61 protein-coding genes, 3 pseudogenes and 1 riboswitch (2 of these 65 cut by a window edge) are annotated in these 56,861 nt (G+C 39.6%); of the genes and pseudogenes, 35 read left to right on the top strand and 29 right to left on the bottom strand.

Features of this window, described 5'->3' with window-relative positions; genetic code table 11:
• Window positions 1-1,820 carry the 3' portion of an ATP-dependent chaperone ClpB gene (clpB, locus tag EGX73_RS13530; protein WP_103300803.1) on the top strand. Its footprint begins 784 nt before the window's first position, so 1,820 of the gene's 2,604 nt are visible here — the last part of the coding sequence; its start codon lies off the left edge, out of view; its stop codon occupies window positions 1,818-1,820.
• Between the two features lie 360 nt (window positions 1,821-2,180).
• Window positions 2,181-2,750, top strand: coding sequence for a signal peptidase I (gene lepB, locus EGX73_RS13525; protein WP_003126510.1), 570 nt, complete (start codon window positions 2,181-2,183; stop codon window positions 2,748-2,750).
• A gap of 66 nt (window positions 2,751-2,816) precedes the next feature.
• Here the strand turns inward: lepB and EGX73_RS13520 are convergent, their stop codons facing one another.
• The 4 genes from EGX73_RS13520 to eis all read right to left on the bottom strand — a co-directional run bounded on the left by EGX73_RS13520 (window position 2,817) and on the right by eis (window position 5,704).
• On the bottom strand, window positions 2,817-3,002 hold the full coding sequence (locus tag EGX73_RS13520) for a hypothetical protein (protein ID WP_003126511.1): 186 nt from the start codon (window positions 3,000-3,002) through the stop codon (window positions 2,817-2,819).
• A 303-nt stretch (window positions 3,003-3,305) separates the two neighbouring features.
• The gene (locus EGX73_RS13515) at window positions 3,306-3,974 is read right to left on the bottom strand and encodes a hypothetical protein (protein ID WP_003126512.1); all 669 of its coding nucleotides are present in this window, start codon (window positions 3,972-3,974) and stop codon (window positions 3,306-3,308) included.
• Window positions 3,975-4,460 (bottom strand): nucleoside 2-deoxyribosyltransferase, encoded by a 486-nt coding sequence (locus EGX73_RS13510; protein ID WP_005471421.1) that lies wholly within the window; start codon window positions 4,458-4,460, stop codon window positions 3,975-3,977.
• 29 nt (window positions 4,461-4,489) lie between these two features.
• Window positions 4,490-5,704 (bottom strand): enhanced intracellular survival protein Eis, encoded by a 1,215-nt coding sequence (eis, locus tag EGX73_RS13505; protein WP_041120188.1) that lies wholly within the window; start codon window positions 5,702-5,704, stop codon window positions 4,490-4,492.
• Window positions 5,705-5,849: 145 nt separating this feature from the next.
• Between eis and lepA the strand changes: the two genes are divergently transcribed.
• The gene (lepA, locus tag EGX73_RS13500; RefSeq protein ID WP_003126516.1) at window positions 5,850-7,685 is read left to right on the top strand and encodes a translation elongation factor 4; all 1,836 of its coding nucleotides are present in this window, start codon (window positions 5,850-5,852) and stop codon (window positions 7,683-7,685) included.
• A 94-nt stretch (window positions 7,686-7,779) separates the two neighbouring features.
• On the opposite strand, the gene EGX73_RS13495 is transcribed toward lepA, so the two are convergent.
• Complete coding sequence (locus EGX73_RS13495) at window positions 7,780-8,754, bottom strand: site-specific integrase (protein WP_041120186.1); 975 nt, start codon at window positions 8,752-8,754, stop codon at window positions 7,780-7,782.
• 3 nt (window positions 8,755-8,757) lie between these two features.
• Between EGX73_RS13495 and EGX73_RS16295 the strand changes: the two genes are divergently transcribed.
• From EGX73_RS16295 to EGX73_RS15985, 7 genes and pseudogenes are all read left to right on the top strand, one after another.
• Entirely contained in the window at window positions 8,758-8,910 is a 153-nt protein-coding gene (locus EGX73_RS16295; RefSeq protein ID WP_021149739.1) for a hypothetical protein, read from the top strand.
• Window positions 8,882-9,672, top strand: a pseudogene (locus tag EGX73_RS13490) (PD-(D/E)XK nuclease-like domain-containing protein). Before EGX73_RS16295 ends, EGX73_RS13490 begins: the two are co-directional and overlap by 29 nt.
• 18 nt (window positions 9,673-9,690) lie before the next feature.
• Window positions 9,691-10,602 (top strand): DnaD domain-containing protein, encoded by a 912-nt coding sequence (locus EGX73_RS13485; protein ID WP_003126519.1) that lies wholly within the window; start codon window positions 9,691-9,693, stop codon window positions 10,600-10,602.
• Window positions 10,583-10,885: a hypothetical protein gene (locus tag EGX73_RS13480; protein ID WP_003126520.1), complete on the top strand. Its 303-nt coding sequence runs from the start codon at window positions 10,583-10,585 to the stop codon at window positions 10,883-10,885. The genes EGX73_RS13485 and EGX73_RS13480 overlap by 20 nt, the downstream gene beginning before the upstream one ends.
• Window positions 10,882-11,274 carry a DUF1064 domain-containing protein gene (locus EGX73_RS13475; RefSeq protein WP_123867006.1) on the top strand — a complete coding sequence of 131 codons (393 nt, stop codon included), beginning with the start codon at window positions 10,882-10,884 and terminating at the stop codon, window positions 11,272-11,274. The genes EGX73_RS13480 and EGX73_RS13475 overlap by 4 nt, the downstream gene beginning before the upstream one ends.
• A gap of 8 nt (window positions 11,275-11,282) precedes the next feature.
• Window positions 11,283-11,522, top strand: a complete 240-nt coding sequence (locus EGX73_RS13470; protein WP_123867005.1) for a hypothetical protein — start codon at window positions 11,283-11,285, stop codon at window positions 11,520-11,522.
• Window positions 11,523-11,593: 71 nt separating this feature from the next.
• The gene (locus EGX73_RS15985) at window positions 11,594-11,767 is read left to right on the top strand and encodes a hypothetical protein (RefSeq protein ID WP_005471429.1); all 174 of its coding nucleotides are present in this window, start codon (window positions 11,594-11,596) and stop codon (window positions 11,765-11,767) included.
• Window positions 11,768-11,925: 158 nt separating this feature from the next.
• On the opposite strand, the gene EGX73_RS13465 is transcribed toward EGX73_RS15985, so the two are convergent.
• Complete coding sequence (locus EGX73_RS13465) at window positions 11,926-12,111, bottom strand: DUF6440 family protein (RefSeq protein ID WP_003126526.1); 186 nt, start codon at window positions 12,109-12,111, stop codon at window positions 11,926-11,928.
• Window positions 12,112-12,298: 187 nt separating this feature from the next.
• Here EGX73_RS13465 and EGX73_RS13460 point away from each other — a divergent pair, with 187 nt between their 5' ends.
• From EGX73_RS13460 to EGX73_RS13430, 9 genes are all read left to right on the top strand, one after another.
• Window positions 12,299-12,520 (top strand): hypothetical protein, encoded by a 222-nt coding sequence (locus tag EGX73_RS13460; RefSeq protein ID WP_003126527.1) that lies wholly within the window; start codon window positions 12,299-12,301, stop codon window positions 12,518-12,520.
• A gap of 582 nt (window positions 12,521-13,102) precedes the next feature.
• On the top strand, window positions 13,103-13,279 hold the full coding sequence (locus EGX73_RS15980; RefSeq protein ID WP_005471431.1) for a hypothetical protein: 177 nt from the start codon (window positions 13,103-13,105) through the stop codon (window positions 13,277-13,279).
• 1 nt (window position 13,280) lies between these two features.
• A complete protein-coding gene (locus EGX73_RS13455) occupies window positions 13,281-13,640 on the top strand; it encodes a YopX family protein (protein WP_005471432.1) in 360 nt (119 codons plus the stop codon).
• 36 nt (window positions 13,641-13,676) lie between these two features.
• Window positions 13,677-13,892 carry a triphosphoribosyl-dephospho-CoA synthase gene (locus EGX73_RS15975; protein WP_179190917.1) on the top strand — a complete coding sequence of 72 codons (216 nt, stop codon included), beginning with the start codon at window positions 13,677-13,679 and terminating at the stop codon, window positions 13,890-13,892.
• A gap of 308 nt (window positions 13,893-14,200) precedes the next feature.
• Window positions 14,201-14,335: riboswitch (FMN riboswitch) on the top strand.
• Window positions 14,336-14,455: 120 nt separating this feature from the next.
• Window positions 14,456-15,535: a bifunctional diaminohydroxyphosphoribosylaminopyrimidine deaminase/5-amino-6-(5-phosphoribosylamino)uracil reductase RibD gene (gene ribD, locus EGX73_RS13450; RefSeq protein ID WP_005471507.1), complete on the top strand. Its 1,080-nt coding sequence runs from the start codon at window positions 14,456-14,458 to the stop codon at window positions 15,533-15,535.
• A complete protein-coding gene (locus tag EGX73_RS13445) occupies window positions 15,504-16,124 on the top strand; it encodes a riboflavin synthase (RefSeq protein ID WP_123867004.1) in 621 nt (206 codons plus the stop codon). The genes ribD and EGX73_RS13445 overlap by 32 nt, the downstream gene beginning before the upstream one ends.
• The gene (locus EGX73_RS13440) at window positions 16,117-17,295 is read left to right on the top strand and encodes a bifunctional 3,4-dihydroxy-2-butanone-4-phosphate synthase/GTP cyclohydrolase II (protein ID WP_005471510.1); all 1,179 of its coding nucleotides are present in this window, start codon (window positions 16,117-16,119) and stop codon (window positions 17,293-17,295) included. The genes EGX73_RS13445 and EGX73_RS13440 overlap by 8 nt, the downstream gene beginning before the upstream one ends.
• Window positions 17,296-17,314: 19 nt before the next feature.
• Window positions 17,315-17,776, top strand: a complete 462-nt coding sequence (ribE, locus tag EGX73_RS13435) for a 6,7-dimethyl-8-ribityllumazine synthase (RefSeq protein ID WP_003126533.1) — start codon at window positions 17,315-17,317, stop codon at window positions 17,774-17,776.
• A 114-nt stretch (window positions 17,777-17,890) separates the two neighbouring features.
• On the top strand, window positions 17,891-18,841 hold the full coding sequence (locus tag EGX73_RS13430) for an FAD:protein FMN transferase (protein WP_003126534.1): 951 nt from the start codon (window positions 17,891-17,893) through the stop codon (window positions 18,839-18,841).
• Window positions 18,842-19,083: 242 nt separating this feature from the next.
• Here the strand turns inward: EGX73_RS13430 and EGX73_RS13425 are convergent, their stop codons facing one another.
• Window positions 19,084-19,998 carry a LysR family transcriptional regulator gene (locus EGX73_RS13425; RefSeq protein ID WP_003126536.1) on the bottom strand — a complete coding sequence of 305 codons (915 nt, stop codon included), beginning with the start codon at window positions 19,996-19,998 and terminating at the stop codon, window positions 19,084-19,086.
• 299 nt (window positions 19,999-20,297) lie between these two features.
• Between EGX73_RS13425 and EGX73_RS13420 the strand changes: the two genes are divergently transcribed.
• The 3 genes from EGX73_RS13420 (at window position 20,298) to EGX73_RS13410 (ending at window position 24,696) form a co-directional block, all read left to right on the top strand.
• Window positions 20,298-20,903, top strand: a complete 606-nt coding sequence (locus tag EGX73_RS13420) for an NADPH-dependent FMN reductase (RefSeq protein ID WP_003126537.1) — start codon at window positions 20,298-20,300, stop codon at window positions 20,901-20,903.
• Window positions 20,904-20,921: 18 nt separating this feature from the next.
• Window positions 20,922-23,345 (top strand): flavocytochrome c, encoded by a 2,424-nt coding sequence (locus EGX73_RS13415; protein ID WP_123867086.1) that lies wholly within the window; start codon window positions 20,922-20,924, stop codon window positions 23,343-23,345.
• Window positions 23,346-23,469: 124 nt separating this feature from the next.
• Complete coding sequence (locus EGX73_RS13410; RefSeq protein WP_041120129.1) at window positions 23,470-24,696, top strand: OFA family MFS transporter; 1,227 nt, start codon at window positions 23,470-23,472, stop codon at window positions 24,694-24,696.
• Between the two features lie 573 nt (window positions 24,697-25,269).
• Here EGX73_RS13410 and EGX73_RS13405 read toward each other — a convergent pair.
• Window positions 25,270-25,851, bottom strand: a pseudogene (locus tag EGX73_RS13405) (hypothetical protein).
• A 170-nt stretch (window positions 25,852-26,021) separates the two neighbouring features.
• On the opposite strand from EGX73_RS13405, the gene EGX73_RS13400 reads away from it, so the two are divergent.
• The 9 genes and pseudogenes from EGX73_RS13400 (at window position 26,022) to EGX73_RS13360 (ending at window position 37,930) form a co-directional block, all read left to right on the top strand.
• Complete coding sequence (locus EGX73_RS13400) at window positions 26,022-27,557, top strand: ABC transporter permease/substrate-binding protein (protein WP_005471534.1); 1,536 nt, start codon at window positions 26,022-26,024, stop codon at window positions 27,555-27,557.
• Window positions 27,558-28,520 (top strand): ABC transporter ATP-binding protein, encoded by a 963-nt coding sequence (locus EGX73_RS13395; protein WP_123867003.1) that lies wholly within the window; start codon window positions 27,558-27,560, stop codon window positions 28,518-28,520.
• Entirely contained in the window at window positions 28,507-29,835 is a 1,329-nt protein-coding gene (locus tag EGX73_RS13390; RefSeq protein ID WP_003126543.1) for an NAD(P)/FAD-dependent oxidoreductase, read from the top strand. The genes EGX73_RS13395 and EGX73_RS13390 overlap by 14 nt, the downstream gene beginning before the upstream one ends.
• A gap of 223 nt (window positions 29,836-30,058) precedes the next feature.
• A pseudogene (locus EGX73_RS13385) lies at window positions 30,059-31,813 on the top strand (1-deoxy-D-xylulose-5-phosphate synthase).
• Window positions 31,814-32,277: 464 nt separating this feature from the next.
• Window positions 32,278-33,327: an AI-2E family transporter gene (locus EGX73_RS13380; protein ID WP_005471541.1), complete on the top strand. Its 1,050-nt coding sequence runs from the start codon at window positions 32,278-32,280 to the stop codon at window positions 33,325-33,327.
• A 104-nt stretch (window positions 33,328-33,431) separates the two neighbouring features.
• A complete protein-coding gene (locus EGX73_RS13375) occupies window positions 33,432-34,124 on the top strand; it encodes a response regulator transcription factor (protein WP_123867002.1) in 693 nt (230 codons plus the stop codon).
• Window positions 34,117-35,100, top strand: coding sequence for a sensor histidine kinase (locus EGX73_RS13370; RefSeq protein ID WP_005473115.1), 984 nt, complete (start codon window positions 34,117-34,119; stop codon window positions 35,098-35,100). The genes EGX73_RS13375 and EGX73_RS13370 overlap by 8 nt, the downstream gene beginning before the upstream one ends.
• 94 nt (window positions 35,101-35,194) lie before the next feature.
• Window positions 35,195-35,953: an ABC transporter ATP-binding protein gene (locus EGX73_RS13365; RefSeq protein ID WP_005473116.1), complete on the top strand. Its 759-nt coding sequence runs from the start codon at window positions 35,195-35,197 to the stop codon at window positions 35,951-35,953.
• 3 nt (window positions 35,954-35,956) lie between these two features.
• Complete coding sequence (locus tag EGX73_RS13360) at window positions 35,957-37,930, top strand: ABC transporter permease (protein WP_029486799.1); 1,974 nt, start codon at window positions 35,957-35,959, stop codon at window positions 37,928-37,930.
• Between the two features lie 201 nt (window positions 37,931-38,131).
• On the opposite strand, the gene EGX73_RS13355 is transcribed toward EGX73_RS13360, so the two are convergent.
• The 9 genes from EGX73_RS13355 to EGX73_RS13315 all read right to left on the bottom strand — a co-directional run bounded on the left by EGX73_RS13355 (window position 38,132) and on the right by EGX73_RS13315 (window position 42,889).
• The gene (locus EGX73_RS13355; protein WP_003126551.1) at window positions 38,132-38,383 is read right to left on the bottom strand and encodes a hypothetical protein; all 252 of its coding nucleotides are present in this window, start codon (window positions 38,381-38,383) and stop codon (window positions 38,132-38,134) included.
• A 33-nt stretch (window positions 38,384-38,416) separates the two neighbouring features.
• Window positions 38,417-38,599 (bottom strand): hypothetical protein, encoded by a 183-nt coding sequence (locus EGX73_RS13350; protein WP_003126552.1) that lies wholly within the window; start codon window positions 38,597-38,599, stop codon window positions 38,417-38,419.
• An 87-nt stretch (window positions 38,600-38,686) separates the two neighbouring features.
• Complete coding sequence (locus EGX73_RS13345; RefSeq protein ID WP_003126553.1) at window positions 38,687-39,337, bottom strand: hypothetical protein; 651 nt, start codon at window positions 39,335-39,337, stop codon at window positions 38,687-38,689.
• A gap of 47 nt (window positions 39,338-39,384) precedes the next feature.
• Window positions 39,385-40,167 carry a hypothetical protein gene (locus EGX73_RS13340; RefSeq protein ID WP_117474655.1) on the bottom strand — a complete coding sequence of 261 codons (783 nt, stop codon included), beginning with the start codon at window positions 40,165-40,167 and terminating at the stop codon, window positions 39,385-39,387.
• A complete protein-coding gene (locus EGX73_RS13335) occupies window positions 40,157-40,699 on the bottom strand; it encodes a sigma-70 family RNA polymerase sigma factor (RefSeq protein ID WP_005473122.1) in 543 nt (180 codons plus the stop codon). Before EGX73_RS13335 ends, EGX73_RS13340 begins: the two co-directional genes overlap by 11 nt.
• A gap of 100 nt (window positions 40,700-40,799) precedes the next feature.
• Window positions 40,800-41,261 (bottom strand): HIT family protein, encoded by a 462-nt coding sequence (locus tag EGX73_RS13330; protein WP_003126557.1) that lies wholly within the window; start codon window positions 41,259-41,261, stop codon window positions 40,800-40,802.
• Window positions 41,262-41,275: 14 nt separating this feature from the next.
• The gene (locus EGX73_RS13325; RefSeq protein ID WP_021149711.1) at window positions 41,276-41,572 is read right to left on the bottom strand and encodes a hypothetical protein; all 297 of its coding nucleotides are present in this window, start codon (window positions 41,570-41,572) and stop codon (window positions 41,276-41,278) included.
• 422 nt (window positions 41,573-41,994) lie between these two features.
• The gene (locus EGX73_RS13320) at window positions 41,995-42,474 is read right to left on the bottom strand and encodes a GNAT family N-acetyltransferase (protein ID WP_003126559.1); all 480 of its coding nucleotides are present in this window, start codon (window positions 42,472-42,474) and stop codon (window positions 41,995-41,997) included.
• Between the two features lie 49 nt (window positions 42,475-42,523).
• Window positions 42,524-42,889, bottom strand: a complete 366-nt coding sequence (locus tag EGX73_RS13315) for an HIT family protein (protein WP_005473124.1) — start codon at window positions 42,887-42,889, stop codon at window positions 42,524-42,526.
• 172 nt (window positions 42,890-43,061) lie between these two features.
• Here EGX73_RS13315 and EGX73_RS13310 point away from each other — a divergent pair, with 172 nt between their 5' ends.
• Window positions 43,062-44,084, top strand: a complete 1,023-nt coding sequence (locus EGX73_RS13310) for a Gfo/Idh/MocA family oxidoreductase (RefSeq protein WP_003126561.1) — start codon at window positions 43,062-43,064, stop codon at window positions 44,082-44,084.
• Between the two features lie 81 nt (window positions 44,085-44,165).
• On the opposite strand, the gene EGX73_RS13305 is transcribed toward EGX73_RS13310, so the two are convergent.
• Entirely contained in the window at window positions 44,166-44,498 is a 333-nt protein-coding gene (locus EGX73_RS13305; protein ID WP_003126562.1) for a helix-turn-helix domain-containing protein, read from the bottom strand.
• Between the two features lie 194 nt (window positions 44,499-44,692).
• On the opposite strand from EGX73_RS13305, the gene EGX73_RS13300 reads away from it, so the two are divergent.
• On the top strand, window positions 44,693-44,950 hold the full coding sequence (locus EGX73_RS13300; RefSeq protein ID WP_005473128.1) for a LexA family transcriptional regulator: 258 nt from the start codon (window positions 44,693-44,695) through the stop codon (window positions 44,948-44,950).
• Between the two features lie 52 nt (window positions 44,951-45,002).
• On the opposite strand, the gene EGX73_RS13295 is transcribed toward EGX73_RS13300, so the two are convergent.
• The gene (locus tag EGX73_RS13295; protein WP_005473129.1) at window positions 45,003-45,995 is read right to left on the bottom strand and encodes a DNA/RNA non-specific endonuclease; all 993 of its coding nucleotides are present in this window, start codon (window positions 45,993-45,995) and stop codon (window positions 45,003-45,005) included.
• 693 nt (window positions 45,996-46,688) lie between these two features.
• Here EGX73_RS13295 and rsgA point away from each other — a divergent pair.
• Window positions 46,689-47,642 (top strand): ribosome small subunit-dependent GTPase A, encoded by a 954-nt coding sequence (gene rsgA / locus EGX73_RS13290; protein WP_005473130.1) that lies wholly within the window; start codon window positions 46,689-46,691, stop codon window positions 47,640-47,642.
• A 258-nt stretch (window positions 47,643-47,900) separates the two neighbouring features.
• Here rsgA and EGX73_RS13285 read toward each other — a convergent pair whose 3' ends face one another.
• From EGX73_RS13285 to EGX73_RS13270, 4 genes are all read right to left on the bottom strand, one after another.
• Window positions 47,901-48,251 carry a DUF2200 domain-containing protein gene (locus EGX73_RS13285; protein WP_003126567.1) on the bottom strand — a complete coding sequence of 117 codons (351 nt, stop codon included), beginning with the start codon at window positions 48,249-48,251 and terminating at the stop codon, window positions 47,901-47,903.
• Window positions 48,252-48,340: 89 nt separating this feature from the next.
• A complete protein-coding gene (locus EGX73_RS13280; protein ID WP_005473131.1) occupies window positions 48,341-48,625 on the bottom strand; it encodes a hypothetical protein in 285 nt (94 codons plus the stop codon).
• Window positions 48,622-48,900 (bottom strand): hypothetical protein, encoded by a 279-nt coding sequence (locus EGX73_RS13275; RefSeq protein ID WP_005473132.1) that lies wholly within the window; start codon window positions 48,898-48,900, stop codon window positions 48,622-48,624. The genes EGX73_RS13280 and EGX73_RS13275 overlap by 4 nt, the downstream gene beginning before the upstream one ends.
• Window positions 48,901-48,987: 87 nt before the next feature.
• Window positions 48,988-49,350 (bottom strand): hypothetical protein, encoded by a 363-nt coding sequence (locus tag EGX73_RS13270; RefSeq protein ID WP_034704367.1) that lies wholly within the window; start codon window positions 49,348-49,350, stop codon window positions 48,988-48,990.
• A 313-nt stretch (window positions 49,351-49,663) separates the two neighbouring features.
• Between EGX73_RS13270 and EGX73_RS13265 the strand changes: the two genes are divergently transcribed.
• Window positions 49,664-49,900 (top strand): glutaredoxin domain-containing protein, encoded by a 237-nt coding sequence (locus EGX73_RS13265; protein ID WP_081132040.1) that lies wholly within the window; start codon window positions 49,664-49,666, stop codon window positions 49,898-49,900.
• A gap of 806 nt (window positions 49,901-50,706) precedes the next feature.
• On the opposite strand, the gene EGX73_RS13260 is transcribed toward EGX73_RS13265, so the two are convergent.
• The 6 genes from EGX73_RS13260 to EGX73_RS13235 form a co-directional block, all read right to left on the bottom strand.
• Window positions 50,707-51,561 carry a sce7725 family protein gene (locus EGX73_RS13260; RefSeq protein WP_005473135.1) on the bottom strand — a complete coding sequence of 285 codons (855 nt, stop codon included), beginning with the start codon at window positions 51,559-51,561 and terminating at the stop codon, window positions 50,707-50,709.
• Between the two features lie 4 nt (window positions 51,562-51,565).
• Complete coding sequence (locus tag EGX73_RS13255; RefSeq protein ID WP_003126573.1) at window positions 51,566-52,240, bottom strand: hypothetical protein; 675 nt, start codon at window positions 52,238-52,240, stop codon at window positions 51,566-51,568.
• Between the two features lie 92 nt (window positions 52,241-52,332).
• A complete protein-coding gene (locus tag EGX73_RS13250; protein WP_123867001.1) occupies window positions 52,333-53,967 on the bottom strand; it encodes a hypothetical protein in 1,635 nt (544 codons plus the stop codon).
• Window positions 53,951-54,670, bottom strand: coding sequence for an ATP-binding cassette domain-containing protein (locus EGX73_RS13245; protein ID WP_003126576.1), 720 nt, complete (start codon window positions 54,668-54,670; stop codon window positions 53,951-53,953). Before EGX73_RS13245 ends, EGX73_RS13250 begins: the two co-directional genes overlap by 17 nt.
• Before the next feature lie 165 nt (window positions 54,671-54,835).
• Complete coding sequence (locus EGX73_RS13240) at window positions 54,836-55,018, bottom strand: hypothetical protein (RefSeq protein WP_003126577.1); 183 nt, start codon at window positions 55,016-55,018, stop codon at window positions 54,836-54,838.
• A gap of 627 nt (window positions 55,019-55,645) precedes the next feature.
• Window positions 55,646-56,861, bottom strand: partial view of an AAA family ATPase gene (locus tag EGX73_RS13235; RefSeq protein WP_123867000.1) — the 3' portion only. 1,055 nt of this gene lie beyond the right edge of the window; only the last 1,216 of its 2,271 coding nucleotides appear in the window; the start codon falls outside the window, past its right edge — the gene reads right to left on this strand; the stop codon is at window positions 55,646-55,648.

Raw genomic sequence — 56,861 nt, 5'->3', positions numbered from 1 at the left:
AGGCGGTCTTGAAAGAAGTCAAGAAATCTGAAGGACGGATCATCTTATTTATTGATGAGATCCACAATATCGTGGGTGCCGGCAAAACGGAAGGCAGCATGGATGCTGGTAATTTACTAAAACCAATGCTGGCTCGTGGTGAACTTCATACGATCGGTGCAACAACATTGGACGAATACCGTCAATATATGGAAAAAGATAAAGCTTTGGAACGTCGTTTCCAAAAAGTTTTAGTCAAGGAACCAACGGTTGAAGATACCATCTCGATCTTGCGGGGACTAAAAGAACGCTTTGAGATCCATCACGGGGTCAACATTCATGACAATGCACTAGTTGCTGCAGCGACATTATCCGATCGTTATATCACAGATCGCTTTTTACCGGATAAAGCAATCGATCTGATTGATGAAGCGAGTGCAACGATCCGCGTAGAAATGAATTCAATGCCAACTGAACTCGATCAAGTCACGCGACGTTTAATGCAGCTGGAAATTGAAGAAGCCGCATTGAAAAAAGAAACGGATGATGCTTCTAAAAAACGGTTGGCAAACCTGCAAGAAGAATTAGCTGATTTGCGGGAAGAAGCCAATACCATGAAGATGCAATGGGAAACTGAGAAAGATGAAGTCAATGCGGTTTCCAATAAACGGGCAGAAATCGACAAAGCCAAACATGAATTAGAAGATGCTGAAAATAATTATGATTTAGAGCGCGCTGCTGTTTTACGCCATGGAACGATTCCGCAATTAGAAAAAGAACTTGCCGAATTGGAAGCAAAAAACCAAGCGGAAGGCGTTCGAATGGTGCAAGAATCTGTGACTGAAAACGAAATTGCACTAGTTGTTGGTCGCCTAACAGGCATTCCGGTTGCGAAATTGGTAGAAGGCGAACGTGAAAAACTACTGAAATTGAATGAAACACTCCATCAACGCGTGATTGGCCAAGACGAGGCAGTCGATGCAGTAAGTGATGCGGTGATCCGTTCCCGTGCAGGTCTCCAAGATCCAAATCGACCATTAGGTTCTTTCCTATTCTTAGGACCAACAGGAGTCGGTAAGACCGAGTTAGCCAAAGCGTTAGCCGTCAATCTGTTTGATTCAGAAGATCATATGGTGCGGATTGACATGAGTGAGTACATGGAGAAACATTCTGTGTCACGTTTAGTCGGAGCACCTCCAGGTTATGTTGGTTTTGAAGAAGGTGGCCAACTGACAGAAGCTGTTCGCCGTAACCCTTATACGATCGTCTTATTGGATGAGATCGAAAAAGCCCATCCAGATGTTTTCAATATTTTATTGCAAGTATTGGATGACGGCCGATTGACGGATTCAAAAGGTCGAGTGGTAGATTTCAAGAACACGGTCTTGATCATGACGAGCAATATTGGCTCGCAAATACTATTAGATGGTGTGACTGGGGAAGGAACGATTCCAGAATCGGTGGCTGAAAATGTTCGTTCGCTATTACGCGGTCATTTTAAACCAGAGTTCTTGAACCGTATCGATGATACAATTTTGTTCACGCCACTAAGCCTAGCCAATGTTACAGGTATCGTGGATAAAATTATTGCTCAATTGTCTCAACGATTGGAAAATCAAGACATTCAATTATCCATTACAGAAGAAGCCAAAAAATGGATCGCAGAGCATTCGTACGAACCCGCTTATGGCGCAAGACCATTGCGACGTTTCATTACACGGGAGGTAGAAACACCTCTGGCTAAAGAAATCGTTGCAGGACGTGTTCTGCCGAAAACAAAAGTGACGATAGAAGTGTTGAATGACCAGCTTGTTTTTGAAAATACACCGATAAGTGAATAAGAGATTTCTTAGTCATCTAACTTAAACGAGAAAAATAACCCTTGAATTACCTGAATGATAGACGGAATGATACTGTGGGAAAGACCTGAATAAAGTCTTCTGCCTATTCCGCTATTTTTCAGGTTTTTTCTTTTGAATAAAAAAATCATCATGTTATTATGCTACGTCAATGTGGTTTAAGAACTTCCTTTTTATTAAACAAAGATTGGTAAATTTCTCCTAAAAAAAAACTTTCGTAAAAAGATTTTACTTGCCGAAAAGGCAAATTAAACGTAAGATTGAGAAGTAAACGCAAAACGCAGGTCTATTTTCTAATGAAGGATCTACTGAGAAAATAGTTGAAGGAGCAAATAAAATAAGATGCAGAAATTTTTAAAAGAGAATTGGTTTATTCTCGCTTTTATTGTGGTGATTGTTGTCGTTCGATTGTTTATTTTAACGCCTGTCAAAGTCAGCGGGCATTCAATGGATCCGACTTTGTCTGATGGGCAACGCTTGATTGCTTCCAAGATTTCAAGTTATCAGCGGCAAGACGTGATTATTTGCGTAGAACCGGATGATACCAGTAAAATTGCGGTGAAACGCCTAATTGGTTTGCCTGGAGATAAAATCGAGATGAAAAATGACGTCCTGACAATCAATGGCAAAGAGTATCACGAAGAGTACTTAGAAGATTTTAAGAAGCAATTTGCGGATGATCAGTTGCAAAAGGAATATAGCTACCGGGAATTATTCCAGCAAATCGCGGCCAGTGCAACCCAATTCACTGAAGATTTCTCTATTACCGTCCCTAAGGGAAAATATTTTGTTATGGGAGACAATCGTCTGATTTCTAGAGATAGCCGTTCTTTCGGTGTGGTGGATGCCGATCAAATGCAAGGAAAAGTTATCTTGCGTTACTGGCCATTAAGTGAAATTTCATTATTTTAAAAGCACAGTAAAAAAGCATTCTTGCACAGGAGCGAGTCTTCACTCGAAACATGCAAGAATGCTTTTTTAAACGACCCAAGCTACTAGCGCAATCACGGAAAAGAACATTGTCCAAACGGCAATCGCCGCAGAAGCAATGAAAATGATTTTAATAGGCAGGGGTTGGACGAATTTTCGTGCATCTTTAGAAAAGGCATAGGTAATAGATGAAAAGATCATGCAGCACAAAAGAAAAAATACCGTCAAAATCATGGCGATCTCCTTACTGACTTCCAGGTCGACTTATTGTTAAATATTATAACAGACCTTTTGAAAATCGTGAAATCAAATACACTGCATTTCAGGCAATTCTTTTTGCAATTATTGGTATAAAGAGGACTCGTCCAATAACATAAATTATTAAATAACGTTTATTCCTTTATTAATGAAAGCGGGTTCAATGAATTTGGGAGATTTTTGCTAAAAAAAGATCATTGTCAAAATTAGTTTTTGCGAAATCATTCGGATAAAAAAACTGTCTGAACTAATTTTATTAGTTCAGACAGTTGATAAAAATCACTGTTCAATTTTTTTGATACGATAGCTTTCAAAATAATCAGGCTTGCCTCGCCCTTGGAAGTAAGCAATCAATCCCATCAATACAGCTCCGATCGTGTTGGTCAAAAGATCACCCATCGTATCCATCAATGCCTCGCGGCCAATGAATGGGGTGCCTTCTAGCGTCGCATAGCGCTGCAGATTCATTCCACCAAGCGAATCGCAGATAAACTCCCAGAACTCCCAAAAAACACCACACAGGCCTGCAAAAGCAAATCCCATCAGAAGAAAAAGCCATGGAGAAACTTCTCGTACTGGAACATCTTTTAGGAACATACAGATCAGCCCATAACCAACTGCTGTCAGAACCATCGGACTAACTGTGTGCAGTACTTTATCCCAGAAGGAAATAATTTCAATCAGATGCAAAATCGTTCCCATAAAGACCGAGATCAACAGAAAGAACCAATAAAAGTAAATAGTCGCATTGGGCAGTTGAATACGGAACAGCTTTTTACTGAATTCAGGTACATAGATCAACAAAATACCTAGTAATGCTTGAACTAGAAAAATCAGTGCTTGCTGTTTAGGATAGACACCTCGAAAGAATTCCCAAACAGAAAATGCGAAAACAAGGAAGCCAAATAGTGTAAATAGTTTTAATAAACGTTTATAATTCTCACCCATTTATTGTTCCTCCCCGAGATAGGCAGCCAAGCCTTCTAGTAAAGCGTTTTCTGAAGAATAGATCTCTCCATTCAGTTTGATCAAACCGACTGTATAGAGATTCAAATAATGAAATTGATTTTCGGCTACAGTTTTCAGTGCAGTAATCTTTTGCTGATTATCTGCTCCTTGTTGGCGACTGTCTGTATATAACCCTAAGACAGGGATTTCTTTGGCAAAAGCCACGCCGATTTCTGAAGCTACGCCTGGATCGATCGTTAGACCATCTAATAATGCAATCATTAGGTCACTTTCCAAAACTTTTTCTGTATCAGCTTGAGCTATCATTTTACTATCAGCATAAGCAGACTTATCATTAATGGATGCATTTTCTTGTGGCAAATAGATATCTGCTTGTGGATAGGTGCTTCGGATTTGATTGACTAGATCGGCATTATAAAGCAGATCACTTTTAGCAAAGAGGGGGGCTGCAAAGTAAATATTCATTTTCATTCTCCTTCATTTTATCAACATGATTAAAAATAGTCGCCAAAATAAGCTTCCATATCAGGAATAATAGTCTCCAATAACTGTAACGTATCCGAATCGGTATGGAGACGCTCGATTCGAGCCAAATACGCAGGTCTTCGATAATTCATCAGTACGCAAGTTAACGTTTGGATATCTAATTGGACCGCTTTTCCGATCGGATCATTCGAAACGATGACTTCACCTTTAGCATAGTTCAATCCAAAAATACCATTATTCCATTCAGCAACAGGATCGGAGACAACGAAATGAAAAGGCTGATCGAATGCTTTAAAGGGGAATTTTTTCAAAAACTCTGTTACGTCAACGATGCGTGCCATATAGTAAGGTTCGATCGTTTCTTTGATTTGGCTGTCTTCCAACAAGAAAGCCAAAGGTTCATTTTTATAGATATCGCCTTTGACCCAGTAGACCATAGAGAAATGAGCCGAGATAAAGTTCCATAATCCATTGCGGGCTTCTTGATTCAAGTAAAACATTTCTTTTACGTGAAAGACTTCTTCGGCGACCCAATAAAAAAGCACACCAGTGGGGTGACCACTTTTATTATAATAGACAGCTGCTGTTCGGCTTTCTTCGTTTTCGTAGCGCCAGTATTCTTCCCAGTGGAAAGCGGTCCGCTGTAATGCGCCATGATTTTCTCTTGAGAATTGATTATAGACAGTGAAAACGTCAGGATCATCTACCTCTTTTCGTTCAACGATCCCTGGAACTTCCACCGTTTTTGGTAACTGGGTATCACGTATTTTGAAGGTTAATTTATCTGACATCATCTCCCAGCCCTTACGACGATAATAAGGAACATTATAAGGATAGAGATAAGAGATCCATTGCTGATCTGCTCGCATCGTTTCAAGAGCGAGTTTGATCAAGTCTTTCATCAGTCCATGTCCCGCATATTCAGGGTAAGTTCCGACACCGGTCACGCCGCCCATTTTGTAAAGAGTTCCATGAATGTTCACTTCACAGGGATAGACAGCAATTTGTGAAACAAGCTGATCACCGTTGAACCACCCGAACACTTTAGATAATTCCAAGATTGGTCGTTTTGATTTGATCATTTCACGCTTGCTTTCATAACCGCTTTCCTCGATGTCCGACTCAGTGATTTGAAAAACATAGCTTAGAAGCTCATTGAACTGATCGACATCATTTTCTTCTACTGGTCGAATATGCAAATCTTGATGAAAATTATTGTCCATTCTTTCAACTCCAATTTATTTACTAGCTATAGTATAGCAAAACCTGAACAAATTTGTTTAGATATCGGTCAAGAAAAATACTTTAATTATCAGCATTTCGTTGGTATAATAGAAAAGCTGACTAAAAGAAATGAGGAACGTATCCATGAATATAGAAGAAATGAAAAAACGACAGGAAAAGATTCGTAACTTTTCCATTATCGCTCATATTGACCACGGAAAGTCTACGCTAGCCGATCGGATTTTGGAACAAACTCATACGGTAACGTCCAGAGAAATGCAAAATCAATTATTAGACTCCATGGACTTAGAACGGGAACGGGGAATCACCATTAAATTGAATGCGGTTGAGTTGAATTATACCGCAAAAGATGGTGAAACCTATATTTTCCATTTGATCGACACACCAGGACACGTGGATTTCACTTATGAAGTATCGCGGAGTTTGGCTGCGTGTGAAGGTGCTGTATTGGTTGTGGATGCAGCTCAAGGGATTGAAGCTCAAACATTAGCCAATGTTTATTTGGCTCTGGACAACGACTTAGAGATCTTACCAGTCATCAATAAAATCGATCTGCCAGCAGCAGACCCAGAACGAGTACGTACAGAAATCGAAGACGTTATCGGTATCGATGCAAGTGAAGCGGTTTTAGCTAGTGCCAAAGCCGGAATTGGCATCGAAGATATCTTAGAACAAATTGTCGAATATGTACCGGCACCAGCTGGAGATATTGAAGCGCCATTGAAAGCATTGATCTTTGATTCTGTCTACGATTCTTATCGAGGGGTTGTTCTGAACGTCCGTATCATGGATGGGATGGTCAAACCTGGGGATAAAATTCAAATGATGAGTAATGGAAAAACCTTTGATGTCACCGAAGTTGGGGTATTTTCACCTAAAGCGATCCAACGGGATGCATTGATGGTGGGAGATGTTGGTTATATCACAGCAGCTATCAAAACAGTGAAAGATACACAAGTAGGGGATACTGTGACACTAGCAAATAATCCAGCCCAAGAAGCTTTGGAAGGGTATCGTCAAATGAATCCAATGGTGTATTGTGGACTCTATCCAATCGATACTTCTCGTTACAATGATCTGCGGGAAGCATTAGAGAAGCTGCAATTGAATGATGCGGCACTCCAATTCGAGCCTGAAACTTCTCAAGCGCTAGGCTTTGGTTTCCGTTGTGGTTTCCTAGGTCTCTTGCATATGGATGTTGTTCAAGAGCGTTTAGAACGTGAGTTCAATTTGGAATTGATCACGACAGCGCCTTCTGTTATCTATCATGTCAACAAGACAGACGGAACAACCGTGACAGTCGATAATCCAGCAGATTTCCCTGAACCAGGTACTATTGAAAATGTCGAAGAACCTTTTGTCAAAGCACAAATCATGGTACCAAATGACTATGTAGGTGCGGTTATGGAACTCTCACAGCGTAAGCGGGGAGATTTTGTCACCATGGACTACCTAGATGATTATCGGGTCAATGTCGTCTATGAAATTCCATTATCTGAAATCGTCTTTGATTTCTTTGACAAACTGAAATCCAGCACAAAAGGTTATGCATCACTGGATTATGAAATGTCCGGTTACCGTACCAGCAAGTTAGTTAAAATGGATATCTTGTTGAACGCTGAAAAAGTCGATGCATTAAGCTTTATTGTTCACCGAGATTTTGCCTACGAACGCGGAAAAGCCATCGTAGAAAAATTGAAAAAACTCATCCCGCGTCAACAATTCGAAGTACCGATACAAGCAGCGATTGGCCAAAAAATCGTGGCTCGCTCCGATATCAAGGCTCTGCGCAAAAATGTTTTAGCGAAATGTTATGGTGGGGATGTTTCTCGTAAACGGAAACTCCTAGAGAAACAAAAAGAAGGTAAGAAACGCATGAAACAAATCGGTTCAGTAGAAGTTCCACAGGAAGCCTTCATGGCCGTTCTGAAAATGGATGAGGATGAACCGAAGAAATAGCAAGGGGTTCTTGAAAACAATTGTTGTTTCTTTGTGAATTTTCAAAAACATTCGCCCGATTGTCGCCCATAAATTTAAATGGGCGACAATTTTTTTATCTTTCAGCGGATTTTTTCAATCGTTGGGCGAATATATCAACGGCTTCTGTTTTCATCTTTCTAGTTACATGGACATATTTGTCCATTTTAGTAGCAATCCTTGAATGGCCCAATCTTTCTTGAACAATTTTTGGCTTGACTCCATCTTCTAAAAGCATGGTAGCGTGAGTATGTCGAAGAGAGTGAAAATTAAAATCAATTCCGAGTTCCTTTTTTATTCGAGAAGAGTGCCATTTAATAGAATTTGGTGTCACTGGTTCGCCATTGTCTTTTGTACAGACAAAAGTTGAATCGTAATAGAATTTACCATACCTAAGTTTATTCTCTGATTGACTCTTTCTTGCTCTTCTTAATTCAGCTGCTAATACATCATCAATTGCTATTGTTCTGAAACTTGCTTGTGTTTTGGGAGTGCCAAGCTGAATTCCATGCTTGTCCTGTAACATTATTCGATCTACTGTTATTGTTCGCTCATCCAAAGAAATATCTGACCACTGTAGACCACATACTTCACCTCTCCGCAATCCTGTATGAAAGCCAATCATGAGTGGTAATCTGAAAAGACTGGATGGGGGATTAAATTCAAGTATTTTTTGATACTGATCCATAGTGATAATTTTCATGTCATCCCTTGTTTGTTTGGGTTTATTTTCGAAGGCTGGCATTTCAACGTATACCATAGGATTTGAATTGATTGCTTGCCATGGATAGACAGCTCTTTTAAATGCTCCTTTTAAAACAGTAAGTACAATTTCTACGGAATGTTTAGCAAGAGGGCGGTCAAATCCATTGGGTAACTTGTTCATTAAATCTTGAAGACGAGAGGGGCCGATAGAGCTCAAGTAATACTTGCCTATTTCTGGTTTAATGTATTTATTAATGATGTTTAGATAATTTTTCTGAGTATTGTATTTTAGCTTTTTTTCAACGTAGTTTTCAAACCAATAATCAAAGTAATCAGCAACACTCATGGCATGAGTAAAGTAGAAGATTGGTTTGAGGTTCCGACCGCCGAAAAGAAAGAATCGTCGAAACTAGAACAAGAATTTTCTCAAACAAAGAAAGATCCTTTGAAAGAAGCGAAGGTGACGGATACCGATGGACTTAAACAAGAAGAACTATTATAGCAATGAAGCTGACTGGCAGTATATGTCAGTCAGCCAATTCAAAACATTTCAAGAATGCGAAGCAGCGACTTTGGCAAAATTAAAAGAAGAATGGTCGCCAGAGAGTGATCCTACGGCTTTACTAGTTGGAAACTATGTCCATTCCTATTTTAAGTCTCCTGAGGCACATCAAGAATTTATACAAGAGAATGCAAGTGCTATTTATAAAAAGAATGGATCAGAACGGGCAGAGTTTGCTCAGGCGATCAATATGATTGAAACCTTAGAATATGATGATTTTTTCGTTTTGTCTATCAAGGCGAGAAAGAACTGATTCTAACAGGAACGCTATTTGATACGGAATGGAAAGCCAGAATTGATTGTTTCAATTTAGAGAAAGGTTATCTTGTTGATTTAAAAACGACTCGGAGTCTTTCTCAGAGATACTGGTCACAAAAATATAGTGGCTACGTTTCGTTTGTTGAGCAATATGGCTATATTCTACAAATGGCTGTTTATAAAAACTTACTCGAACAAACCTATAACAGGGAAATTACACCTTATATCTTTGCAGTAACAAAAGAGTCGCCTCCTGATATTGCTGGTATCAGTATTTATCCTGGACGCTTTGATTTTGAACTTCGATTATTGGAACAAGAATTACCTCATATCTTACGAGTGAAAAATGGAGAAGAAGCGCCGAAAATGTGCGGGAAATGTGAATACTGTCGCCAACATAAGTCTTTAACAGGATTTTTAGAAGTAGGCGATTTATTGGAATAAGGAGGAGTCGCTTAAAGAATGGCTATTTATAGACAACTCCATACCACTTTTTGGAAAGACAAACGAGTCGGTGAATGGAGCAAAGATCAAAAACTTTTTTTCCTATATCTCTTATCGAATGATTACACAACTCAATGTGGTGTTTATGAATTCAATCTGAGATATGCGAAGTTTGAACTAGATATGACTGCAGAAGAAATAAAAACAAACATTGACTTCCTCGTTAGCGAAGGCCGAATCGTCTTTAATGAAAAGTCGGAAGAGTTGATGATAGTCAACTGGCTCAAATACAACAGCGCCAGATCTCCTAAAGTCGCAGCGGTCATCGACAAAGAATTAAAGGAGATAAAGACACTTGAATTTGAGATTGAGGTCATCAAGAAGTGTCAAGAATATAAATACCCTATCCAAACTTTGAAACCAAAAGAAAATACCGTATCGATAGGGTATGGATATGGTATCGATACGATAACGCAACCAGCATCATCACCAGCAACAACACCAACAACATCACCAGCAACAGCAGAGAATGCGCAGAGCGCTCCGGCTGCTGCTAATCCTTTCCAGCTCTATCAAGAAGTCTTTGGAGTGATTAACGGATTAGTTGCTGATGATCTACGTCATTGGGTTGAGGATATTGGCGAAGAAATGGTTTGTGAGGCTATGAGACGGTCTGCTATAGACCAGAAGTCATACGGATATGCCAAAGGAATTATGCAAAGCTGGGTAAAGAAAAATATCAAAACTATGGCGGATGTTAGAGCAGATGATGTAAGGCACAAGAACCAAAATAGCTATTCTAAGAAACCAATTCGCACAGAACCTATCCCAGAATGGCTCAACGATCCAGAAGGATATAACGCTCAAAAGGAAGCTGAGATCATGGAACGACTACGAAAAGAAGCGGGGGATGATCCATTTGGAAATTGATCAATTAAACCGAATCACTGTAATTAAGCAAATCTACGCTGCATTAGACCCTAGTCACAAGAACTTGATGGAAAACGTTAAGCGAATCCTTGACAGCAATCAGCCAGAAGAGGTCCGCTTTCGAATCTTCATGGTAATGTATCGTCACACTCGAATCAGCTTGGGAAAAGTATCGAAGACGCACTATGGCGAGTTTCTCACTGCCGGAACCACTGAATCAATGTGGCAAGAAGCCAAGTTGCTATATCGAGGACTGATGGCAAGAGAAGGTGCGGCAGTATGAGAGCAACTAAACTATCCAAGAAACCAAAATATAGCAATCGAAAAACTGTTGTCAATGGCATTAAATTCGATAGTGTTGCTGAAGCACGATACCTTCCATTCGCTGCTAAATATGCGGAAACCAATGGTCTTGAACTTCGATTACAAGAAAAATCCGAGCTTCAACCCAAATTTCGCATAGGGAATAAAACCATACGTTCAATCACTTATACTCCGGACTTCACATTTTGGGATGGAAACAAATTGGTCCAAGCGGTTGATGTTAAAGGAGTTCAAACTGAGGCTTTTAAAATAAAAGCTAAACTATTTTGTTTTAGGTACCAAATCGAATTGATATTGGCTAAATATGACCGAAAAACTGGACTATTTATCGAAAGTAAGTTTTATTAGGAAAAATCATGAGAATACAAGACTCTTTTGTTATTCATCCAGAAGGACGTCGCTTCGAGATTCAACCGAAGGTCAGACCAGCAAAAACGAAAGTAAAAGTCGGCAAGATCTACAACTGTGCCATCGAAGGATTTTCGGAATTGGTTAGAGCGGAATGTCTGAAAATTTATGAGAGATCGGCACATGTGAGAATTATTGTCTGTCACAAAGAACAGGACGAGTGGCGGCAGAAAGTTCTTGGTGATTAAACTGTTGTTAAGCTGAAAAATATGATTTTGGCTAAATAAGGGGTTTGTAATCGGAAGAAAGAAGGTATTTTATGGGAGAAATGGCTGAATACTGGAAAGATGCGAAGCCTTACCTGAAAGAGCGTAGAAAGCAGCATGTTAAGCGCATGGGCGATTCAGCGATAAAAAATATCAAGTCTTTGGGTTTTGAGTTTACCCATTATCCAATAATCATCAATTTGCGATCAATACGCCAAAAGGCATGATTGATTATTGGGGAACAACTGGTACTTGGATTGATCGGAAATCGAAAAGACGTGGCAGAGGTCTGCATAGTCTGAGGAAATTCGTTAGCGGTCGTTAGTCAGCAATTGGAAGAAATTACCAACTTGGAAAGAAAAAAGACCAACACAAGTTGATCTAATTAATCCTTATAATGAATACTTCCATCTGGCTCTAGTCTTGGTGTAATTGCGACGCCTTTTCCGTCAGAACCGATAACAATTGTTTGAATATATTGTACCTGTGTCTCGGGATCAGTAATAACAAAGATTTCGTTGGTTCTGCCTTTATAAACTTTTTCAACTTCAAATTCAATATTGTTCGCCATAGAATCACTCCTTTTAAATAAAGTACCATAATAAACAAACAAAATAAATAAATACTATAAATGTTTGTAGATATGAAAATTTAGTAACGACAGAAATACACAACTAGAAAGGAAGATGAAAAATGAGATTTTTTGAAATTAATGAGCCATATTTTGCAATTGTAGCAGCTGAAATGAGGGAAAATGTATGGAATTTTATGAAGAAGTAGTGTGTGACGTAGAAGATAAAGAGGACTTTGTAGCTAGTATGAAAGAACTTGAGACGACAGTTGCCATTACAAAAGTTGCGAATACAGTGAGTGAACAAACAGGGGAGCCAGTCGGTAGTGAAGAGGCAGAGGTGCAAGTTTTTGATTGTATTAATGACAATGAACCGACATTATTGGCAGTTGACGGATCGCTGGTTTAGTCAGTTATCCACCAAAAATTGCGGAAATAAAAAAACTACTCTAAAAGAGTAGCAACAGAATCATAAATTATTTTTTTTGGAATCGGAAATTCCGTGTTTAACTGCCAATCTGATGATTCCATAAAGCATAAATCCTATAAAAATATACCAAATAAAAGCTAAAAAAGTTCCCAAAGCAATACCTCCTTTTAGGTATTGTAACATATTTTATATTTTACCAAGTCAGTTATCCGACGAAATGCTTTAATCAGAACAGATAATTAAAAGGATTCAAAATTTCTAAAAACAAGTTAAGAAACAATTCTTTAAAGTTTACAAAGAAAGGTTCTCTTTTAAAAACTAATCTAAAAAAACTGATTATGAGAGATGCGACGAGACACAACAAAAAATATATCAAAGCAAATATTAGTATTACTGAAACTACTTCTTTTACTTTGTCCATAAAAAGACTCCTTTTTAATTAATAATCAAATTATATCATTAAGGAAAGTTAGCAACCCTTACAGTATTGCAAGACGGTAAATAATAAAAGATAGTAGTAAATTTCCGCAATCGTCAGCGATAGCAAACAGGAGGGATAAGATGTCTAAGAATAGTTTTGTGTATTTAGTTTATGTTGAGAATCCATTTTCTGGGAGAGTTCAACTGAAAAAGGTTTGCGAGAGTTTAAAACTTGCGAAGAAGTTGGCGAAAGAAATCGAAGAAAAAAAGGATACATTCGCACAAATTGAAATAATGCCTTTGGAGCAGGAGGGATAAGATGGTACCAAAATTTAGAGCGTGGGATAAAGAAAATGACAGAATGATTTATCCAAGTACAGAAGGCGTTTGTTTTGAGTTAGATGATGACGGTATAAACATACTTGATGTAAGCGGAGATTATCCAGAAGATCATACTTTTCCAGCAATTGATTCATTCCTCATGCAATCCACTGGCTTGAAAGACAAGAACGGCGTGGAGATTTTTGAGGGGGATGTTCTTTTGCATACAAGTTCATCCGTTAATTACAGTGATACTTACTGGCACAGCTATGTACAAGTATACAGAATCGATAGCGGTGCATATAGAATCAAAGGGAAGCATATTTATGATACAGAGTTGATGAGTGCTAGAAACTGATTAGAGGTAGTAGGAAACATTTATCAAAATCAAAACTTGTTAGATAAAGAATACTTTAGTACTTCTGACGGCATTGTGGAGCAAGCCAATAAACAGCCCATTCCTAGCGCCGCTTTTGAAGCATTGAACAACTATTGTCAACAGCAAAATGTTTCACCCGGCGGAAGTGCCGATTTATTAGCTGCCAGTTTCTTTCTGCTTTCTTTGGAAAACTTAACGAGTCAGAAACTTTATTTCACTACAGCAAAATAACATATTTATTCCATTCACAAGACTTTTAAAGAGATTGTTTCTTAAACTCTTTAAAAGTCTTTTTTTATCTGTTCGAAAAACGTGTTATTCAATCGAAATAAATAAAATATAAAAAGAGAAATAATTTATCCAGGGAACCTCATTTAATTGTTTGTTTGGAGGTCGCTAATTCCTAAAAAACTTTTTAAAGTCTTCTCCGATAACGGCGAATGTTGTACTTAAACATTTTCCTTAATTGTTATTTAAAAGGATAGAAGAGGGGTTTGACACCTGAATTAAAAAATAGTAGTATCTAACGTGAATTGAATATGTTTCTTCGGGGCAGGGTGTAATTCCCGACCGACGGTGACAAGCAATGCTTGAAGTCCGTGACCCGCATTCGTGCGGTTGATCCAGTGAAACTCTGGAACCGACAGTTAAAGTCTGGATGGGAGAAGAAAAACTTACAAGAATATTGACGGGAGGAGTCTATTCTTTTTGTCATCGTTTCTTTGAGTTTGTCTAATCAAGACCTCGTGTACTTATGCACGAGGTCTTTTTATTTAAAGAAAGGAGGAATGTTTATGCATGAAACGTATATGAAGCGCGCCATATCCGAAGCACTAAAAGGCAAAGGACAAACCTTCACGAACCCTTTAGTCGGTGCTGTCATTGTGAAAGATGAGGAAATAGTTGCTGTAGGCAGCCACATGGCTTATGGCCAGCCACATGCGGAAAAGAACGCCATCGATTCATGTAGTTCCCCCGAAAAACTAATTGATTCAACCATTTATGTGACCCTTGAGCCTTGCCACCATTACGGAAAACAGCCACCTTGTACAACTGCTATTCTACAAAGCGGCATCAAAAAAGTGGTAATTGGTCAATTGGATCCCAATCCGTTGGTATCTGGCAAGGGCAAAGCGTTTTTAGAATCACAAGGAGTAGCAGTGATCACCGGTGTTTTAGAAAAGGAGGTACGTGAAATCAATCGCCACTATAATACGTATCACGAAGAGCAACGTCCTTTTGTGGCTTTAAAGCAAGCAACCACACTTGATGGAAAAATCGCTTTGGCTGGTCAGCGAACAAGGATAACCGGTGAAGCTGCATTGCGCCGGGTTCGTCAGGAACGTTCAGACTACCAGGCTATTTTGATAGGGAGCCGCACTGCCTTAATCGATAATCCTACTTTGCGGACAGAGGCTGCCTTTCCGACTTATCGAGTGGTCCTAGATCGTAAAGGAGAAACCTTGAAACAGCAGCTAACTCTTTTTGAGGATACCAGTAGTCCTGTACTGGTCTTTACTACGAAAAAAGTCCAATCTGTTTTCTCAAATCACGTGAATATCATTACCACGCCTTCACTGACTCTCTCGTTTGTCATGAAAGAATTGTATCGACGCAAGATTCAATCGGTTTATGTTGAAGGCGGAAGCAGCATTCATGATGCCTTTCTGGCGGATGGTTATTGGGATCAAGTTATCACCTATCTTTCGCCAAAACTTATCGGCGGCAATGGAACAGCGAGTTTTGCTAGTTCTCGAGAAGTGAATCAGATGTTTGCGCTAACGGAAGTCACTGTTGAACCGGTCGGAGAAGAGTTAAGGATCGTTGGAAGGAGGCAGGAAAATGTTTACCGGACTCATTCAAGAAAAGGGTAAGATCACACGGATCGTGCCTAGTGGTCGCACCATTGCATTGACTTGTCATGCTTCTGAAGCATTGTTAACGGATTATCGGGTTGGCGATAGTATGGCGATCAATGGCGTATGTTTGACAGCGATCAAGACTGGCAAACAAGAATTCACTGTCGAGATCATGCCGGAAACTTATCAACGAACCACCTTTTCGACCGCAAAAATCAATGACGAAGTCAATTTGGAACGAGCGTTAGTTTTCAACGGCCGCTTGGAAGGACACTTGGTGGCAGGTCATGTAGATACTACGACAACGCTGCTAGAAAAGCGTGTGTTGGAGAATGCGCTGATTCTGACATTTGCTTATCCCGACGAACTGAGAAATGAGATCATTCCACAGGGCTCTATCGCATTGAATGGGGTTAGTATGACGATTATCGAGACCACACTGCGCTATTTCTCCGTTGGACTGATTCCTCATTCCAAAAATCAAACCAATCTGGGGCGACTTAACCGCGGTGAAGCAGTGAATGTTGAAACAGATCTATTAGGAAAATATGTCAAAGCCAATCAACTGATCCGTGGCGGAAGAAAGGAAATGTCCTATGAGTAAAAATAAAATCGAAACAGCATTAGACTATTTAAGAAATGGGCAATTAATTATTGTTGCTGATGATGACGACCGGGAAGCGGAAGGAGACCTTGTTGGGATCGCTAATCTAGCTACGATGGAAAGCGTGAATTTTATGACGAAATTTGCTCGAGGGTTGATTTGCGCACCTATCTCAGCTCAACTAGCTGACCGCTTGCAGCTAACTGAAATGGTCGCGCAAAATACGGATACTTTCAAAACAGCCTTCACTATAAGTGTCGATCACCGTTCAACGACAACAGGAATTTCTGCTGAAGAACGCGCGCGAACGATCCGAGCATTGGCTAATCCTCAAACTAAGGAAGAGGACTTTCAAAAACCAGGTCATATTTTCCCGTTGATCGGAAGAATAGGCGGGGTGCTGGAAAGAAGGGGCCATACCGAGGCTGCATTGGATTTAGCAAAATTGACCAATCAAAGTGAAGCGGCCTATATTTGTGAGATTCTAAATGAGGATGGCACGATGGCTCGCCGCCCACAATTGGCTCAATTCGCGGAAAAATGGCAGCTGCCGATGATCACTATCGAAGAGTTAGCGACTTATATGGCAACAAGTCAGTTAACCGTTCAATTGCCAACCGCATTTGGATCCTTCGATTTAACCTTATTTGAAGATCAGCATCATCTTGAACACTTAGTATTAGCAAAAGGGGATTTGACTAATCCCGCAAAACCATTATTGGTTCGTCTTCACTCAGAATGCTTGACCGGAGATGTTTTCGGATCCCAGCGGTGCGATTGCGGGGAACAACTACATGAAGCCATGCGTCAAATCGAAAAAGAAGGTACCGGAGCCATCTTGTATTTGCGTCAGGAAGGCCGAGGTATCGGCTTGAAACAGAAACTGCAGGCGTATCAATTACAGGAAAAAGGCTTGGATACGTATGAAGCCAATGTTGAATTAGGTTTTCGTCCAGATGAACGGGATTATGGTTTTGCGGCGATTATTCTGAAGTCTCTTGGCATCGATACGATTCGCTTGCTGACAAATAATCCAGAAAAAATCACCGAGTTAGAAGCTCATGGCATTCATGTTGCTGAAAGAATTCCGTTAGAAATAACTCCAGTTGCAGAAAATAATCGTTATCTTCAAACAAAAAAAGAAAAATTCCATCATTTATTATCACTTTGAGAAAGAAGGAGAGCACAACATGACACAATTTGAAGGAACATTTGACGGACAAGGAATGAAAGTAGGGATCGTGGTTGCGCGTTTTAACGAGTTTATTACGGCGAAACTTTTGAGTGGCGCCCAAGACAATTTGATACGGCATGGAGTAAAAGAAGAAGACATTGATGTTTACTGGGTACCCGGTGCCTTTGAAATTCCCTATATAACAAAAAAATTAGTCAACGTGAAGCAATACGATGGCTTGATCACACTGGGTGCAGTTATCCGCGGTGCGACTACCCATTATGAGCTTGTTAGCAATGAAGTCGCGAAAGGCGTGGCCCAAGTTGGATTAGCGGCAGACATTCCAGTCATGTTTGGCGTTCTAACTACAGAAACTATCGAACAAGCCATCGAGCGGGCCGGAACCAAAGCGGGCAATAAAGGTTCAGAAGCGGCGCAAGGATTGATCGAAATGATTTCATTGAACCGGGTGATTTAATGTTTTAAAGCCTGTCCGCGACTTTCTTATAGTTGCATTTATTTGCTAAAGGCATTCAATTTTTTCTGAAAAACTGCTATGATGAACAAAAAAAACTAGGGGCGAAACGAACGGATGCAAGAAGGAAAAAGACAAGTCAAAGCGATGGGAACGATCATTCAGCTTTGGATCCAACATGAAGATCCCACACCAATTTTGGAAGCAGCAGTCCAACAAATCAGAGCGTTTGAAAAACGGTTTAGTGCCAATGATCCTGCTTCAGATCTGATGAAAGTCAATCAAAACGCCGGAATTCAGCCGACCAAAGTAGCCAAAGACTTGTTTGCTTTGATCGCCTTAGCAAAAGAGCACAGCTTGCCAGAGGATAGTTTCTTGAACATCGCGATGGGACCCCTGATTCAGGAGTGGCGTATTGGTTTCTCAGATGCCAAAGTGCCGACTGCCGAAAAAGTGACGGAATTACTACAGGTGACCGATCCTCAACGAATCGAATTGGATAACCAACAGCAGAGCGTTGCCTTAGCTGCCGGTATGTCAATAGACCTAGGTGCTGTGGCCAAAGGCTATTTCGCAGATCAGCTGGCAGATTTTTTTAAGCAATCTGGTGTCAGTGCCGCTTTGATTGATCTGGGCGGGAATGTTGTTACCTTTGGTGAAACACCAAATCATGCGGATCACTTATGGCGTATCGGAATTCAGAATCCTTTTTTGCCAAGAGGAAATTTCGTGGCAGCCTTAAAAATCCGCGATCGTTCTATCGTAACCTCAGGAATCTATGAACGTTCCCACACCGTCGACGGTAAGACCTATCATCATATTTTCAATCGTAAAACCGGTTATCCGATAGAATCAGCGTTAGCAAGTATCACGATTATTTCCGATCGTTCAGTGGATGGCGAAATTTGGACCACACGTCTCTTTGGTAAAAAACCTGAAGAAATCATGAAACAACTCAGCCAACTCGATGGCATCACTGGATTAATCGTAACCCGACAAGGCCAATTGCTTTATCCCTCTACGCTACAACCACTGATTGAGTTACCTGAAACGAATCAAAAAGTCTAAATTGAAACATACTCAAAGATAGAGACGAAACTGCCTTGACAAAGCAGCTTTCAGAGTCTGGTAAATGAAGTAAAATGAAGTATTTAAACTGGTGAAACAAGATAGCAGAACGACTGCGCCCCCTGGCAATTGCACGATCTTAAAGTGCCTGCTTAATCTGTTTAGCTCGTTTGACATACCATTACTTCTGACTCTTTCTTCTTTGAGTATGTTTTTTTGACTTTTGATGGCGGTTTTAGCGATCATACTTTTTCTAGAAAATAGCGAATCAAGTTTTGATCAGCTATCGATAACGGACGCTCTGCTTGATGAGCGATAAAATAATTTAACGTTAGCATTTCTTCAGGTATCGGATAAAGGTTGAAAGGCGTCATTGTCGCTGCTTGCAAAACACTTTCAGGAACGATGGCCAACCCGAGATTGTTTTCAGCAAGTGCTGCTGCAGTATAAATATTGCTGCTTTCTACGAGAATGGTTGGTTCAACTTTGTACTTTTTCAATAATTGATCAATTTGCCGACGAATCGCGGAGCCGCTTGTCGTCAATATCAACGGGCTTTGTAACAGTTCTTTCATTGAAACACTGTCTTGAGAGAGAAATTTTTTGTTTGCTTGATACAAAGGCGAAATAGGGGGGATGATCGCAAAATAATTTTCACTCTTTGTGGCGTAAGTCGTCAAATTAGGTGAAATAGTCTCCGGGTTCTGGCCAACAAAAAAATCCAATTGATTACTTAATAAACGTTTCTCATTGTGCTTCGGCAAATCTTCACGCAAAAAAACGGACACATCCTGGTGTTCTGCCAAATAGTCAGGTAAAAAAAGTGGGAGCAAGAACGAGCCCAGACTGGGCAAGATACCCAATCGCAATGTTTTGGTTTCTGGTGATGTGTAGCGCAGTAACCGATGACGAAATTTCGCGGAAGCGGTTTCCAATGTTTCAAGGTATTGATAATAGATTTTACCGGCTTCAGTCAAATGCAAAACACCTGACTGACGAATAATGATGGCCGTTCCCAACTCTTGTTCGACTTTTTTGATGGCTTGCGTAAGATAAGGCTGAGAAATAAATAGGTCTTTCGCTGCTTTGGTATAGTTATTGTACTTTAGTAATGTGTCGATGTACTGCAGCATCAAATGGGAATCTTTAAGAGACATAGAAGTTGCTCCTTCCGTAGAAATATGTCTATTATAACAAAAAAGTTATCATAATATAATTAAATAAATATTTCACAATTGTAAATGGTCAGACTAAACTGTAGAAGTACTTAATTGGAACAAATAAATTGTCCTTCAGATCCTTCTATCGGAATGAAATCAGAGAGATTTAAGCTGAGTTTGACCATTTTTATCTTTCTAAGACGACTATTTGTACGATTAACTTTTGAAACAATTGATCTAAAAGCGAGTTATAATCGAATCAATTGTTAAATTTATCACATTTAGGAGAGATGAGTATGAAACTGATCGGAATCGTTGGCACTAACTCTGCACGTTCGACCAATCGCCAGTTATTGCAATTTATCCAAACCCATTTCAAAGATCAGGCAGAAATCGAGCTTTGCGAAATCAAAGATCTGCCAGCATTCAATGAACCAGAAGACAGAACAGCACCTGAAGCAGTTCGAGAATTAGCAGAAAAAATCGAGGCTGCTGATGGCGTGATTATCAGTACACCTGAATACGATCATTCCATTCCAGCAGTACTAAAAAGCATGATTGAATGGCTTTCTTATACGACCCGTCCCTTGATTGACAAACCAGTGATGATTACTGGTGCATCACTTGGTGCTTTAGGTTCTTCCCGAGCGCAAGCACATCTTCGCCAAATTCTTGATGCACCGGAAGTCAAAGCACGAATCATGCCTAGTGCCGAATTTTTACTCGGTCATTCGATGCAAGCCTTTGATGAAGATGGATGCTTAAAAGATGAGGAAAAAGTCGCTGAATTAGAAGACTGCTTCAATGAATTCAAATTATTCGTGGAAATCACGAATCGTCTCGTCAGTGAATATTCGACTGCCAAAGAGCGCTCGAAGAAATTTTCTTGGGAACAGGTATAAGAAAGAGAGGAAATGACCATGAAATTTGTCGGTATGATCGGTACAAATGCAAAGAAATCGACTAATCGCCAACTGGTGACATATATGCAACAAGCATTTGCCGATTTAGCAGAAATCGAAATTTTAGAAATTGATCAAGTTCCTATGTTCAATGAAACAGAGGATCAAACCAATAGTGAAGTCATTCAAACATTAAATCAAAAAATTTTGGCTGCCGATGGCGTGATTATCGCGACACCAGAACACAATCATTCCATACCATCCGCACTAAAAAGTGTCTTAGAGTGGTTGTCCTTCAATCTACACCCGTATGATGGCAAACCAGTGATGATCGTGGGTGCTTCTTATGACGTCCAAGGTTCTTCACGGGCACAACTACACTTGCGTCAAATTCTTGATGCACCTGGTGTCAATGCAACGGTTATGCCTGGTAATGAATTTCTTTTAGGTCGTGCGCATCAAGCATTCGATGAAAATGGGCAGCTGAAAGATCAACGGACTGTTGACTTTTTGGAAAGCTGTTTTAGAAAATTCATTCGCTTTACAGAAGTTGCTAATATCTTGAATGTTCCCGAAGAAGTAGTTTATCAGCCTGGGGATTATACTGTCACGGCACCAGGACACAATGGTGATTTACCAATGGTGGTTACATTAAGTGAAGAACGGATCGAAGCAATCAATATCGATACTTCCGGTGAATCGGAAGGAATCGCAGATGTGGTCTTTGCGCGTGTTCCACAAGAAATCATTGAAGGCCAAACATTGAACGTCGATGCGATCTCAGGTGCTTCCGTTACCAGTAACGGTGTCGTTGATGGTGTCGCGAAAGCAGTGAAAATGGCTGGTGCAAACCCAGATGTTTTAAGAAAACGTCCTAAGGCAGCCAGTGCGCTAAAAACGGAAGATGAAACTTACACCACGGATATCATCGTTGTCGGTGGTGGTGGGGCAGGATTGAGTGCCGCAGCAAGTATCCTCCAAGAAGGCAAAGAGGTGATTTTAGTTGAAAAATACCCAGCCATCGGTGGGAATACCGTTCGCACGGGTGGACCAATGAATGCCGCAGATCCGGATTGGCAAAAAACATTTGCTGCGCTTCCAGGTGAACGGGCTGCGCTAGAAGAAATCATTGCCGTAGATGAAGCAACCATTGATGCAGAATACTTGGCTGATTTTCGATTGTTGAAAGAACAAATCACAACGTATTTACAAGCAACGACTCCAGAAAAAGAATTCTTATTTGACTCTGCCATCTGGCATCGTATCCAAACTTATTTAGGCGGCAAACGGACCGACTTAGAAGGAAATGTGATTTACGGTCAATATGACTTAGTAAAAATCCTAACTGATCGTGCACTAGAGTCTGTGAAATGGCTAGAAGAAATCGGCGTTGAATTTGATTACAAACATGTCGATATGCCAGTTGGAGCAAAATGGCGCCGAGGCCATAAACCATTGAAAAATGAAGGGTACGCTTTTGTTTCTGCCCTACACAATTTCGTCAATGAAAATGGTGGAAAAATTCTTACTGACACACCAGTCAAAGAATTGATCATCGAAGAGGGACAAGTCGTAGGGATCATTGGGGAAGGTCGCAATGGACAAAAAGTAACGATCCATGCCAAAGCAGTTATCTTAGCTTCTGGTGGCTTCGGTGCGAATACACAAATGCTGAAGCAGTACAACACGTATTGGACTGAAATCGAAGATGACATCAAAACTTCCAATTCGCCGGCAATCACAGGGGATGGTATCAAACTAGGGGAAAGTGCCGGTGCGGATCTAGTTGGAATGGGCTTCTCACAAATGATGCCGGTATCTGATCCGAATACGGGAGCATTATTCAGCGGTCTGCAAGTACCTCCCGCAAACTTTGTGATGGTCAATCAAGAAGGCAAACGTTTCGTCAATGAATATGAAAGCCGTGATGTATTGACACAAGCAGCAATCGATAATGGTGGCCTATTCTATTTGATTGCTGATGAAGAAATCAAGAAAACAGCGTACAATACGTCCCAAGAAAAAATCGACAAACAAGTAGCTAACGGAACATTATTCCGCGCCGATACCCTTGAAGAATTAGCAGAACAAATTAATGTTGATCCAACCATCTTGAAAGAAACGATCACTGCATACAACGCCTATGTCGATGCAGGAAAAGATCCTGAATTTGGCAAAGATGTGTTTGATCTTAAAGTAACGACTGCTCCATTTTATGCAACTCCAAGAAAACCGGCAGTACATCACACCATGGGGGGGGTAAAGATCGATACACAAACCCATGTGTTATCAAAAGAAAATCAAGTGATCAAAGGTCTATATGCAGCTGGTGAAGTAGCAGGAGGAATCCATGCAGGAAATCGCCTTGGTGGTAACTCATTGACTGATATCTTTACCTTTGGACGGATCGCTGGTAAGACAGCAGTTGCAGAAAATCTTTAATAGGTTAAAAGAAATGTGCAGAGAATCGCACTGCACATTTTCTTTCAAAACGTTATGTGAAATAAGTAACATGAGGTGTATTCATTCAATTTATTTAAACAAAACTATTTTTTGGGGGTAAAACATGGAAACAAAACTCAACCGTTGGCTAGTCTTGATTGCTTCAACTGCTGTTCTGTTATGTACAGGTGCCGTTTATGCATTTAGCGTTTTCGCTGGACCGCTTAGTCAACTAAAAAATTGGACAATGGAAGAAATCATGCTGGCATTTACAATCAATGCTGCTGTCGGACCTATCACAATGATTTTAGGAGGATTCTTGACCGACCGTGGATTGGCAAAATGGACGATTACTTTTGGTGGTTTATTATTTGCGCTAGGTTTCTTCTTAACTGGATTTGTGGAATCACCTGGGATGCTCTATCTAACTTATGGTGTGCTTTCAGGTCTTGGTCAAGGATTTGCTTATTCTGCTTGCTTAAGTAATACGATTCGTTTATTCCCAGACAAACGTGGACTTGCTTCAGGATTGATCACTGCAGGTATGGGCGGTGCAGCCATCATCGCCGCACCGATCGCGAATGCAATTATTGAATCAAGAGATGTGTTGACTGCTTTTCGTTTTATCGGTATTGCTTATATGATCGTCGTTGTAATGGCAAGTTTCTTTATCAAAAAAGCCCCTGCAGATTATCGTCCAGCAGGATGGGTCCCACAAACTTCTGCGGTTAAAGGAACCGCAGCAAATTATTCCTGGCAAGAGATGATGAAAACACCTGCTTTTTATTTGATTATCTTGATGCTCGGTGTTGGGGCATTTTCTGGTTTGATGATTGCTTCCAATGCTGCTGTGATTGGGCAGGAAATGTTCGGATTAACAGCTACAACAGCCGCTTTTTATGTTAGTCTATATTCTTTTAGCAATTGCTTAGGTCGAGTGATTTGGGGAACAGTTTCTGATAAGATTGGGCGTTCCAATACATTGATGATCATTTACGGTGTCGTAGCGTTATCTTTACTCGTTTTGACACTTTCAAGTGCAGCGATGATCTTTGCAGTGGGAATCATTGGGCTAGGACTCTGCTTTGGCGGAGTGATGGGGGTTTTCCCATCGATCGTAATGGAAAATTACGGACCAGCTAACCAAGGAGTCAACTATGGAATCGTCTTTGTTGGTTATTCTACAGCTGCTTTCTTTGGACCACGAGTAGCAGCAGGAATGGCTGCCAGCAACAATGGAGATTTTACAAATGCATTCTATACAGCAATTGCTTTGGCAGTCGTCGGCTTTATTTTGAATATTGCTTATGTTCAACTAAAAAAATCACATAACGTTTCAATCGCCAAATAAGCAGCGCAGCATTGAAAGGGCTATAAGTCTCTATAAAAAGATAAATAATCAGTAGTACTAATATAGATATATGCGGATTGACAGACTTGATTGACCATGATCATGGTCAATCAACTTAGAAATGCTTGTACCGGTGACAGGAGTTAGTATGATTGATTGATCAGTTAGATGGAGTAGCTTTTCAAGTACTGAGAATAAAAAAGTGGTAAAGTCTTTAATTTCTTTTTTTCATGTTCCAGTGCAAAAAGTGATTATACTATTTTTTCCCTAAGTGATAGGATATCAGGTAGAAAGATGATTTTATAGAAGGAAACTCGAATCAGCTGATTATTCATTTTTATACGATAGTCATAATATTCATGAAGGAATGAAAAAATAGATTTGGTAGTGTCAATACACGTCGCTTATCATAAAAAGGCAACGTGAATTTTAATAACCATCAGTAATAGAAGTGCTTGGGGAAGTCTTTTCTTTTGCTGATGGTTTTTTCACAGCGACATCGGATGTTTGACTAAAATAAGAATAAAGAAGGACACTAATCTGCTTTCCTAAGATTAGTGTCCTTCTTATCTTTCATTCAAGTTGGAAGTTAGCAATAATTTTCTGGCTGACCATTTCGGGTGACAACTCAGTATTATCGATTTTCATCGTTTTTACTTTTGGAAAAAGGGATGCCAATTCCGTCGAATGGCTTTCCAAACGGTATTTTTCATTAAAAGTAAGAAGTTCTTGATGCGAAAAAGCAAGATCCCGTTTTGACGGCTTCGCTTTTAAACGTGCTTCCTGACGGTTACGTGCGATGCGCTCCTCTAATTGCGCAACAAGTTCAACAAAATAAACCGGTTGTCCAGCGCTTAAAAAGATCTCACAAATTTTGTGTAAAAAAGCAATATCTTCTTTCTGATCAAATCCCACTAAAACAGTAAATATGATTGTCTTAACTGTATTCTGTTCACCAGCCACAAATGCTTTGAAAAGTTCGATCCTAGTGGAATCAGACAACTTAAATGCCGCAGGCGTATACCCAAGATAATTGGCAAATAAATCAATAGTTTGATGATTAAATAGTAATTTACCATCAATTCTTTTTTAAAGTTCGCGACCGACAGTCATTTTTCCAACAGCCTGAGCACCAATCAAAACCAGTAATGGCATAGAAGCACCTCATTCTTTTAGACTTATTGTAACAGAATGTCAGGAAATAATGGATCCTATTTAGATGCGAAAGGCCAACTTTTCTCCCAATCCTGCTGAGCGTATCTTTTTGTTGCGTTTGGGCATTCAGCTATACTTAAGGCAGACTAGAATAGTGGAGGATGGAATATATGAACGAAATCATTCAAACGTTTAGCGAGCGAAAGGAGGAGTTGCTGCGGGCAATCTTTCAACACTTGGCCATTTCGCTGAGTGCGTTGATTTTAGCCATTTTAATTGCTATTCCATTAGCAATTTTGTTGAGCCAAAAGAAACGAATGGCAGAATTTGTTTTACAGATCACAAGTATTCTACAAACAATTCCATCATTGGCATTATTGGGATTATTGATTCCTTTTGTTGGTATTGGCACCGTTCCCGCTCTAATAGCATTGGTAGTTTATGCGTTACTGCCCATTTTTCAAAACACGTATATTGGGCTTTCCGAAATCGATCCGTCGATTGAAGAAGCGGCGGATGCATTTGGTATGTCTCGCTTGCGAAAACTCTTCAAAGTTGAGTTACCTATTGCAATGCCTGTCATCATTTCTGGGGTACGTACAGCATTGGTGTTGATCATTGGAACGGCCACGTTGGCAGCATTGATTGGTGCTGGTGGATTGGGAACCTTTATTTTGTTAGGGATCGACCGTAATGATCCGAGTTTGACACTCATAGGGGCGGTTAGTTCGGCTCTATTAGCAATCTTATTCAGTGGACTGATTCGTTTTTTACAAAACCGCAGTATGAAAACCACACTGATCTCTTTAGGTGTTATCTTTCTTGGAATCGGCGGAATTCTTTTCGCACAGTATAATCCTATTTCAAATAAAACGGTAACGATTGCTGGTAAACTCGGTTCAGAACCAGATATCCTTATCAATATGTATCAAGCAGTGATCGAAGAAGAAGATCCTAGTTTAACCGTCGAGATCAAACCAAACTTTGGTAAAACAAGTTTCTTATTTAGCGCCCTTGAAAATGACCAGATTGATATTTATCCCGAGTTTACGGGAACAGTATTAGAAAGTCTAGTCAAAGTCCCAGAAAATACCCAAATAGATGGTTCTCCAGAATCAACTTATCAAGAAGCAACAAAACTGCTTAGTGACCAGTTTAATATGCGCCTGTTAGAGCCGATGACCTACGAAAACACCTATGCTTTAGCCATGCGTCGTGAACAAGCAGAAGAGTTGGGTATAACGAAGATTTCTGAATTAGTTGCTCATGAGTCAGAGCTTCGGGCTGGTTTTACTTTAGAGTTTATTGATCGGGAAGATGGCTATCGCGGGATCCAAAAACAGTACGGGCTGACTTTTGATTCTGTCCAAAGTATGGAACCGGCACTGCGCTATCAAGCGATTCAAAGCAAGGATGTCGATGTGATCGATGCTTATTCGACAGATAGTGAGATCAAACAATACAATCTCGTCGTTTTAGAAGATGATCGACAGCTCTTTCCACCTTATCAAGGAGCCGCATTGATGAAAGATGAATTTGCTGCAGAACATCCGCAAGTCGTCAAAGCATTGAAAAAACTATCAGGAAAAATCACAGAGGACCAGATGATTGACATGAACTATCAAGTGAATGTGGAAGGAAAACAACCGGCAGATGTTGCTCGTGAATTTCTAAAAAAAGAAAAGATTATTGGGGAGGGAAACTAAATGGAACCAATTATCGAATTTAAACAAGTTGTCAAAGAATTTGAGGGACAAGTCGTATTAAAAGAATTGGATCTCTCCATTCATCAAGGAGAAATCTTTGTCTTAGTAGGTCCCTCAGGAAGCGGAAAAACAACCTCCCTTAAAATGATCAATGGGCTGATCGAACCGACGGAAGGCAATGTTTACTTCAAACAAAAACGAGTGAAAGACTATCAACTCCAAAAGTTACGTTGGAAAATTGGTTACGTGTTGCAGCAAATTGCTTTATTTCCAACGATGTCCGTCAAGGAGAATATTGAAATCATTCCAGAAATGCTCGGTTGGGATAAAAATCGTCGCAATCAACGTGTCGATGAACTACTCACTGAGGTTGGACTTGAACCAGAGACGTTCAAAAAACGTATGCCGGCTGAACTTTCAGGTGGTCAAAGTCAGCGGATCGGAATCTTGCGAGCGTTGGCTGCAGAACCGGACATCATCTTGATGGATGAACCTTTTAGCGCCCTTGATCCGATTTCTCGAACCAATCTTCAGGATCTCGTATTAGATTTGCATAATAAATTAGGCAATACGATCGTCTTTGTTACCCATAATATGAATGAAGCCTTAAAATTGGGAGATCGAATCGGTGTGATGAATGAAGGCAGACTGGTACAATGTGATGCGCCTGAAAAAATACGGACAGAGCCAAAAACGGATTTCGTTCGCGCCTTTTTTGACGAAACACAAGGAGCACAGCAAGAACAACGTCTTCAAGCGATTATTGATTCTGGTTACTACCAACAATCAACTACACAAGAGGGAATGTCCCTCGATGTGAAAGTCCCTCTTTCACAAGTATATGAAGTCTTGGCCAACCACGAACATTTGGTTGTTACAGAACAAGGACAAGCGATTGGTGAAGTTAGCCGTACAGATATCTTTCATTTTCTAAGTCAGGAGGAGCAAGATGCAAAACTATGATGTAATCGTTGTGGGTGGTGGACCAGCCGGAACTGCTGCGGCTTATTCTTTCAGCGAGCAAGGGAAGACTGTCGCAATCGTTGAAGCCGATCTCTGGGGAGGAACTTGCCCCAACCGCGGGTGCGACCCCAAGAAGATTTTAATGAGTGCCGTTGAAGCAAAGGCGAAGGCTGCTCACTTAGCAGGAAAAGGGATCACTGGAGAGCTGGGTATTGACTGGAAAACTTTGATGGCTTTCAAGCGCAGTTACACGGACACTGTTCCCACACAGACGAAGCAGGGCTTAGTGGATACTGGAATCACGACCTATGAAGGAGAAGCGGGATTTATCGATGAACAAACGCTGCGGATTGGTTCAGAAATCGTTTCAGCTGATCAGTTCTTGATTGCTACAGGACAACGACCTGCGCTACTCCCGATTAAAGGACAAGAATATTTGCATACAAGCACCGATTTTCTTGCAATGGAAAAAATGCCCGCGAAAATCACTTTTTTAGGAGCGGGGTATGTTGCTTTTGAACTTGCGACAATCGCTCAAGCAGCAGGAGCAGAGGTACACATTATTCATCATAACGACAGACCACTGAAAGCATTTGATCAAGAATTGGTGAATGCCTTTGTTGAGCAATTACAAAAGCAAGGAATTTCCTTTCATTTCAATGTAGAGATTGAAAGCATCAGCCAAATCAATGAAGGATACACGCTGCAAGGTACAGGCTTTGAGCTGGACACCGATTACGTGGTAAGTGCTGCTGGACGCATCCCAAATGTTGAATCCTTACACTTAGAAAATGCAGGAGTTGATTATTCCAAACGCGGGATCAAAGTCAATGACTATTTACAAACATCGAACCCACGAGTTTTTGCCTGTGGAGATGTATTGGATAAGGAACAACCTAAACTGACGCCTGTTTCAAGTTTTGAAGCAAAATATGCGGTCGCTTCAATGAGCCAAAAAGGTTCTCGTTCTGCAATCACGTATCCCCTGATTCCTACAATCGTCTTTGGTGGGTTGAAATTGGCTCGGATCGGTCAAAGTGAAAAACAGCTCGCTCAAAATCTGCAGATCCATAGTGAAACAATCAACCTTGCCGATTGGTTTACGTACCGTCGCATCAACGATCCTGTTGCGATGCTTAAACTTGTTTACAATCAAGAGGGACAAATCATTGCGATTACCTGTCTTTCAAGTATCGCAGATGAATTGATTAATTTGTGCTACTTGATTCTGGAAAAACAGCTCACTCACCAAGAAATTGAAGCGCTGATCTTTGCTTATCCAACTCCTGCAAGTGATTTGACTTACATCATTTAACGCTGGAAAACGATCGTGTTTCATAACGAATGCTTTTGAAAGAGTCTCTCCTTCAACTTTTCTGCTGATAAAACAGATCACCATGACAAGTTGAAGGGTGGGCTTTTTTGTGTTCATGTGTTCTACCTGTCTGTTGCTTACTTTCGTGAAAAAGTTTCAAAAGTTTCTTGACTTAAAGTGAAGGTGAAGCAGTATACTATCAAACAGAGAAGGGAGTTTTTTGATGTTATTAAAATCAATTACAGATCCAGCAGATTTAAAGAAGTTATCCGTTGCAGAACTACAACAAGTTAGTGAGGAAGCAAGAACCGTGTTATTAGAAAAAATCAGCCATCATGGAGGACATAACGGACCGAATTTGGGCGTTGTCGAAATGACAGTTGCTTTACACGCTGTCTTTGATTCTCCAAGAGATAAAATGATTTTTGATGTTTCTCACCAAACCTATATTCATAAAATGCTGACTGGGCGAGGTCAAGCCTTCTGGGATCCAGCGCATTATAGCGATGTCTCTGGTTATACCAATCCAAAAGAAAGTGACCATGACTTGTTTACAGTGGGGCATACATCCACGTCATTGTCTTTAGCAAATGGGGTTGCCAAAGCACGAGACTTAAAAAATGAAGAAGGGAACGTAATTGCGGTCATTGGTGACGGCTCATTATCTGGTGGTCTGGCTTATGAAGGATTGAACAATATCGCGGAGACTGGAACAAACACTATCGTGATTGTAAATGATAACGACCAGTCGATTGCGGAAAACCACGGAGGTCTCTACAATAACTTATGAGCATTGCGAGATACGAATGGTCAAGCGGAAAACAATTTCTTTAAGTCATTAGGGTTTGACTACTATTATCTTGCTGATGGCAATGATCTGACAGCCTTGATGCATCTATTCAAACAAGTGAAAGACAGCAATCATCCTGTTGTCCTTCATATTCAGACCGTTAAAGGAAAAGGCTTCAAATTTGCCGAAGAAAATCGCGAGAAATTCCATGCTGGTGGACCATTTAGTCTTGAAACAGGGGATTATCTTGCAAATTCTGGTGGAGAAACTTATTCAACGGTAACGACCGATTATCTTTTAGAAAAAATGGCACAGGATCCAACAGTCGTTGCAGTAAATGCTGGCACGCCGATGATCCTTTTTACCCCTGAACAACGAAAAATCGCCGGCAGTCAATTTGTTGACGTTGGGATCGCAGAGGAACATGCTGCAACCATGACTGCCGGTCTGGCAAAAAATGGAGCAAAACCCGTTTGGGCAGTTTTTTCAACCTTTATGCAACGAAGTTTTGACCAAATCTCTCATGATTTGTCTTTGAACAATGTGGCGGGAACTATTTTAGTTTATGGCGCTTCAGCTTATGGCATGAATGATGAAAGTCATTTAGGGATCTTTGATATTCCATTTTTGAGTCATATTCCGAATCTTGTTTATCTTGCACCGACCAATAAGGAAGAATATTTAGCGATGCTGGATTGGTCTATTGACCAATCCCAACACCCAGTGGCAATTCGCGTTCCTGTCGGTCCGTTAGAATCAGGTCGTGTCGATCAAACAGATTACAGTCAACTAAACAAAAATCAACTCATTCAAGCGGGCAGCAAAGTTGCCTTACTTGGTGTAGGAAATGCTCTTGGCCTGGCAAAAAAAGCAGCTGCCATGATAGAAACCGAGCTTGGGATCACACCTACGGTCATTAATCCTAGATTTATTTCTGGATTAGATACTGACACATTGTCTGGCTTAATTGCTACACATCAATTGTTGCTCACTCTTGAAGATGGCCTTCTTGAAGGAGGCTATGGACAAGCTGTCGCTAGTTATTTAGGAAAATCTCCGATCAAAATTGTCAATTTTGGTTTAGATAAAGCCTTTCATGACCGTTATCAAGCAAATGAGTTGCTACAAGAAAATGGGTTGACCGTTGATGCCATTCTTCGAGAAGTTCGTCAAGAATTGTCTCTTTAGTCATAGTGAGCTAGTCGCATAGTGAGCGTCCTTTTAAGGAAAGCAGACAATTCGTCTAGGAGTAACAACTGATAAGAATAAATATAGAATCGTTTAAACTGCCCTTTGTTCGATACAAACCGAACAAAGGGCAGTTTTTGATAAAAAAGGCGTCTGCCTTAGTTTCCGCTAAGACAGACTGTAAATTATTCTGTCAAGGTCTATTGTGTCATAGTAACCTTAAAACAACCATAAACTTTTCGAAAAAATAGGCATTTATCTTTTGAAAATAATCATCAGTCCTTCATTCACGATACTTGGTCCAGTTGCCACTGACAGCAGGCTGCTTTTGCTTTAGCATATGACTCTACCCACAATAGTCTTCTTAATTGATTTGAGTTGATAATTGCTTCAAAAAGTGGTTAGATTAATTGGGGAATGAAGTAACAGTCGTTGATTGACGACTTGAAAAAAGGAGCGTGTTCATGAATTACTACCATCGGTTTGTTGCCAATGTTCCATTAAGACGTTGGACAGTGCTGATCTTTCTTTGCGGGATCTTATTTCTGCTTCGCAGTATGATGACTATTATTTTATTAACCTTTATTTTTACTTATTTGATTTACAAACTGGTCCAGCTAATACGCAAGAAAGTGAATGTGTCAATCAAACTTCTTTCAATCGTGTTGTACTTGATCGTTGTCGCTTTGGTTTACTTAGTCATTACCAAGTATGCACCGATTCTTTTGAACCAATCCGCGCAACTGGTTAAGTCAGTGACCGATTTTTATCAAAAAGCAGACTCTAACAATGAGTTATTAGAGTATTTGCTACATTTGGTGCAAACAAGCGATTATGTCCAAAAAATCCAAAATGGAGTCGTCGTCGTCATCAATTATCTTTACAACTTCGGTGAATTGGCTTTGACTGTATTGATCTCTTTCTTATTGAGTTTTTTCTTTATGATTGACAACAAAAAAACAGTGGCATTTTCTCAGCTCTTTTTGCAAGGGAGTGCTTCCTGGTTTTTTGAGGATGTTTACTATCTCGCAAGGAAATTTACCCGCGCATTCGGAAGTGTGATCGAAACCCAGCTATTGATTGCTATCGTTAATACAGTGATCACAGTGCTTGCTTTAGCTGTCATGGGCTTTCCTCAGCTGTTAAGTTTGGCCATGATGATTTTCTTCTTAAGCTTGATTCCAGTAGCAGGAGTCATCATTTCTTGTATTCCATTAACCTTTATTGCCTATACGATTGGCGGACTCAATGATGTTGTCTATGTTTTATTAATCATTATTTTTGTTCATGCTCTCGAGTCCTATGTTCTCAATCCGCGGCTGATGTCCCATAAAACAGAGATTCCCATGTTCTATACGTTCATTGTTTTATATCTGGGTGAGCATCTCTTTGGTATCTGGGGTCTGATCGTGGGGATCCCACTATTTACTTTCTTATTAGATCTAATGAAAATCAAGCAAGTCCCATCAATCCGCAATGCACTTAAAAAAAGTGAGTCGAATGAAAAAGTGTAAATAAAAAGAAACGTCTAGAATGATTTATCTCAACTAGACGTTTCTTTTTATTTTCTGGTACACTGTCTGTGATAGCTTCACCAATTTAGTGATAGGAGAGAATCATGCAAAAAATATACCTTGTAGAAGATGATGCTACGATCGTTTCAGTACTGGCTGATTATTTAAGACAATGGGGATATGAGTGTTATCCCGCCAAAAAATTTGCTGAAATTTTGCAGGAATTTCGTGCGGTAAGTCCCGACTTGATTCTTTTGGACATTTCTTTGCCTTATTACAACGGGTACCATTGGTGCCAAGAAATTCGTAACATTTCTGAAGTGCCAATCATTTTTCTTTCTTCAATGGATCAACAAATGAATCAAATCATGGCAATGAACATGGGAGCCGATGATTACCTAACAAAACCTTTTGATTTGGCGTTTGTTTTGGCTAAGATCCAAGCGCTGTTGCGCCGCAGCTACCAATATACCCATCAACAAGTCCAGACGTTTTCATTAGGAGATGTCACTTTTCATCCAATAGAAAATTTGCTGAAAAGTAAAACGGAATCTTTGCCGCTGTCGCCAAACGAATCTCGAATCCTTTCCATACTCTTGCAACAGCAAGGGAAAATCGTTCCCAAAGAAACGATTATTGAAATGCTTTGGAATAGCGAAGAGTTTATTGATAATAATACATTAGCCGTTAACATGACCCGCTTGCGAAAGAAATTAAGTCAAACTGGATTGTCTGATTTGATTCAAACAGTGAAAAACAAAGGCTATTTGATTGAAAAGGAACAAGCCTATGATTAACTTAAAAGAGTATTTTTTGCTTTACGGCAAGTTCTATTTGTTTTTAATTTTGTTTAGTAGCGGTCTTTTAGGCTTGTTCTTTCTCCATGAGCTTCCTTTAGAGCCCTTCATCGATTATGTGATTTTCACAGGAGTGATTTTAGGTATTTTCTCTGTCTGGCAATATATGCGTTATCTACAAAAAAGACGTCAGTTACAAAACTTATTAGCCAAGAAAATGATCACTGAAGCAGCTTTGGCTTTCTTGCCGATTGCGCGAAACAGTATCGAAGAAGAATACCAGCAGCTAATCAAACGACAAGCTAAAGAAAAAACCGCCTCCGAGTATCAAGCAGCCTTGAAGAATGAAGAAATCTACGAAGACTTCGGATTGTGGCTGCATCAGATCAAAACACCATTAGCAGCGATGGATTTGTTAGTGCAAAGTGATGGCCTATCGCCCACTGAAGTCAAAGCAGAACTATTTAAAGTGAATGATTATTTGCAAATGATGCTGAATTATTTACGACAAAACTTGAAAAATGATGACTTTGTTTTTGAACCGATTGTGTTAGCACCTCTCATTCACCAAGCAATCAAAAAATATGCCTTGTTTTTTTCAAAAAAAGACTTGCAACTGGATTTGGCTATCGACTTGACCGTTACTTCGGATCGTAAATGGCTGACTTTTATCTTTGAGCAGTTGCTTTTTAATAGCCTGAAGTATACAGAAAAAGGCGGAATCCGGATTTTTACCGAAAACAATTGTCTTTTGATTCAAGACACAGGGATCGGTATTCGTCAAGAAGATTTGCCGCGGGTTTTTGAAAAAGGTTATACAGGACAAAATGGACGCTTTCAGCAGCGTGCTAGCGGATTAGGATTATATTTGAGCCAGCAAGCAGCAGAAAAAATCGGCTGTCAGCTAACGATTGACTCCGAAGTAGGGAAGGGAACTACGGTGACGATCCATTTTCCCACTAAAAATTTTATTTGACCGCAAACTTTCAACACTGTAAGTTTGCGTTTTTTATTGTAAGTCGCTTTTTTCTTCTAAACAGCTTATGCTAAAAAAGAAGGGGGAGAGAACAATGCCACTATTAAACATTCAACAAGTAAAAAAAGTGTATCAAAGTCAGTTGAACGGCCAGCCGGTCGAAGCATTGAAGAATATCACGTTTTCAGTAGAAGAAGGCGAATATGTCGCCATTATGGGAGAATCAGGATCTGGAAAAAGCACCCTACTGAACTTGATGGCCACGTTAGATCAACCGACAGCGGGAGAATTAGCGCTTAATGGTATCGATTTGACGACCATCAAAGAAAAAGACGCTGCAAGTTTTCGCCGAGATCATTTGGGCTTTGTTTTTCAAGATTTCAATTTATTGGATACTTTTTCTGTCAAAGACAATATCTTATTACCATTAGTCTTATCGAAAGTGCCGGTCAAACAAATGGACCAACGACTGCAACCATTAGTGCGAACACTGGGAATTACCGACTTGTTACAACACTATCCCTATGAATTATCCGGCGGCCAGAAACAACGGGTAGCTGTCGCACGCGCGATTATCACAAAGCCGGATCTCTTACTAGCAGATGAACCAACTGGGGCGCTAGATTCAAAAACTTCCGATCAATTGCTGACGTTGTTTCAGCAAATCAATCAGAATGGACAAACGATCATCATGGTTACTCATAGTTCCATTGCTGCAAGCCGCGCGCAACGAGTATTATTCATCAAAGACGGTCACGTCTTCCATCAGCTTTATCGCGGAGAACGAACGAATAGCGCTTTTCTAGAAGCAATCTCGGAAACCATGACAGCTGTCTTTGCAAGGGAGGAGTAAGGAATGTTCTTTCAAAAAATCGCCTTTTCCAATTTGCGAAAAAACACCAAAGCTTATACTCCTTTTTTACTGTCCATGAGTCTTCTAGTTGCAGTGATAATGATGACACAAATCATTGTAAATAATCCAGGAATGAATAAACTGCCAAGCAGTCAAAGTGCTATTTTTATGTTTCGACTAGGAAATATCATTTTAATGATTTTCGCCGCCATTTTTTCGTTTTACACCAATAACTTTTTGATCAAACAACGAAAAAAAGAATTTGGACTTTACAATGTTCTAGGATTAGGGAAACGAGAAATTGCGTTAGTGGTCTTTTGGGAACTTTTTTATAGCTGCCTCATCAGTCTGGCCGCAGGGCTAGTTGGAGGTCTTTTGTTTGCACGATTGGGGTTCTTGATTTTAAAAAGAATTCTAGAGGTGGGAGAATCTTTCGTCTTTGAACTTTCTGTAGAAAGTATCGGTCTTGTGATCCTTTACTTTTTGATGGTTTATGGCTGCCTTTTTCTATTCAATATGCTGCAAGTCCGGCGAACCAAGCCGATCGAACTGCTGCAAGGTAGTAAGCGCAATGAACAAGAGCCGCGAGCAAAAGGCTTTTTAGCCCTTCTAGGGATCATTTGTTTAGCGGTAGGGTATACGATTTCTGTCACAATCAAGTCGCCCATCAGCGCCTTAGCACTCTTTTTTGTCGCTGTGATTCTTGTGATCATCGCCACGTATCTGTTGTTTATTTCTGGCAGTATTAAAGCATTGCAGTTTTTAAGAAAGCGATCCACTTATTATTATCAGACGACCCATTTCATCAATGTATCAACGATGCTTTATCGAATGAAACAAAATGCAGCAGGTCTAGCAAGTATTTGTATTTTGTCAACAATGGTTTTAGTGACTGTTGCCACAACAGCTAGTCTTTATTTCGGACAGAAGAATGTGGTGGAAACACGATTTCCTTATGACTTTCAGATCGAGTCAGAGGCGAATCTGCAACAATTGAACCAAGCCATCGATAGTCTTGAAAATAAAGTAACGCTCAAAAACCGGAAACAAGTCACTGCTACTAAAGACTTACTTTTTACGGTTGAGGGAAACACACTTACTCCTTCAACAACTTTTGAAGATAACAGCGAGAATTTAGAAAAAGCGGTCTTTCTCACATTTGTTACTAGTACGGAGTACCAAAGAATCACAGGAAAAGAAGGACCAGAAAAAGATGAATTGTTGGTCTTTCCAGAAACTTGGACCCATCAAGCGTTGCCTAAAGAGCTGACGATCGATCATAGTCAGTTCACTCTTCGATCACTAACTGAGCTGCCACCTTTTACTCAAGTGGAGAATCCCGTTCAACAACTTGTGGTGGTAGTCGATGATACTTGGCTTTCTGAGAAATTAACTAGTTGGTATCAGGAAAAAGAATTCCTTATCTATCAACAACCAGTGATCACTACTGTTTTTGACTTCCAAGTGCCTGAAACCAGTGATCGAGAAACAATGGGCAAAGAGATACGAAAGGACCTTCAAGCAGCTGATCCGAATGCACGCATTGAATCAAAAGATCTCTTCCAAGTACAGACCAAAACGTTTACGGGAGGATTCTTTTTCTTAGGGTTGATTTTTGGACTGATCTTTATTTTGGCAGCTACATTAATCATCTATTACAAGCAAGTCTCTGAAGGAATAGAAGATAAAGAACGTTTTGAGATCTTACAGAAAGTTGGCTTAAGTCATAAAGAAGTCAAGCAAGTGATCCAACAACAAGTATTGATGATTTTTTCTTTTCCATTGGTAGCTGCGATCATCCACCTTGCATTCGCGTTTCCGATGATTCGCAAGCTGCTTTTGCTTTTCGGGTTGACCGACCGCAATCTGCTGATCAGTGTGACTGTTGTATCAGTTGCTCTTTTCGCAGTCATTTATCTGTTGGTATATCTTATCACAGCAAAAGTCTATTACCGACTTGTTGAACGAGAGCAATAATTGTTTGTCACTCACTAAGTTAAATTAGTTAAATTGAACAAAAAATACCCAAAGGAATAGAGCCCTCAGTGTTTGCATTACTGCAAAGACCTATCGTCAATGACAACGTCATGACTTGCTCTTTTCTCTGGGTATTTTTTTAAGAAAATTCTCTATGCTAGCTTCTCCGATTCACTTTCGATACGAATAAATGAAAACTAATCACCGAAGCACGAAAGGTAGCATCCAGATGCCATAAAGAAGACAAGCAACCAGAACACTGCCTAAAAAAGAATTTTCTGAATGCCACATAAATGCAAGTTCGATTGCAAAAAGAACGAGAAGAATAGCGACAGCAAGTACCGCTGACTGATCAGTAAACAACAACCAGCCATAAATAAGTATCAGACAGATAAGATAGAGAATGTACCATTTTCTTAACTTTCTTGGTAGATAACGAACATTGCCAATCATCTGATGCTCCTTTCAATAAATCCACTCTCGGAACTATTTGTTTTTCTTGATCGTCATGACTACTAACGGGATCGTTAATGTGATATACCCAATAATAGAGGCCACCAACAAATAAAATGGCATAGTTGAAATATTGAATAAGTTGGTCAGTAAAACAGCAACCACCATAGATACGAAATAGCAAATAAACAATTGTACAAAACGTTTGAGATTCATCGATTTTCCTCCACAACAAATTTTTGATTATTCCTGCAATATTGTAGTCAAGCTAAGGTTCTGAAAGTTAGGTTCTTCTGAAGTGATTTAGGGAAGAACTTCCTGCATGACATCCATCTGATCTGCAGGAACGTTGCCAGCATAGTTCGGCGTTGCTAGGGAAAGCCCACCATCATGGTTGTAAAACAAATACATTGTACCATGGTAGTCTTTACGATCTTGGGTTCCACCCAGTATTTTACCGATTGAGATTTGTGTATTCACTTTGACTTCACGAATTTGATTCGTTCCTACACTAAAAACGCGAATTGTTTTTGTGGGAACCGTTGCGATTGTTGCTCGGTAGCGGCTAGTCACGGAATCATCGGGTGTAGAACTTTCAAAAGTAACTTCCTCTTTGCTCTGATCAATAGTAACAGTGTCAGGAACGTTGAATCCTTCAAAAGAAACTGTCAGGACATTGGATTGTTGTGACATATCTACTTGATAGGGATATGCGCTTGCTGTTTCTGGAGTCTTTGGTGACTCCGTCTCTGATACCGATTCACTGGTAGACCCGCTAGCAGAAGCCCTCGTAACAGTTTTTGTATCTGAAAGAGAAGATTGCGATGATTCTACGGTTTCGCTAGGCATTTGTTTTTGGCTGCTCGAAGATGTGGTTGCTTCTTCTGGTACGTTTGCAGAACAGCCGCTTAATAGCAAGGATAGCAGCAATGGGACTAGTACCTTTCTTTTCATAAAACAGGTAGACCTTCTCTCGTTAATTTTTGACTATTATAACATAATTATCGGACAAAAAATGATCTCTGATCAACAAACCCAATCAAATCACGATAGTACCAGTCTTTAAAAATCCCGATTCCAAAGACGATCCCCAAGACTAACCCAATAGCTAAAAGAATTAGTAAAAGATTGACGAATATCATCAATCGATAATTGAAATGCCAATTACTGATTATGTAATCTAAGGGATTTTTACGGTGGATTTTTTCAGTGATTGGAATTTTTTTGAGTGCAGGAATCGTGTCATGGAAATGTTGAAACAGTTGATAGTCTTTCTTTGTCAATACATCACTAAAAATATGGCTATCCGATTGAAAATCAAAGTAAGCCCAAAACATGATTTCCTCGTCTTCTGGTTTCTCAAAGCGATTCAGTTTACGCGTCTTCAAAGAAAATGCCGGAATCGAGGAGTAGGGGTAACTGAAATAGGTTTGATCATCTAAAAAGTCGATGATCACAAGAAAAAGGATCCGTTTTTCTGAAAAAACAAATAGACGATTACTCCGAGTATCATTGAACTGTGCGACATATTGCTTTGCTCTTTCTGTACGTGCATAAGACAAACCAGCTATCCCTTGATTACTGATTGCAAGGTTGCCTGAAGTTGAGAGAGGGAGATAGCCTTGAACTGTTTCGTCTTTATCTAAGAGTGATTGAATTTCAGTCATCAATTCTTGAAAAAAGATATATGTTTTGCCATTAGCTAAAAGACGATTTTTTTCATCTTGCGTTACTTCATTTCTGAGACGACGATTTTCTGAATCAACGATCTGTTTAAAATTCATCACGATTCATCCTTTCTTTCCAAATCTTTTTCAACAATTTTCTGCCGCGAGATAAGTGATTATAAATAGCTGTTGTCTGCAAATCCAGTTGTTGCGCGATCTCTTCTGGACTTTCTTGATAAAAATAATATAAAAGAAAAATTTGTTGATCGACTTGGGATAACTCTTCGAGCCAAATCAGAAATTCTTCTTCACTTAACGGGGATTCCGTAATAGCTAGCTCTTGATATTCTTCAATACTTTCTTGTTGAAATGCTTTATTTAACTTACGCTTGCGATCGATTCCGCGACTTCGAGTAATCAGCAAGATCCAAGTGATAAAACTACTTTTCTCAGGATCATAGGCCTCGATTTTTTGCCAGATTTCATAAAATACTTCATTTGCTACATCTGACCATTCACTTTGTTCAGGAGGGGCTTGTAAGATTCGATGGATGGTCATAAGAATACTTGACCCGTAGCTATCAATTAGTTGTTCCAAGCCGGTATAATCTTTGTTCTTGATCAAATGAATCATTTGATGATCGTTCATTTTTTCACCTCTTTGTCTATTATACGGACGTCTCAACTGTTTTCTATCAGAGTTGTGAAAAATTCTTTTATCAACAAAAAAAGCTCCTGGTCAAGAGCTCTCATTGATCACCGGGAACGGATTCAGTCAAAGAAGTCGTGATTCGCTGACGTATGAGGTGATGTTTCTCTTCATCATAGGTATTCTGCGGACATGTCCAATATGTTGCTGGATATAGCCAAACAGGTTTTGAACGACGCTCTTCGGTCTCCCAAGAATATCGTGGAAAAACGTGTGCATGAAGAAATTGATCCGTGTTGCCAAGAATATCGTAATTGACTCGCAGTGGTGAACAGGCGGCTAAAATGGCATCACCCAGAACACTCATCGAGACGAGAAATTCTTGTCTTTCTTCCAGTGATAAATCATTTAGGCTTCCGACTGATTTTTTAGGTAACAACACACAGTAGCCTGGTAAAAATTGGGTATCGCCAAAAACCGCAAAACCACCCGATAATTCCTTCATTAACATGGGATTTGTTCCATTTTGACAAGCTTTAATCCGATCATTGCGCCAATCCATCGAAATTCGCTCCTTTAACGAATTATTTTATCAATAAACCAACGAAGTCTAAATCGTTGACAAAAATGATCCCACAAAAATGTACCAAAAAACGCACCCACGAAGTAGAGTGTCCATGAAGCAAGTTCAAAGGGATTTCCAAATAAAAGAGACATGATTCCACCGATAATAAAAAGATAAGTACCAATCAGAATCTTTCGCAAGGTAGAAGGTAACTGGCGAATGAAAAAGGAGAGTAGAATAAATATTAGGAAATTCATTAATTGCAGCACGTCTAACCAAGCGAAATGATGAACGATAACCTGTTTCATAAGATCTGCTCCCATAAGAATCAAAAAGAAAAAAAGCAGTTTTATCCAGGATGGTTGATGTTGTTCCATAAATCCACCTTCTCTTATAGTAATTATCTAGTTTTAAAATACATAATTAATTATAACATAAGATCAGCAACATTATAGAAAGATGATGAAAAGGAACTAGGAAATAAATTGCATAAATAAGGAAAGAAACTGATAAAAGCTAGTTGAGAAAAACGAATGAGTGGCTCCAAAAAACGCTTGTATGAGACCTTTTCGTCAAACTCGTTTGAACTTTCTCTCGAAAAGTATCAAGGAAACAAGAAGTGTTTTTTATTTACCAGTATAATATTATGTAAACAAGATTACCTATGACAGTCGCTCTTTAAGAGACTCTGTCATAGGTAATGGGGAGAAAAGACAATAAGTAATGAGTTTTAGTGGATATGTTTGGTAAGAAATACACGATCCATACCAGTCACAATCGGACTCGTACGATCTGATAGCTGATAACCGAGTGTTTGATAAAATGAAAGTAGGCGGGTTTCTTGCAAAATCGTACTTAGCTGCCATGTCTTAATAGACGAGAATTTAGCTTCGACTAACTGAATGGCCATTTTACCAATCCCATGATTTTCATTAGCAGGCAAAATACAGATGGGGGCCACTCGAGCTACCAGCGCCGGGGCTTCTGATAGAACGATTCGTACAAAACCTACTGCTGATCCGTCGGCTTGGATCAAATAGAAATAATTATTCTCTCGTTGGTACTTTTTAGAGAAATTCTCATACGTTTCCAGATAAGGGGAGGTTTCTGTATCCTGATAGTGTTCAAACAACTGTTTAAAACTTTCTTTTTGTATCCGATACGCTATCGGTAATGTTTGGTAGGTAACTTTTTCTAACTGAATATCCATTGATCATTCTCTCTTTCATTGTTCAATTGACGACTCGTTAATAACCTTCTTACTTTTTACTGTCATGAAAATCGGGCCAAGCATTGATGCCGTCGCCTTCTTTTCGAGGAATCAAATGGATATGCAGATGATTGACGGATTGTTGGGCAGCAGCGCCATGGGCACTTAAGAAATTGATACCTTCAAAGTTACCAGATTTCACGCAATCTGTTGCCACCTTTTTTGCTGTCTTGGTAACTTGCATCCATATTTCTTCGTCACAAGCAAGAATAGAAGTTACATGTTGTTTCGGTATAACTAAGAGGTGACCGTCTGCAGCGGGATTTTTAGGAAGAATCGCCATTGTCCATTGATTTTCATAAATGATTGTTGCAGGAAGCTGTCTGGCTGCGATCTGACAAAAAGGACATCTCATCGTTTTCTCCTTTTTGAATCAATCATAGCCTATTCGTTTCAAAATGATAAGCGCTTTGTTTCATTAGTTAATTAAGGAGACATACAAATAGACAGCGAGAAGGATTCTTGCTTCCATCTGATCGTTTGTTTGACTATAATGGAACTATCATGAAAAATGGGGGCTTTAAACTATGCTAACAATTGCTTATATTGGCAATGGAAAAAGCACTAATCGCTATCACTTGCCTTTTGCTACTAAATTATCCGACAAAATCCACGTAAAAACAATCTATTCCCGAGTGATTCGCGATACTTGGGCAAAACTTCCTGGAACGACCTACACAACAGATATCAACGATATCTATGATGATCCAGCGATTCAATTAGTCGTTGTGACTACTCCTAACCATCTGCATTTTGAAACTGCCAAGGATGCATTGCTTCACGGAAAGAATGTATTGCTAGAGAAACCTTTTACTGAAACATATGCACAAGCTCAAGAACTTTTTGCTTTGGCTGCAGAAAAAGGACTGTTGATTCAATGTTATCAAAATCGCCGCTACGATTCTGACTTTCTGACTGTCCAAAAAGTTATTGAAAGTGGCGTTCTAGGGGATTTACTTGAAGTAGAAATGCACTATGACTATTATCGCCCCGAAATTCCAGAAAATACACAAGAATTCTCATTAAATAGTAGTTATCTTTATGGACATGCTTGTCATACCATCGATCAAGTGCTGTCTTATTTCGGCGAACCAGAGACATACCATTCAGAAGTTCGCCAACTTTTAGGTCCGAATCGCATGAACGATTATTTCGATCTGGACTTCTTCTATGGCCCTTTAAAGGTATCGATCAAATCAAGCTATTTCCGAATCAAAGAACGACCAAGCTTTGTCGTTTATGGTAAGAAAGGCATGTTTGTCAAACAAACCAAAGATCGCCAAGAAGAGCATTTAAAAATGTTTTATATGCCTGATCATGCGGACTTTGGAATTGATCTTCCTGAACATTATGGCTGTCTGACGTATTATGATGATGAAGGAATCTATCATGAGGAAAAAGTAGTTTCTGAAGTAGGAGACTATAGCCGTGTTTATGCCGGACTGTATGAAGCTATTATTAATGGAAAGCCTAAAACAGTCAAAGACGAAGAAACCCTAGTACAAATGAAGATTCTTGAAGACAGTATCCAAGCAGTTTATCCACGATAATTTCATTTCTGGTAATTCTCGTCAGAGAGCAGGCCAAAAGCCATCTGATTCTATTTTTTTGAGACAGATGGCTTTTTTCAATTAGCGTTTTCTATTTTTTTGCTTAACAAAAGCGATATATTCTAAGATATCCGTGATTTCTTCCTCGGTCATATCTTTGATTTGATGGGCCACTCGCCGTTGATTTTCGTCATAATCCCATTCATCATATGAAACGGATTCACCAATCAATAAAGGCAATGGGACTGAGAGTGCTTTTGCCAATTTTTTTGCAGTATCCACATGGGGTGTCTTACGCTTACCATTTTCAAAGCGGGAAATTTGCGCTGCACTGACTCCAGATTTCAAAGCCAACTGATTGACGCCGAGCTGTTTTTCTTCTCGGAATTTTTTTAGATTTTCGCCAAAACTCATACCAACGCCTCACTTTTTTCTTCTACTCTTTTCATCATAAAGTCAAAAGAAAACAAATGCGATGAAAAGCCAGCGACTTCTTCAAAAACTGTTGTTCAAAGGGAATTTTTCATTTATAATATTACCTATAGGAAATAAACGCTTAGGTTTTTCAATTGTCCGTTGCTTTTGTCTTCTACCCCCTGGAGGAAAATATGATTAGAAGAGATCGGATCTTATTTTTTATTGATGCTTATCAGCAAGAACAGAAACGAGCACCATCTATTCGAGAAATTTGTGCCCATGAAGGAATCAAATCAACTTCTCTCATTCACCGTCATCTACTTCGGATGGAAAATAGAGGCCTAATCACGAGAGAAAAATTTCCAAAATCACGCACATTGCGTTTAACAGAAGCAGGAAATAACTATTTGACAGAGTTACAAAAATCAAGGTACGAGCAAGCGCTATAAGGTTAACGTGTCGAATAGGGATGCTCTCAAAATAAAAAAGCCTATGGCTTTTTTATTTTGGTGCTCGATAACCAGCAGCTTTGGCTTCCGCAATCGTTTTGAACCATTCTTTTGGATTTGTCGTCTGTTCATAGCCTCTCGTACCTGGCAGATGATAAATGCCATTTTTTGACCCTTTGATCAGACCATTTCCCTTCGCGTCTACATATTCTTTTTCATCTTCAGCAACATTCGATGTAGTATTTTTTGCCGAAGTGCTAGTCGCATCAGATGCTTCTTCAGAAAGCACACTTGTCCCATCTTGGTAATGGATCGTCACACCATCTTGAATATTGAATATATAAATATTGAAGCGGATCGTATTATCGCCAATCGATTGGGCTTGCATTTGAACGCCTCGTGCCACTAATTCATCACCGCGGTAAATAGGAGTCACCGAATAACGAACATAATGGCTGGGATCTTGTTCTAAATAGTATTTGATATCCATTTCATAGCGTAACATTTCGGGATTATTCAACTGTTGTGTACCTGTGATCAGATTTTTCCAGTTGGCATTTTCTCCCGCCAGAGCAAAGCCGATCAAATGAGTTCGATTATAAAGATAACCTTTTTTCAACTTTTTATTGTGCCAGCCTGTAGGCGTGACACTAGAGATATCCCCGCGTTTTTCAGTAGGCATCAGGGATTGATTCAACATAGCTTCCGCAGAAGTGGCTCGATTTAAGCGATCGAGATCACCATATTTTTCCCATGCACCATTTTTTATAGAGAGGGTATCTTGTGAGAAGGAGGGGACATTGTTGTTGATAGTAATGGTTTGTGTCCCTTGATATGTCAATGCAGCGAGATTATTTGCTGACTGGGTTTCTTTTGTATGCGAATCTGATGCTTTAGAAGACTCTGACTGTTTCACCTGTATAGTAGATGAGTGTCCAGGTGATGAAGTGGGGTTCGGGTCTTTTTGGGTTTGCGTGTACAAGCTGATACCAAGTACAGCAGCAATCAAAAGACCACTGATTGTACCAAGAAGTTTCTTTGCCATGATTTTCTCCTAACATATGATTTGCTCCTTTGTAAAATCGCGAGCGTAAGATGGGGTTGCAAGTTTCAATAAAGGAGGAAAAAATAAATATTCTGCTGCTATCATACCATTTTTTAAATAACAGTTGAAAAGAAAAAAACTTTTTTTACCAAATATTTCTTATATGAATAAATAGAAAAGAGAATATTATATAACGAATTATTCACAAAAGAACTAAGATTATTCACTAATGGGTAAAGGAGAATGGTCAAAAGTTAATGAACATAGGGAAGATAGGGCAAGAATGGGGATCTCAGAAGAAGATAGGAAGGAACAACGATAATAGTAGAACAGTGATACAAGGGGAGGCTTATTGCTTAATGAGCGAGGAGCTATCTTGAAAAAATCGTAGAGGATGAAGAGAGTTTAAAGAGGACTGTCTATCGCGTGAGTTTCAGCTTTTTCGTTTTAGTGGTTTTGAAGCCATTGACAGGGGATATTCAACGCTCCATAGCATTTCTTGCGGCTAATCATTATTGAGCTATAAAAGAAAAGCTGGTCTGACAATCGCAAGAAATGCTATACTAGGGATACATCAATCGATGAATTTACTCACGAAAGGGGAAATGTCATATGAATACTTATAATGGACGTCAAGATCATGGAGGTTTCCCTTTATAGAGTGGCACCTCCAAACATAAATGGAGGAAATTCATGGAAAATCAAGGAATTGTTATCTTTCAAGCGAAAGATCTGGCAAAAGTAGTCTTGTCTTCAGGAGAAGAACGTTATGCCCGTGTCTCCGGAAAGTTTCGCCAGCAAGCAACAGCATTGAAAGACTATCCGATCGTAGGCGATCGGGTAATGGGGCATTGTTATGATCAAAATCAATTTTTGATTGATACCGTCTTGCCGCGAAAAAGTTTTTTACAGCGGAAAGTAGCTGGAAATCGACCAGACGAACAAGGAATCGCTGCTAATGTGACGACTGTCTTTCTTACAACAAACGCCAATGAAGAGTTTAATCTCGCTCGCTTGGAGCGGTTCGTTACGATTGTTTGGAACAGTGGAGCCAATCCAGTCATTGTATTAACAAAAATCGATCAGATGGACACAACAGAAACAGAAGCAATCATCAACCAGCTGAAGCTGACATTCGCTTTGCCGGTTTTAGCTACCACCATCTACAAAGATGAGCGGACGCAATTCGAACCATTTTTGACGCCAGAAAGCATGGTAGCCTTTATTGGTTCTTCAGGGGTTGGTAAATCTTCTTTACTCAATCAATTACTAGGAGACGAACGGCAGACAACCAAAGCCATTCGTGAAGAAGATGGGCGTGGTCGTCACACTACCACGAGTAGACAGCTGTTCCGCTTGCCAAATGGGGCAATGGTCATCGATACTCCTGGCATGAGAGAAATCAGTTTGGAGACGGTTGCTGCTTCTTCATTAGATCGGCATTACCAGATGATTGAACTTTTAGCAGAAAAATGCCGCTTCAAAAATTGTCGTCATGAATCAGAGCCAAATTGTGCAGTCAAAGAAGCGTTAGCTTCTGGAGAACTCTCGCAAGATCTATTTAACCGTTACCGTAAAATGGAGAAAGAATTGGTCTATTTGAGACACAAAGAACACCTGCAAGCACGTAAAAAAAGAGAAAGATAGCAATACTAAAAGCGCTGTGACCTGAATGCTGTATACATTTTGACTCGTTTTCCTAATCACATTAAGAAAGGGAGGTACCAAAATGGGATTCCTGCAAAAGAGCCACAGCGCTTTTTTTAGACTGAAGTTAAATAAAAAAATCCGTCGGACAGGAATGCCCAACGGATCGAAGCAAACGATTTGCCCCTGCCAAGGTAGTCTCATTATACGTAATGGACCAATGAAACGCAATAATTATAGAATAGGACCACTTAAAAACTAACCTCGCAAAATTTTTTCAATTGTTTTTCCTCTGGCTAATTCATCAATCAATTTATCCAAGTATCGAATTTCTTGCATTAAAGGTTCCTTGATCTCTTCTACACGAACGCCACAGATAACTCCTTTGATCATTTTTCTTTTCGGATTCAAGTCAGGCGCCTCTGCGAAGAAACGTTCCATTGAAACTTCTTCTGCTAATTGTCGGGACAGACCTTCTTTCGAATAACCAGTTAACCAAAAAATAATCTGATCCACTTCATCTTGGGTACGATTTTTGCGCTCCGCCTTCTGTACATAGAGGGGATAGACACTTGCAAAAGACATGGTGTATATGCGCGGATTTCCCATTTTTTACCTCCGTTGAAAATGTTTTCTTGATCTATAGTATACCATGAATGAAAAGAAGAATGATTGGTTGGTATCTCAAAGAAAAAAGATCAGAGAATGATCTGTCGATCTTCTTCACGAAACCCATAGACCTTTTGTCGTTCTTCACCGTCCCAATAGAGTAAAGGTAAGTTTTTGTGCAACATTAAACTCGTATAAAGTTCTTTGATGGATAGTGGGGGACGATTAGGTTCAAAAAATAAAATCAAGTTCCCAGAAGCATCTTGTGCAATCGTCGTGAAAGGGACCAAGGTTTCCTTACGGCTTAAGTAAATTCCCTGATACTCTTGTTGTGTCGTTGTCGTTAATGCTGTCAGCAAATCCCGCGCTCTCATGAAAGAACCGCCTTTCCTCGTTGTTGAGACAATTGTTCGATGTCCATCATAATTTTCGTTTTCCCCCGAACAGCATATTTACGGACAATAAATTGCTTACGCGCATTCCACTCGCCAACAGCCACCAAAGACATGCCTTCCGTGACATCTGCTAAAAAAGATAAGCTATGGCGATTGATCAAACAATTCGTCGTTCCTACTGTAAAACGGACGAGGGGAGAAGAAGTAAACGTCAGCAATCGAATCTTTGTCACTGTTCCTTTAATCGTTTGCATAGGGGAAACCTCCTTTAAAAAAATAGATTTGCACATTCCGTAAAAAACTTTCCGATTGTACGCTTGTCGTGGCTTATCGCCTACGATTCATTCATCCAGTGCGAACCATTTCGTCTCTTCGAAAAAGGAAATATGCCGGATCTCATCGTAATGTACTTTACGTCCATCAATATAAATGCCTAAAGAATCGTAGCTTTGGATCATGCCGACCACGTCAGGAGGGTAGAGACCGTCTTCATTGACTTCTTCACATTGGATCGCTACTGCTCGACTTTTGATCCTAGCTAAAGTCAACACTTCATTGATCTCTTCGCTAGTCAAGGCTGGCTTTGCAGGCCACACAAAGTGACGCTGGCGCTCATCCTGTCCGACTTCTGTTGTATGTTCCGATAGAAAGAATCCCTGCCATTTTAATTTTTTTCGATCTTCGTAGGGTTGGAGCATGCCCATAAGAATCACCTCTCACCACTATAATACAAACATTCGTTCGCATTTGTAAAGCGAACAGTTCTTTAAATTTTGCCGCAAAAATAGATAGGAGTGAGGGCGATCTTAAACTCAAACAGGACAGGGATGGATAGATACACTTTTTTAATGACTTTTATCAGCAAAATCTTTTTCCCTCAACTCACATCAGGTCAGTAGTAAACCAATTTATTTATATGTTGATGAGTAAAGATTATTGAATTAAACAAGAATTAAATTTACAATAAAAATAACGTAAAAACCAATAAAAATAAAAAGGATGGAGAAATAATATTATATGATAACGCTTTATTGCAAAACTAATTGTATTCAATGCAAAAAGACAAAATTATTTTTAGACGCTCATCGAATCCCATATATCGAAAAGAACATTGAAGAAAAAGAAGAATTTCGCGAAGAAGTGAAACTATACGGATTCCAGTCCGTACCAGTTTTAATCCCTAATGCCTCAACTGGTTTGAACCCGTGGTTTGACTTTCACCCAGATGAATTAAGAAAACTCAAACAGAAATGATCGTCGCAGCCGCCAGACACAACCACAGAAATGCATTTTATAACAATCGATCGCTATTTTTTGAAGTAAACTCAAGAATTGATTTTAAGGAAATTAACTCAGCTTAATCTGATACCTGATAAACTTATAAACGAAACATATACAGCAATAGCAACAATTTTATGAAATCAAACAAATGAGTCACTTAGTAACAAACGAAAGATCTTAATGACGAGACCCAATCAAATGAAATCGATGTATTAAACTAGTGATCAGTGACATACACCAAGACAATACATCAATTAGCAGCCAAATAAACACCAATGACAAGAAAATTGGCGAATCGTTGTTGATTTCAACATTCATAAGGGGAAAAAGACAGCGAGAGAGGGTCAAAATGCAAAAATCAAAAGCATTTTGAACCGTCTTTTTCCAAATATAACTTTGTATAATATATATTATGTAAACTAAAATAAATAATTTTTAAAGTTCTGAAAAAATCTGGTGAATTTACTTCTCCTCCCTCTGATTGAGCTGTATTTTTCCTTAAAAACAGCGATTTTTCTTAAAGTGAACCATTTTGAGTAAAAAATGAGTCTTTGCCGCGCAGATTGATGATTTTTATGTATTGAATGCCAGTATTGTACAGTTGGCTTCCTAAAACAAATTTTAGCGTGCTTCAGCTGCTTATTAGGATTTTTGATGCATGACTGATTGGTGATTTCAGTGATGATTGAACTGCAACCAAAATCTATGATTGTAGCTGCAGTTAGATTTCAGCTCCTGAGAGAAACTTTTCTTTATATGACTGATGACATAACTAACAATCATGTAAAATGATAACGGCTGATTAATTCCAAGTGGTTCATGACAGCAGCTTTCCGCAAAACACCCATACCTGGAAACTTATCCTTTTTGTATGCTTCAAGTAATAACTCTAAGCCTGATGTTTGAGTTGGATAGATTTCTTCATGTTGCAAAACTTGTGACATGAGCTGTAGAAACTTTTCTTTTTGAGTTTCTAATGATTCGTCCGAAACAAAATGAGTGATTCGCAACTTCTGCTGCTGATCAATAAATAGCCAGTGTAAAACAATTGTTTTAGAGGGATAACTATGTGCATAATAGATTTTGCTGTCGATAGAAAAATCACTATAGCCGGAAAATCCTTGCTGCTCGTAGTGCTGATAAACGGTTGGTAACACTTCTTCTGGTACTTCCTGATAGAAGCTGTTTCTAGGCAGTCTAGTAAAAAAATCATGCATGAGAATCTTTGGTCCCTGGATTTTTTTCAATAAACGGAATTCTTGTCCAACTAAGATCGGTGTCTGATTTTTACTCCAGTCACTGGCCAACGCTGGAGCAGATCCATGAACAACCCAAAGGTCCGGCTGACAGTCAATGGTTTCAATTGGCTGATCGATGATATAGGCTTTAGCGTTAGGCAGTGTTTGTAATAAACGACTTCCTTCTTCCGTCAGAAAGTCCCCCGCCTGTGGATTGACGATAACAAAAAAAGGATGCGCTTTTTTCTGAAACAGCTCAACTGTATCCCAAAAAGTCTTGGATTGCCGGATAGGCTCAATGACGGGTTGAACTTCTAAAGACAGCTGTTCCATTTCTAATAGACTTTTTAATGCCAACAAGTCAAATTGTTTGCCGCGAAAATATGGATAATACATAGTGCTACTCCTTTTCTTGTGTCAAAAAACGCTGTTCCAATTCGAAATAAGCTTCTCGCGTTGCAACCAGTTCTTCTTTTAGCGCTTCAATAGCTTGTAGCTGCGTATCTTCAATAAAACGGTCGTAGTAATTGACCCCGCCGCCAAATAAATCGTATTCTGGTTCCCTTTTCTTTAGTTCTTTGTACAATCGTTCCGTCGAGAAAACGCGCAAACCTCGTGCTGTTTGCTTGGCCTTCCCCACTTCTCGTGCTTGTGCAGAGATCAAACGATACAACAATGCGTTTTCGTTGACGAGTAAAGATTGCCGCTGCGGTTTTTTCTCGACGCTAAAATAACCAGGGCTCCCCTTTTCTTGATCAGCAAATGCATGGTAAACCAATACACCGATGGCAGCAGGAATCTCTTCCTTGACCTTTACATATAATGCATGCGGCAAAACAAAATAATTATAATGCCCAATAAATGACAGCTTCGCTTTTGAACGAAAATCCGCTAGGCTGACTTTTAATTCATAACAGCGCCATTCAAACAAATTTTCTGGTGTTAAGCGACAACTTAGAGTATCAACGATTCCTTGATCGTCCGGCATGATTACCTCTTCGATGACAATATCACTGTTTTCGCGACAGTAATAATAAAGGGCTTCTTCCATTTCAAGAGTCAACGTAGTTTTCATCTGACTAGACCCTCCTATTCACAACTTTCTCTCATTATAAAACATATGTTCGCATTTGTGAATAGGTTTTATAATGCAGTCCTGATTCTCTCCTATTCTTTGATTTTAAAGGTCTTCGGCGCGAAGCGAATGATTAGTACATATCCGACAAAAACATAGAGTAATAAGACCATTGAGACAACGATCGAGTAAGCAAATCCAGAAACATGCAGGCGCAGGTTGATATAGCTGATCCAATACAATACTCCACTGACAAATTTGTAGACCGGATTGACCACTCTCATATCTCCAGTAAAAGGTTGTAGCAAGTAATAGATAAATAATTCATGAAATGAGAACAATGCTGTCAAACTCGTCAATAATAAAAATAAGACCCCAATGAAATACCAGCTAGCTTGCAATCCATTTAGCAAGTCCCATAATAAGAAGCCGACAAAAATACTTCCCGCAAAGACTCCGTTGTAAAACATTGATTTGATAAAACGGTAATTAAACCCACTGAGGATCGTTTCTTTCTCCCGATAAAAAGGATAGTAAAGCATGGAGATGTCACAGTTAACAAAAACCATTTGGACGATTGCTTTTCCCAATGAACCAAAATACATAACTAAAAATAGAGCTGGCAGTAGTGCTGTCAGATCCTCTTCATTAGGATATGGAACAATCTTCAAAAAGGATAATAAAATCAATCCTAGAAATAGAATAGACACAATACCGACACGGTTCAGCAATTTTTTGCGCAACAGTTTACGGTATCTTTGAAAGAGCAATCCGTTGAGGTATTCTGATCCTTGCAAATGAGTGAGTGGCTTCTCCTGATCCAAAGAAAGTTTTTTCTGCATTTCAATCCCTTCATTGAGATATTGACTTGAATCTGAACTGATGGTTTCTAGCACACTAAATTGCTGATAGCTTTTTTCAACAGAATAAAGGAAAAAATCATTTTCTTGTGTAAAGTGTTTTAGGTAGTAAAAACAGCCAGTGCCGGCAATCAGAAAGAACGCCAAAAGTCCCAACCCGAATGTCATAGTTGGAATAATCTGTTGAAGCAATAAGCCGTAGAGCGACGCTAAAATCAGCATAGATATGGCTAGTCGCCAACCGATGCGCCAGCCACTGCCCCATTGCTTTTGGAATCCCCAGCGAATTAGACTGGCAGCTGCCACACAAGCAAAGCCAGCACCAAAGATACCAACGAGGGTCAGCCAACTATTGCCAGCAAAAAAGCTGTACAACAAAAATGCTGGTAGATAATAAATAATGGATTGGATCGTCTTAAAGAAAAGATTCATTCGCAAATACTGTCGTTTTGACACCATGAAGTAATCCGTGAATTCAATCGCTTTTTGATCTAATGTAAATGAGAACAAAGAAAAAAAATTGCTGGCTAGTGCAACGACCACTAGCCAAGTATAAAAACCAGCAATCATTATTTGTTCTTCAAACTGATCAAAAGAGCCAAATAAATTCTCCCAACCATGAAAAGCAACCAAGGCAATTGCATAATAAAAAAGCAGCCAAATAATTTTTGTGAAAAATGGCAAGATCAAGCGCAAGCTAAATAATACAGTAAAAAGCATTTTTTTGAGACCGTATTGCCCATAAAGATCACGGGGAAGATGTTTTCCAATCAAAGGAATTTTGGTCAAAAAATAGAGAAATCCATTCGCTTTCGTTGAAAAAATCGTCTCTTCATAAAGCCAATAAAGTTTAATCCATTGCAGCATCGGGCTCCCCCTCCGTCAGCAAAGTAACGATTTCTTTCTCAAAATCTGGTTCATGAATGTGAGAAGGATCAATCCCGGTCAATTGATGATTATTTAGTAGGACCACTTCATCACATAAATCTTGTGCAAGCTGTAAAATATGAGTGGAAAACAGTATGATCGAATCCTCTTTTGCTGATCGGATCATTTGTTTGATTTCATGGGCAGCTACAACATCGAAAGAGGTCAATGGTTCATCAAACAACATGATTGGTGGCTGCACCATCAAAGAAAGAAGCATTTGTACTTTGTTTTTCATGCCATGGGAATAATCTTTCATTAAACGATGCTGCTCTTCTGAAGAAATTCCTACAGACATTAAAAATTCTTCTGGAGAAAGCGACTGTTTGATGCGCTCCCGATTGACATCCATAAAAAAGCGCAAAAACTCAATCGCCGTCATAAAACCTGGCAGATGCGGTTGCGTGAATGTAAATCCGACATCTGTATTTTCATAGGTTCGTTGATTGCCGTCTTCAACTAAATAAATACTCCCGCTATCAACGGTCATATTCCGAGCGATACATTGGAATAACGTCGTTTTCCCTGCCCCATTGCGCCCTAAAATACCATAGATTTTTCCGGTTTCAAATTGATAACTTACCTGATCAAAAATTTGTTTCTTGTCAAAGCTTTTGGAAATAGCATTGATCTCTAAAAACAAAAAAACACCCCTTCTCTTTAAAAACAAAGATTATTAACTAGAGATCCCGCTTGCAAGGTTTTCTAAGTGAAACGATTTACGTTGGTAGCCGTCATCATCTTAGCAAGCAAGTGCAAACGAGACTCGTTCATTTTTTTCTCATCGATAGAACATTATCCTTTCACATCAACTTACTTCATGGCGATTGACGATTTCAGACAACCGGCTCCTGTAGCCAAGCCAACAGCCTAGGACCCCTAGCAGACCAATTAGTAAATGCCATGCCCAAGATATCACTGAAGAACCGCTATTCAGTAATCCAGCAGGCAACTGATAAAAACTGGCTAAAATCATGAAAGGCTCGTTCAAAAACAATCCCGCCTAATGAATCGCCAATCTAAAAAGCCAAACCAATCCCGTTCAAGGAAAAAAGAGTCTCCTCGATAGCCATCAAATGAAGCGATTGTCCTACTAAAAATCGGATCGTCACGGATTTTTCCCCTTCGGAAAAAAGGAATTGTTTGTCACATGAACGACTATATAGGAAAAAGATAACTGCCATGCCGATCCATAGAATACCGACCACCCCTAGGAAAATAAGGAGTAAAAAGAGCCAACTTTGAAAAGAACTGTCTTGTGAAGTCTGTTTTAAACGCCGTTCAAGAGCATACCAACGAAAAAAAAGAATGTCCACTTTTCACAAAAAAATAAGAGCGAACTCACAAATGTAAATAGTCCATAACTCATCCGCAATGTTCTTCTTCAAATGTTCTTCTTCGAATGAAATAAGCTCCTGCATTAGAGAAAGGATAGATATAACGCCAATTCAAAGTCATTGTTGTTCCTCCTTTGTGATCAGTTTAGCATACGAAGCAGAAATTGAAAACGTTCGTTTAATTTAGCTTACATATTCTTTTTATAAGAAACAAATAACATCCGCCTCCCACTTCTATGCAAGACGGATGTTATTTAAAAAGCAGCCGAATGAATCGTAATTTAGAAATAACGGCTGATCAGTGTTAATAATTGTTTGGGAAATTCTTTAAGATTGCTGATATCGATATATCTTTCCGCGCCATAGATTTCTTTGATGACGTCTTTGTCTTGTCCGATGGCAGCGGACAAAAAGATGATTTCCTGGCGTTCATACTCTTTGATGACTGCTTGAATATCCGCTTTCGCCTTATTGCCCGTATAATCTGGCATTGCCTTTGGCTGACCATCACTAATCGTCAATAGTAATTTTGTCGTAGCAGATTGTTGGGAAAGTTTTTCAGCTAGTACCCGCAGCACTGCCCCATCACGATTGTTTTGTCGGGGTTGAAGAGACATCAGCTTTGCCGGCACATAATCAAAAGGTTCAGCAAATTCCTTATAAGAATAGAGAGAAGTCTTCTCTCGTACAGACAAATCGGCTGTGTCGCCATAAATCATCAGCGGGAGATCTAGGCGCTGTGCAAACACACTCACTGCGAGTGCAGCTTGTTGTGCAGCGGTGATCCGTCCCTCCCGTACCATGGACCCTGATTCATCGATTCGTAAAGCGATCGCTAATGAAGGCTGTTCATGAGGAGGATTTTTCTTATCAAATGTTCGAAAGTCGCCATAAGCAACACGACTTGCATCAAAGCGTGTCCCGCTATATTTTCCTTTGCCATAAGAAGAAGCTGCTTCATTTTCTAATAATTCAAGCAACTGTTTTGTTATTGTTTCAACCACAGGCAACAACGGTGCTAGAAGTTGTTGGGCTTTCTGAGAAGCATTTTCTTGGAGTTTTGGCCGATGCACAATCAATCCTTCTTTCGCATGGATAGATTGTTTTAGCGCTTGCCGCGCTTCTTGATTTGCTTGTTTTCTTACTTCTTTATCCAATTGCCTGAATTCTTCGATCGAAAGATGCTGACTGGAAGGTTCTTGAGCAGATTGTTCACTTCCTTCCTTTGTGTGTCCCTCATCAGACGAATGTTGGCTCTCTAAAGAGTCTCCATCTATAGTGTCTTGAGGCACCGCTTCCTGATTATCTTGGTTTGTTTCCTGTGTATCTAGCACCTCAGGTGTCTCCAGTGTCTCTGCTGTTTTTTCAGTACTAGCTGCTGTCCCCATCTGCAAGGATGCTTCTTCAATATTTCGCGCATCCGCCTCTTCAGCAGATACGATGCGTCCATGTATTGGTTGTCGATGACTCATTTTCTGTCCTTGATACAAACGTCTT

Origin of the sequence: Enterococcus sp. FDAARGOS_553, from assembly GCF_003812305.1 — a bacterium.
Classification (GTDB): Bacteria; Bacillota; Bacilli; order Lactobacillales; family Enterococcaceae; genus Enterococcus_D; species Enterococcus_D gallinarum.
The sequence above is the reverse complement of the archived record's forward strand: the minus strand, read 5'-3'. Positions and strand labels throughout refer to the sequence as shown.

Coding starts and splice junctions, on each gene's coding strand:
- eis (WP_041120188.1), bottom strand. CDS start 5,704: ATGGACAATAATTTTCATCAAGATTTGCATATTCGACCAGTAGAAGAA.
- EGX73_RS13470 (WP_123867005.1), top strand. CDS start 11,283: ATGAGAATACAAGACTCTTTTGTTATTCATCCAGAAGGACGTCGCTTC.
- EGX73_RS13510 (WP_005471421.1), bottom strand. CDS start 4,460: ATGAATATTTACTTTGCAGCCCCCCTCTTTGCTAAAAGTGATCTGCTT.
- EGX73_RS13515 (WP_003126512.1), bottom strand. CDS start 3,974: ATGGGTGAGAATTATAAACGTTTATTAAAACTATTTACACTATTTGGC.
- EGX73_RS13410 (WP_041120129.1), top strand. CDS start 23,470: ATGGAAACAAAACTCAACCGTTGGCTAGTCTTGATTGCTTCAACTGCT.
- EGX73_RS13335 (WP_005473122.1), bottom strand. CDS start 40,699: ATGAACGATCATCAAATGATTCATTTGATCAAGAACAAAGATTATACC.
- ribE (WP_003126533.1), top strand. CDS start 17,315: ATGACACAATTTGAAGGAACATTTGACGGACAAGGAATGAAAGTAGGG.
- EGX73_RS13355 (WP_003126551.1), bottom strand. CDS start 38,383: ATGATTGGCAATGTTCGTTATCTACCAAGAAAGTTAAGAAAATGGTAC.
- EGX73_RS13425 (WP_003126536.1), bottom strand. CDS start 19,998: ATGTCTCTTAAAGATTCCCATTTGATGCTGCAGTACATCGACACATTA.
- EGX73_RS13465 (WP_003126526.1), bottom strand. CDS start 12,111: ATGGCGAACAATATTGAATTTGAAGTTGAAAAAGTTTATAAAGGCAGA.
- EGX73_RS13320 (WP_003126559.1), bottom strand. CDS start 42,474: ATGGATATTCAGTTAGAAAAAGTTACCTACCAAACATTACCGATAGCG.
- EGX73_RS13375 (WP_123867002.1), top strand. CDS start 33,432: ATGCAAAAAATATACCTTGTAGAAGATGATGCTACGATCGTTTCAGTA.
- EGX73_RS13350 (WP_003126552.1), bottom strand. CDS start 38,599: ATGAATCTCAAACGTTTTGTACAATTGTTTATTTGCTATTTCGTATCT.
- rsgA (WP_005473130.1), top strand. CDS start 46,689: ATGGAAAATCAAGGAATTGTTATCTTTCAAGCGAAAGATCTGGCAAAA.
- EGX73_RS13440 (WP_005471510.1), top strand. CDS start 16,117: ATGAGTAAAAATAAAATCGAAACAGCATTAGACTATTTAAGAAATGGG.
- EGX73_RS13260 (WP_005473135.1), bottom strand. CDS start 51,561: ATGTATTATCCATATTTTCGCGGCAAACAATTTGACTTGTTGGCATTA.
- EGX73_RS13380 (WP_005471541.1), top strand. CDS start 32,278: ATGAATTACTACCATCGGTTTGTTGCCAATGTTCCATTAAGACGTTGG.
- EGX73_RS13285 (WP_003126567.1), bottom strand. CDS start 48,251: ATGGGAAATCCGCGCATATACACCATGTCTTTTGCAAGTGTCTATCCC.
- EGX73_RS13485 (WP_003126519.1), top strand. CDS start 9,691: ATGGCTATTTATAGACAACTCCATACCACTTTTTGGAAAGACAAACGA.
- EGX73_RS13340 (WP_117474655.1), bottom strand. CDS start 40,167: ATGAATTTTAAACAGATCGTTGATTCAGAAAATCGTCGTCTCAGAAAT.
- EGX73_RS13455 (WP_005471432.1), top strand. CDS start 13,281: ATGGTACCAAAATTTAGAGCGTGGGATAAAGAAAATGACAGAATGATT.
- EGX73_RS13475 (WP_123867006.1), top strand. CDS start 10,882: ATGAGAGCAACTAAACTATCCAAGAAACCAAAATATAGCAATCGAAAA.
- EGX73_RS13390 (WP_003126543.1), top strand. CDS start 28,507: ATGCAAAACTATGATGTAATCGTTGTGGGTGGTGGACCAGCCGGAACT.
- EGX73_RS13265 (WP_081132040.1), top strand. CDS start 49,664: ATGATAACGCTTTATTGCAAAACTAATTGTATTCAATGCAAAAAGACA.
- EGX73_RS13250 (WP_123867001.1), bottom strand. CDS start 53,967: ATGCTGCAATGGATTAAACTTTATTGGCTTTATGAAGAGACGATTTTT.
- EGX73_RS13420 (WP_003126537.1), top strand. CDS start 20,298: ATGAAACTGATCGGAATCGTTGGCACTAACTCTGCACGTTCGACCAAT.
- EGX73_RS13255 (WP_003126573.1), bottom strand. CDS start 52,240: ATGAAAACTACGTTGACTCTTGAAATGGAAGAAGCCCTTTATTATTAC.
- EGX73_RS13520 (WP_003126511.1), bottom strand. CDS start 3,002: ATGATTTTGACGGTATTTTTTCTTTTGTGCTGCATGATCTTTTCATCT.
- EGX73_RS13300 (WP_005473128.1), top strand. CDS start 44,693: ATGATTAGAAGAGATCGGATCTTATTTTTTATTGATGCTTATCAGCAA.
- lepB (WP_003126510.1), top strand. CDS start 2,181: ATGCAGAAATTTTTAAAAGAGAATTGGTTTATTCTCGCTTTTATTGTG.
- EGX73_RS13310 (WP_003126561.1), top strand. CDS start 43,062: ATGCTAACAATTGCTTATATTGGCAATGGAAAAAGCACTAATCGCTAT.
- EGX73_RS13430 (WP_003126534.1), top strand. CDS start 17,891: ATGCAAGAAGGAAAAAGACAAGTCAAAGCGATGGGAACGATCATTCAG.
- EGX73_RS13460 (WP_003126527.1), top strand. CDS start 12,299: ATGGAATTTTATGAAGAAGTAGTGTGTGACGTAGAAGATAAAGAGGAC.
- EGX73_RS13345 (WP_003126553.1), bottom strand. CDS start 39,337: ATGAAAAGAAAGGTACTAGTCCCATTGCTGCTATCCTTGCTATTAAGC.
- EGX73_RS13270 (WP_034704367.1), bottom strand. CDS start 49,350: ATGGGCATGCTCCAACCCTACGAAGATCGAAAAAAATTAAAATGGCAG.
- lepA (WP_003126516.1), top strand. CDS start 5,850: ATGAATATAGAAGAAATGAAAAAACGACAGGAAAAGATTCGTAACTTT.
- EGX73_RS13360 (WP_029486799.1), top strand. CDS start 35,957: ATGTTCTTTCAAAAAATCGCCTTTTCCAATTTGCGAAAAAACACCAAA.
- EGX73_RS13400 (WP_005471534.1), top strand. CDS start 26,022: ATGAACGAAATCATTCAAACGTTTAGCGAGCGAAAGGAGGAGTTGCTG.
- EGX73_RS13330 (WP_003126557.1), bottom strand. CDS start 41,261: ATGGATTGGCGCAATGATCGGATTAAAGCTTGTCAAAATGGAACAAAT.
- EGX73_RS13395 (WP_123867003.1), top strand. CDS start 27,558: ATGGAACCAATTATCGAATTTAAACAAGTTGTCAAAGAATTTGAGGGA.
- EGX73_RS13370 (WP_005473115.1), top strand. CDS start 34,117: ATGATTAACTTAAAAGAGTATTTTTTGCTTTACGGCAAGTTCTATTTG.
- EGX73_RS13365 (WP_005473116.1), top strand. CDS start 35,195: ATGCCACTATTAAACATTCAACAAGTAAAAAAAGTGTATCAAAGTCAG.
- EGX73_RS13495 (WP_041120186.1), bottom strand. CDS start 8,754: ATGAGTGTTGCTGATTACTTTGATTATTGGTTTGAAAACTACGTTGAA.
- EGX73_RS13295 (WP_005473129.1), bottom strand. CDS start 45,995: ATGGCAAAGAAACTTCTTGGTACAATCAGTGGTCTTTTGATTGCTGCT.
- EGX73_RS13275 (WP_005473132.1), bottom strand. CDS start 48,900: ATGCAAACGATTAAAGGAACAGTGACAAAGATTCGATTGCTGACGTTT.
- EGX73_RS16295 (WP_021149739.1), top strand. CDS start 8,758: ATGAGTAAAGTAGAAGATTGGTTTGAGGTTCCGACCGCCGAAAAGAAA.
- ribD (WP_005471507.1), top strand. CDS start 14,456: ATGCATGAAACGTATATGAAGCGCGCCATATCCGAAGCACTAAAAGGC.
- EGX73_RS13305 (WP_003126562.1), bottom strand. CDS start 44,498: ATGAGTTTTGGCGAAAATCTAAAAAAATTCCGAGAAGAAAAACAGCTC.
- EGX73_RS15980 (WP_005471431.1), top strand. CDS start 13,103: ATGTCTAAGAATAGTTTTGTGTATTTAGTTTATGTTGAGAATCCATTT.
- EGX73_RS13445 (WP_123867004.1), top strand. CDS start 15,504: ATGTTTACCGGACTCATTCAAGAAAAGGGTAAGATCACACGGATCGTG.
- EGX73_RS13325 (WP_021149711.1), bottom strand. CDS start 41,572: ATGAAACAGGTTATCGTTCATCATTTCGCTTGGTTAGACGTGCTGCAA.
- EGX73_RS15985 (WP_005471429.1), top strand. CDS start 11,594: ATGGGAGAAATGGCTGAATACTGGAAAGATGCGAAGCCTTACCTGAAA.
- EGX73_RS13280 (WP_005473131.1), bottom strand. CDS start 48,625: ATGAGAGCGCGGGATTTGCTGACAGCATTAACGACAACGACACAACAA.
- EGX73_RS13315 (WP_005473124.1), bottom strand. CDS start 42,889: ATGAGATGTCCTTTTTGTCAGATCGCAGCCAGACAGCTTCCTGCAACA.
- EGX73_RS13415 (WP_123867086.1), top strand. CDS start 20,922: ATGAAATTTGTCGGTATGATCGGTACAAATGCAAAGAAATCGACTAAT.
- EGX73_RS13480 (WP_003126520.1), top strand. CDS start 10,583: ATGATCCATTTGGAAATTGATCAATTAAACCGAATCACTGTAATTAAG.